Origin of the sequence: Stappia sp. TSB10GB4 (assembly GCF_900185745.1) — a bacterium.
Taxonomy (GTDB): domain Bacteria; phylum Pseudomonadota; class Alphaproteobacteria; order Rhizobiales; family Stappiaceae; genus Stappia.
The window spans coordinates 1-44,657 of the sequence record NZ_FYAV01000077.1 but is presented as its reverse complement, the minus strand read 5'-3'; the positions used below and the strand labels follow the sequence as shown (position 1 = coordinate 44,657).

Below are 44,657 nucleotides of genomic sequence, written 5' to 3'. Positions count from 1 at the left end.
CCGTCTTCCACAGGCTGATCGCAAACGGAAAGAAGCCAATCGTCGCCCTCACAGCCCTCATGCGAAAGATCGTCGTCATCCTCAACGCCAGAACGAGAGACCACCTCAACGATATGAGTTGATGACGGCCGAGGGGATGGGAGGTCGTGCCGCTCTCTCGGACGTCATCCCGGCCGCAGGCGAAGCCGGAGAGCCGGGAGCCATTGGCACCCTCGGCGGGTGTGAGGCGGAGAGCGTTGGCGGAATTGCTCCTGCGCTTCAGCCCCTCCCGCGTCATCCCGGACGAGGCCGAAGGCCGACGATCCGGGATCGGGGAGCCGCGGCGGTCGTGGCGTCGTTCGGGAGCGTGGCCGAGAGGCCCTCGACTCTCCGATCCCGCATCTCCGCTTCGCTGCGTGCGGGATGACGAGAGGAGGGGCGGAGCGTGCGGGAGGACGCGGGGAGATGGCGTGAGAGCGAACGCCGTCCGGGAGGATGAGGAGACGTTCCGGTGTCCTCGCCGCCGCTCTGGCAACCAATAGGCCCCGCATCTCCGCTTCGCTGCGTGCGGGGTGACGGCCGAGGGGATGGGAGGTCGTTGCGGTTTAGGCCGCCTTTTTTTGGTACCATCACTGTTATGTAATAACATACGAGGACAAAATGAAACGCACCCTTCTTGCAACCGCCGCCCTGCTGCTGTTCGCCGGCAGCGCCGTCGACGCGGTGGCGCACGGCATCTGGATCGCCCAGCGTCACGGCGAGCTTGCCATCGTCTACGGTCACGGCGCCTCCGACGAGGCCTACGACCCGGCGAAGATCACCGCCGTTGCCGCCCATGACGGCGAACAGGCGGTGCCGGTCACGCCGGTGAACCGGGAGACCCATGCCCTGGTGCCGATGCCCGAGCGGGCGCCGGTCCTGATCGCGACGATGGACAACGGCTATTGGAGCCAGGGAGCGGACGGCAAATGGGTCAACAAGCCCAAGTCCGAGGTGCCCGGCGCCAAGCAGGCCTCGCGCTCGCTGAAGCACACGGTGGCGATCCTGCGCCACACCCATGACGCCGCCCTGCCCAAGGGGCTGAGACTGGAGATCGTGCCGGCCAAGGACCCGACGGAGCTGCATGCCGGCGATCTGCTGGAGGTGCTGGTGCTGCTGAACGGCGAACCGCTCGCCAATGCGCCGGTGACGACGGAATACACCACCGACTCCGAGGCCGAGCCGGTGCGCACGGGCGCCGACGGCAAGGCCACCATCGTGGTGCGCAACAACGGACTGAACGTCGTCGCCGTGTCCGCCATCGAGGCGCCCGACGAGCCGGAGAAGGCCGACAGGATCAGCCATTTCTCCACGCTCTCGTTCAACCTCGGCCACCACGAGCACTGACCGGGCCCGACCGACACGCCATTGCGGGCCGGCGCCGCCTGCCGGCCCGCGACCAGCCAGGAGCTTCTTTCACGATGGACAATCGCCTCCCCGTTACCGTGCTGTCCGGCTTTCTGGGCGCCGGCAAGACCACCCTGCTCAACCACATTCTCAACAACCGCGAAGGGCTGCGGGTCGCCGTCATCGTCAACGACATGAGCGAGGTGAACATCGACGCCAGCCTGGTGCGCGAGGGCGGCGGCAACGTCTCGCGCACCCAGGAGCGGCTGGTCGAAATGACCAATGGCTGCATCTGCTGCACGCTGCGCGAGGACCTGTTGCGCGAGGTCAAGACGCTGGCCGGCGAAGGCCGCTTCGACCATCTGGTGATCGAATCCACCGGCATTGCCGAGCCGCTGCCGGTCGCCTCGACCTTCGAGTTCCGCGACGAGGAGGGCGAGAGCCTGAGCGACGTGGCGCGGCTCGATTCGATGGTGACGGTGGTGGACGCAGCAAACCTCTTGAAGGACTACGGCTCCACCGACTTCCTCGCCGACCGGGGCGAATCGCTCGGCGAGGACGACGAGCGGACCCTGGTCGACCTGCTCGTCGACCAGATCGAGTTCGCCGACACGATCATCCTCAACAAGGTGAGCGATGCCCGCCCGCAGGACCTTGCCGCCGCGCGCCAGATCGTGCGCGGGCTGAACCCGGACGCGGTGGTGATGGAGACCGACCGCTCCGCCGTTCCCTTGCGCGACGTGCTCGGCACCGGCCGCTTCGACTTCGACAAGGCGCATGAGCATCCGCTGTGGTTCAAGGAGCTGAACGGCTTCGCCGACCATGTGCCGGAAACGGAGGAATACGGCATCCGCTCCTTCGTCTACCGGGCGCGCCAGCCCTTCGCGCCGCGCGCGCTGAACCGCTTCGTGCAGAAGAGCTGGCCGGGGGTGATCCGCGCCAAGGGCTTCTTCTGGCTGGCGACGCGGCCGCATTTCGTCGGCGAGATCAGCCAGGCGGGCGCCTTCGTCACCACCGAAAAGCGCGGGCTGTGGTGGTCGGCGGTGCCGCGCAAGCACTGGCCGGATTCGCCGGACTGGCGGCGGGCGATGGAGCCCTACATGCATCCGGTGTGGGGCGACCGGCGGCAGGAGATCGTCTTCATCGGCACGAGCGGCATGGATGAAGCGGCGATCCGCACGGAACTCGATGCGGCGCTGGTCGGGGCGGACGGCTTCCACCCGGAAGAGTGGACCGGGCTCGACGACCCGTTCCCCGCCTGGGGCAGCGCGGCGGCCTGAACCGGACCTTGCGGGCCGGCCGTCCGCGATTGGCCTTGAAGCGGTGCCCGTCATCTGCCAGTTTGGCGGCGATGGTTGCCGAAGGCCGAAGCGCCGGAGGCATGAAAAGGGAACACGGTGCGGCGTACCCATCAGGGGCCAAGACCGTGGCTGCCCCCGCAACTGTAAGCGGCCGGGGCCGACGTCCTTCACTGAAGGGCGGGCGGCCCAGGCCCTGCCGCACGATGCCACTGCCCGAAGCCGGGCGGGAAGGCGCGGCCGGGCCGGACCCGCGAGCCAGGAGACCTGCCATCTCCCGCAACGACGACCGGACGGGGTGTTCCGGGAAGGTAGCCATGACACACAACGAGTCCCTCTTCGGCCCATCGGCGGCCCTTACCCGCAACCTGCCGCGCCGGCACCGCATCACCGTGTGCACCACCTGCCGCGATCCGCAAACGCGCGAGCAGCCGGGCGCGGATCTGATCGAGACCTTGAGCGCCGCGCTCGCCGGGGACGGCGCCGCGCCGTTCGAGGTGGCGGGCGCGGCCTGCATGGCCGGCTGCTCGCGCCCCTGCACGGTCGCCTATCAGGCGGACGGCAAGGCGAGCTATCTCTTCGGCGACATCGAGCCGGCGCGGGACGTGGCAACGCTTGTCGCCTTCGCCCGGCAATATGGCGAGCTGGACGACGGCTGGTGCTCGTCGCTGCAGCGGCCCGAGGGGCTGAAGGGCAAGACGCTGGCGCGCATGCCCGCCCTGCCCGCTCCCGCCCTCGGGGCAGCGGACCGGAGGGACGGCGCATGAGCCATCGCAGCGGAACCCCGGTGGTGCTGGAGCTGCGAAAGGTCGGCTACCGGCCGCGCGGCGCGGATGCGCTCCTGTCCGACCTCTCGCTGCATGTGCATGACGGCGAGATCCTCGTCCTTGCCGGGCCGAACGGCGCCGGCAAGTCGACCTTGATCCGGCTGATCGCCGGGCTGAGCGAGCCGACCGGCGGCGAGATGCGGCTCGGCGGCCGGCCCTATCGCGACGTGCCGATCACCGAGCGCGCCCGCGTCATTGCCTATGTCGGCCAGAGCGAGGAGAGCTGCGACCGGCTGACCGTCTCGCAATATGTCTCGCTCGGCCACCTGCCGCATCACCGCACCGGCGGGCGCGAGGCCGGTGCCCGCGCGACCGACGAGGCGCTGGCGCTGGCCGACCTGACGCGGCTTTCCGGCCGGCGGATGGGCGAGATTTCCGGCGGCGAACGCCAGCGGGCGAAGATCGCCCGCGCCGTCTGCCAGCGCCCGCGCATCCTGGTGCTGGACGAGCCGACCAACCATCTCGACCCGCTGGCGCGCGGCGAGCTGCTCAGCCTCGTCTCCGGCCTCGGCATCACCGTGGTGGCGGCGCTGCACGACCTGACCTTGATCGAGGCCTTCGCCAGCCATGTGGCGCTGATCCAGGGCGGGCAGCTCGTCGCGCACGGCCATCCGGTCGAGGTGCTGTCGAGCGAGCGGGTGCGCGCGGTGTTCAGCGTCGACCTCTACCGGATGCCGCATCCGCTGGAGGCGCGCCAGATCAGCGTGCTGGACATCCCCATCGAGGGGCGGTTCGGCGCGGGCGCGGCGGGCGACACAGCCGGCGCTCCGCATCTGCGCGCGGTGGCAACGCGCGGCTGAGCCCCGCCCTCGTCTCTTCTCAGCGTTTTCACGGTTTTCATCCTCACCAGGAGCCTGTCCCCCATGAAGAAATCCGGCCTCAAGCCTCTTGCCGTTTTCGCTGCCGCGATGGCCTGTGCCGCGCCGGCCCTCGCCTTTCCCGTCACCGTCGACAATTGCGGCACGCCGCTGACCTTCGAGGCCGCGCCCGAGCGCATGGTGGTGCAGGACATCAACATGAGCGAGATGGCCTTCGCGCTCGGCCTGCAGGACCGCATGGTCGGCGTCAGCGGCATCAGCGGCTGGTACAAGACCAGCGAAGAGTTCGAACGCAAGCGCGGCGACATCCCCGAGATCGCGCCGAAATATCCGACGCTGGAAAACCTCGTCGCCGCCAGCCCGGACCTGTTCTTCGCCGGCTGGTATTACGGCATGAAGCCGGGCGGCGACGTCACCCCCGACACGCTGGCGCCGCACGGCATCAAGACGCTGATCCTCACCGAAAGCTGCATCCATCTCGACAAGGCGCGGCCCGCCGCCTCGCTCGACCTGCTCTATGACGACATGCTGCGGCTCGGCACGATCTTCGGCAAGGAGGCGGAGGCGCAGGCGCTGGTCGATGGCTGGAAGGCGCGGATGACGGAGCTTACCGCGCGCATCGGCGAAACCCGCGACATGAAGGTGTTCCTCTACGATTCCGGCGAGGACAAGCCGTTCACCGCCGGCCGCTATGCCATGCCGACGGCGATGATCGAGGCCGCCGGCGGGCGCAACGTCACCGCCGACATGGAGACGAGCTGGGGCACCACCTCGTGGGAGGCGGTGGCGGCGGCCGATCCGCAGTTCATCATCCTGCTCGACTATCAGGACGGCGGCGGGGCGGACAAGCTGCGCGCCTTCCTGGAAGCCCATCCGGTGATGAGCCAGACCGAGGCTGTGAAGAACGCCCGCTATCTGCCTCTGCGCTATGAGGAACTGACGCCGGGGCCGGCGAATGTCGACGGCATCGAGCAGCTCGCCCGGGCGATGCATCCGCAGGCGTTCTGAGCCATGCGGCTGGCGCTGGTCCTGACGGGCGGCCTGCTGGCGGTCATCGTGCTGCTGGTGGCCGCCATTGCCATCGGCTCGACGCCGCTGCCGATGCGCGCGGTGATCGAGGCGCTGGCCGGCGGCGACGGGCCGACGGCGCGCATCATCATGGACCTGCGCCTGCCGCGCGCGCTGCTGGCGCTGCTGGTCGGCGCCGGGCTCGGCACGGTCGGCTGCCTGCTGCAGACGACGACGCGCAACGACCTCGCCGATCCGTTCCTGTTCGGCCTGTCCTCGGGCGCGGCGGCCGGGGCGGTGCTGGTGATCACCGTCACCGGCGACCTGCTCGGCCTGTGGACGCTGCCGCTCGCCGCCTTTGCCGGCGGCATGGCGGCATCAAGCATCGTGCTGGTGCTGATCGCAAGGCTCGGCGACCGGGGGCCGGCGCGACTGGTGCTGGCGGGGCTCGCGGTCTCGTTCCTGTTCATGGCGCTGACCAATTACCTGGTCTTTGCCGGCGACCAGCGCGCCGCCCATTCGGTGCTGTTCTGGACGCTCGGCGGGCTCGGCCTTGCCCGCTGGGACCTGCTGCCGGTCGCGGCGATCGGCCTTGCCGCGATCCTCGGCTTCGCCTTCGCCCGCCACCGCAAGTTCGACGCGCTGCTGGCCGGCGAGGACACCGCGCGCACGCTCGGCGTCGACGTGGTGGCGCTGCGGCGCACGACCTTTCTCGTCTGCGCTTTTGCCACCGCCGCCTTCGTATCGATCAGCGGCGTCATCGGCTTCGTCGGGCTGATGGTGCCGCATATCGCCCGCGCCCTCGCCGGGCCGATGCATGGCCGCTTCGTGCCGGTGGCAGCAATCACCGGCGCGGCGCTGCTGCTGGTCAGCGACATCGCCGCGCGCACCCTGCTGGCGCCGCAGGAACTGCCGATCGGCATTGTCACCACCTCGCTCGGCGCCGTCTTCGTGCTCGCCCTGCTGACCCGCGAGCCGTGAGCGCCCGCCTCAGCCGGGAACGCAGGACGTCACCTTCTTCAGGCAGCGCAGCGAGAAGCTGGACTTGGAGTGGCGCAGGCCCGGGATCGGGAACAGCCGCTCGCGCAGGAATTCCTCCACGCCCTTGGTGCCGCTCGCCGCGACCTTGACGAAATAATCGCAATCGCCGGCCATCAGGTAGACCTCCAGCACCTCCGGGATCTCCGCCATCGCCTTGCCGAAGCCCTCCAGCGCTTCCGGATCGTGCCGCTCCAGCGAGACCTCGATCATCACCGTCTCGCCGACGCCGAGCGCCTCGTGGTCGAGCACCGCCGTGTAGCCGGAAATCACCCCCTCCTCCTCCAGCCGCCGCACCCGCTGCCAGCACGGGCTCGGCGACAGGCCGACCTCGCGCGCCAGTTCGGTGTTGGACAGGCGGCCGTTGGCGACCAGTGCCTTGAGGATACGGCGGTCGATGTCATCAAGCTGTCGCGGCACAACAGTTTCCTCCTGCATATCGGCTCAGAGCAGAAGGATATTTCACGCTGTCGCAAAATCGAAGCAAAATCAGCATGAAATTTCGCCCATGGCGGGCAATACTATCGGAATACCCGGCCGTCGAACGCGCCCCGCCACGAGGGCAGCGAGACGCCGGCGGCATTGCAGGCGGGGAGGCGCCACCCATGGATTTCGCGCTGTCAGAGGAACAGACCCTCATTTTCGACATGGCCCGCGACTTTGGCCGGCAGGCCATCGCGCCCAATGCCTATGCCTGGGAAAAGGCCGGCACCATTCCCCGCGAGATGCTGCGCCAGGCGGGCGAACTCGGCTTCGGCGCGATCTATGTGCCGGAGGAGTATGGCGGCACCGGGTTGACCCGGCTCGACGCGGTGCTGGTCTTCGAGGCGCTGGCCGAGGCCTGCCCCTCCGTCGCCGCCTTCATCTCGATCCACAACATGTGCGCCGGCATGATCGCCGCCTATGGCAGCGAGGCGTTGCGCGCGCGCTTCCTCGCCCCGCTCTCGAGCATGGAAAGCATCGCCTCCTACTGCCTGACCGAGCCGGGCTCGGGATCGGACGCGGCGGCGCTGCGCACCCGCGCGGCGCGCTCCAACGAAGGCTATGTGCTGAACGGCAGCAAGGCCTTCATCTCCGGCGGTGGCTATTCCGACGTCTATGTGGTGATGTGCCGGACCGGCGAGGACGGGCCGAAGGGCATCTCGACGCTGGTGGTCGAGGACGGCAGCGAAGGCCTGTCCTTCGGCGCGGCGGAGCACAAGATGGGCTGGAAGGCGCAGCCGACCGCCCAGGTGCAGTTCGACGACTGCCCGGTGCCGGCGGAAAACCTGCTCGGCGAGGAAGGCAGGGGCTTCGCCTATGCGATGAAGGGTCTCGACGGCGGCCGGCTGAACATCGCCGCCTGCGCGCTCGGCGGCGCGCAAGGAGCGCTGACCGCGGCGACTCGCTACATGGGCGAGCGCAAGGCCTTCGGCAAGACCATCGACCAGTTCCAGGGGCTGCAGTTCCGCCTCGCCGACATGGAGACCGAATTGCAGGCCGCGCGCGTCTTCCTGCGCCAGGCGGCGTGGAAGCTGGATGAGGGCGCACCCGACGCCACCAAATATTGCGCCATGGCCAAGCGCTTCGTCACCGACACCGCGTTCCGTGTCGCCAACGACGCGCTGCAGATGCTCGGCGGCTACGGCTATCTCGAGGATTACGGCATCGAGAAGATCGTCCGCGACCTGCGCGTGCACCAGATCCTGGAAGGCACCAACGAGATCATGCGCGTGATCGTCGCCCGTGCCATGCTGGCCGAGCGCGACCGATCCTGACTGCCCCCGCGGCGCGCGGCCCGCGCGCCGACCGGAATTGCTACTGTCGACGAAGGAGTTTCCATGACCGCTCCACGACCGCTGTCCCTGCATGTTCCCGAGCCCGGCTGCCGGCCGGGCGACACGCCGGACTTCTCCGATTTCGAGATCCCGCGCGCCGGCGCGGTGCGCCGCCCGGCCATCATTGAGGCGCCGGAGGACATGCGCGACATGGCCTTCTCGGTCGTGCGCGTGCTGAACAAGGCCGGCGAGGCGGTCGGCCCCTGGGCCGGGCTGCTGGACGCCGAGGCGCTGCGCAAGGGCCTGCGCCACATGATGACGCTGCGCCAGTTCGACGAGCGGATGCTGAAGGCGCAGCGCCAGGGCAAGACCAGCTTCTACATGCAGCATCTGGGCGAGGAAGCGGTCTCCTGCGCCTTCCGCATGGCGCTGGAAGACGGCGACATGCACTTCCCCACCTACCGGCAGGCGGGGCTGCTGATCGCCGGCGGTTATCCGATGACCGACATGATGAACCAGATCTACTCCAACGCCGCCGACCCGCTGAAGGGGCGCCAGCTCCCGGTGATGTATTCGGCGCGCGACCACGGCTTCTTCACCATCTCGGGCAATCTCGGCACGCAGTTCATCCAGGCGGTCGGCTGGGCGATGGCCTCGGCGATCTCCAACGACACGCGGATCGCCGCCGGCTGGATCGGCGACGGCTCGACCTCGGAGAGCGATTTCCACGCCGCGATGGTCTTCGCCTCCAGCTACAAGGCGCCGGTGATCCTCAACATCGTCAACAACCAGTGGGCGATCTCCACCTTTCAGGGCATGGCGCGGGGCGGCGCCGTCACCTTCGCCGCGCGCGGCCACGGTTTCGGCATCCCCTCGATCCGGGTCGACGGCAACGACTATCTCGCCGTCCATGCGGTGGCGAGCTGGGCGGCGGAGCGGGCCCGCTCGGGCCTCGGCCCGACCTTGATCGAGCATGTCACCTATCGCGCCGGCGGCCACTCGACCTCGGACGATCCCTCCGCCTATCGCTCGAAGGAGGAGTTCAGCGCCTGGCCGCTGGGCGAGCCGATCGACCGCTTGAAGCGGCATCTCGTCACCATCGGCGAGTGGTCGGAGGAGCGCCACACCCAGGCGCTGGCCGAGATCACCGATGAGGTGCGCGCCTGCCAGAAACAGGCGGAGGCCAACGGCACGCTGATCTCCGGGCGCAAGCCCTCGCCGCGGGCGATGTTCGACGATGTCTATGCGCAGATGCCGCCGCATCTCCAGCGCCAGCGCCAGGAAGCGGGGTTCTGACATGGCACGGATGACCATGATCGAGGCGATCCGCAACGCCCACGATCTCGCCATGGAGCGGGACAAGCGGGTCGTCGTGTTCGGCGAGGATGTCGGCTATTTCGGCGGCGTGTTCCGCTGCACCGCCGGGCTGCAGAAGAAATACGGCAGCAACCGCTGCTTCGACGCGCCGATCAGCGAGAACGGCATTGTCGGCGCCGCCGTCGGCATGTGCGCCTATGGCCTGAAGCCGGTCGTCGAGATCCAGTTCGCCGACTACATGTACCCGGCCTATGACCAGATCGTCAGCGAGGCGGCGCGCATGCGCCACCGCTCCGCCGGCCAGTTCACCTGCCCGATGGTGATCCGCATGCCGACAGGCGGCGGCATCTTCGGCGGCCAGACCCACAGCCAGAGCCCGGAGGCGCTGTTCACCCATGTCGCCGGCCTCAAGGTTGTGGTGCCGTCCAACCCGCGCGATGCCAAGGGCCTGCTGCTCGCCTCCATCGAGGATCCGGATCCGGTGATCTTCCTGGAACCGAAGCGGCTCTATAACGGTCCCTTCGATGGCCATCACGACCGGCCCGTCGTCTCGTGGAAGAACCACGAGCTCGGCGATGTCAGCGAGGACTATTTCACCGTGCCGCTGGGCAAGGCGAAGATCCGCCGCGAGGGCTCGGCGCTGACCGTGCTGGCCTATGGCACCATGGTCTTCGTCGCCCAGGCGGCGGCGGAGGAAGCGGGCGTCGACGCGGAGATCATCGACCTGCGCACGCTGCTGCCGCTGGACCTGGAGACCATCGAGGCCTCGGTGAGGAAGACCGGGCGCTGCGTCATCATCCACGAGGCGACCAAGACCTCCGGCTTCGGCGCGGAGCTGAGCGCGGTGGTGCAGGAGAGCTGCTTCTATCATCTGGAGGCGCCGATCGTCCGCGTGACGGGCTGGGACACGCCCTATCCGCATGCGCAGGAGTGGACCTATTTTCCGGGTCCCGAGCGGATCAAGCGCGCCTTCGCGCAGGTTCTGGAGGGCTGAGTCCATGGGTATCTTCACCATCACCCTTCCCGATATCGGCGAAGGCATCGCCGAGGCGGAACTGACCGAGTGGAACGTCGCCATCGGCGACGAGGTCCAGGACGAGGACGTGCTCGGCACCGTGATGACCGACAAGGCGGCAGTCGAGATCCCCTCGACGGTCGCCGGCAAGGTCGTGTGGCTGTGCGGCGAGCCGGGCGACGTGATCGCCATCGGCGCGAAATTCATCCAGATCGAGGTGGAGGGCGAGGGCAACGACGCCGCCGCGGCCGAGGCGCCCAGGGCGGCGGAGGCGAAGACCGAGGCCGAGGCGCCCGCGCCGGAAAAGCCTGCGCCGGCCAAGGAAAAATCCGAAGCCAAGGCCCAACCCCAATCGCAGCCTCAGTCTCAGGCAGGCCGGCCGGCGGCCGCGCATCGTCCGCTTGCCGCCGGCGAGAAGCCGCTCGCCTCGCCGGCGGTGCGCCGGCGCGCGCAGGACGCCGGCATCGACCTGCGCATGGTCGGCGGATCGGGCCCGGCGGGCCGCATCCTGCACGAGGATCTCGACGCCTATATCGAGCACGGGCCGCCGACCGCGCGCCAGAGCGGGCGCATGCCGGCGCTCGGCACCCGCGACGTCAAGGTGGTCGGCATGCGCCGGCGCATCGCCGAAAAGATGGCGCTGTCGAAGTCGCGCATCCCGCATATCACCATCGTCGAGGAGGTCGACGTCACCGCGCTGGAGGAGCTGCGCGGCCAGCTCAACGCCGTGCATGCGGCGGGCCGCGGCAAGCTGACCCTCTTGCCCTTCGTCATGCGCGCCATCGTCATGGCGGTGCGCGAGCAGCCGGAGATGAACGCGCTCTACGACGACGAGGCCGGCGTGGTGCGCCAGTATGACGGCGTGCATATCGGCATCGCGACGCAGACCCCGGCGGGGCTGACCGTGCCGGTCGCCCGCCACACGGAGGCGCGCTCGGTGTGGGATTGCGCGGCCGAGGTCGCGCGCCTCGCCGAGGCCGCGCGCGAGGGCAAGGCGAGCCGCGAGGAACTGTCCGGTTCGACCATCACCATCACCTCGCTGGGGCCGCTCGGCGCCATCGCCACGACGCCGATCATCAACCACCCGGAGGTGGCGATCGTCGGCATCAACAAGATGGCGGTGCGCCCCTTGTGGGACGGCAAGGAGTTCCAGCCGCGCAAGGTGATGAACATCTCCTGCTCCTTCGATCACCGCGTGATCGACGGCTGGGATGCCGCCGTCTTCGTCCAGAAGCTGAAGTCGCTGCTGGAAACCCCTGCCCTGATCTTCGTCGAGGACTGAGCCCATGAGCGACATGACCTGCAAGCTGCTGATCATCGGCGCCGGTCCCGGCGGCTATGTCTGCGGCATCCGCGCCGGCCAGCTCGGCATCGACACCGTCATCGTCGACGAGCAGAAGCCGGGCGGCACCTGCCTCAATGTCGGATGCATCCCCTCCAAGGCCCTGATCCACGCGGCCGAGGAGTTCCACAAGCTGTCGCAGTTCGGCGGCAGCTCGCCGCTCGGCATCACGGTCGCCTCGCCGCAGATCGACCTGTCCGCCACCATCGACTGGAAGAACGGCATCGTCGCCCGGCTGAATGCCGGCGTCGCCGGCCTCTTGAAGAAGTCCGGCGTGCGGCTGATCGCCGGCAAGGCGACCTTCCAGGACGGCAAGACCGTCAAGGTGACGACCGGCGACACCTCGGTGCAGATCCGCGCCGAACAGGTGGTGATCGCCACCGGATCGGCGCCGGTCGAACTGCCGTTCCTGCCGTTCGGCGGCAAGGTGATCGGCTCCAGCGAGGCGCTGTCGCTGCGCAGCCTGCCGGAGAGGCTCTGCGTCGTCGGCGGCGGCTATATCGGCCTGGAAATCGGCACCGCCTTCGCCAAGCTCGGCGCCAGGGTCACCGTGGTCGAGGCGGCGGAGCGGATCCTGCCGCAATATGACAGCGCCCTCACCCGCCCCGTGCTGAAGTCGCTGCAGGCGCTCGGCATCGAGGTGCTGCTGGCGACCAAGGCGAAGGGGCTCGGCGACAAGGGCCTCCTGGTCGAGAGCGCCGAGGGTAGCGAGCGCGAGATCGCCGCCGACAAGGTGCTGGTCACCGTCGGCCGCCGGCCGCGCTCCGACAGCGCCAATATCGCCAGCCTGGGACTGGCCACCGACGGGCCGTTCCTGCGCGTCGACGACCGCTGCCGGACCTCGATGCAGGGTGTCTTCGCCGTCGGCGATGTCACCGGCGAGCCGATGCTGGCGCACCGCGCCATGGCGCAGGGCGAGATGGTGGCCGAGATCGTCGCCGGCCACGCGCGGAGCTGGGACAAGCGCTGCATCCCGGCGGTGTGCTTCACCGACCCGGAAATCGTCACCTGCGGCCTGTCGCCGGACGAGGCAAAGAAACAGGGCGGCGCGGTGACGACGGGGCAGTTCCCCTTCGCCGCCAATGGCCGCGCCATGACGATGGAGGCGGAGGACGGCTTCGTGCGCGTCGTCGCGCGCAAGGAGGACGGCTTGATCCTCGGGCTGCAGGCGGTCGGCCGCGGCGTTTCGGAACTCTCCGCGGCGTTCTCCATCGCCATCGAGATGGGGGCGCGGATCGACGACATCGGCGCGGTGATCCATGCCCACCCGACCCAGAGCGAGGGATTGCAGGAAGCGTGCCTTGCCGCGCTCGGCCACGCGCTGCATATCTGACGAGCGGCGGGGGCGGCCTCACGGGCCGCGCTTCCTGTCCTTGTAACGAAATGGCCCGCGCCCCTTCCGGGACGCGGGCCTTTCCTGCGGCGGGGCGGGCGGGCCGTTGGAACCTGCGGCGCGGTTCCGTGACGCCCCTCCCGGCTCGTCGCGATCCGCCGGCCCGCATCTTGCGAAACCGGCGGGGGAGCTCGTGTTGTCTGCCCCGGTCTCTAAATGCCGGCCGACAGGAAGCCGCCATCGACCACCAGCACCTCGCCGGTGACGAAGCTGGCGGCCGGCGACAGCAGGAAGCCGATGGCCTCGGCGACCTCTTCCGGCGCGCCGTAGCGGCGCTGCGGAATGCGGTCAATCCAGGCCTGGCGCGCGGCATCGCTGTGCAGCCCGTCGAGCAGCGGCGTGCTGATCGGCCCCGGCGCCACCGCGTTGACGCGGATGCCGAGCGCGGTGAGTTCGCCCGCCATCACCTTGGTCATCGTCACCACCGCGCCCTTGGAGGCGCCATAGGCGGTGCGCAGCGAATTGCCGATCAGGCCCGACACCGAGGCGATGTTGACGATGGCGGCGTCCGGCTCGCGCTCGGCCGCCACGAAGGCGCGCACGGCGAGGAAGGTGCCGATCACGTTGACGTCGAGCACCAGGCGCATCAGCTCCGCGTCGGTCTCGCGGAACGGCACGGCGCGGGCGATGCCGGCGGAATTGACAAGGCCCGACAGCGGCCGGCCGAACCGCTCCTGGATGCCCTCGAAGGCGAGTTGCAGGCTGCCCTCGTCGCGAATGTCGGCGCGGGCGCCGAACAGGCGATCGGAGGCGCCGTCGCCCTCGGCGGAAAGGTCGGCGATCGCCTTGTCGAGCGCCTCGCGCGACATGTCGAGCAGGGCAACCTCTGCGCCGCGCGCCAGCAGCCAGCGGGCGGCGGCAAGGCCGATGCCCGAGGCCCCGCCGGTGACGATATAGCAGCGGTCCTCCAGCGACCGTAATCCGAGTGTCATACGCTCATGTCTCCCAGTTCCCCATGCGTTCGGCGCCCATGCGTTCGGCCGCCATGCGGGTGGCCTGCGCCTCGCCGGCCGCCACCGTTCTCGCCAAGACTGTGTCCGCCAGTTCCGTTTCACCAGGATGACAGGACCGTGCCCCGTCCGGCAGCCACTCTTCCAGCACCAGTTCGAAGGTCACGCAGACCGGATTGTGGCCGGAGACGAAGCGGCCGCCGCTGATCGCCCCGTTCGGCTCGGCGAGCACGCCGTGCAGCACCGCGACCGGCGTGCCGTCCGCATCCGCCTCGACCATGCCGCTCATGCCGATCACCTCCACCGCCGGGCCGCGCACCACCTTGATATGGCCGGAGGAAAAGGCGACGCAGGCATCGGTCAGACTGCCGAGCCCGGCGCGCAGGAAACAATGGGCGAGCCCCTCGCTGAGGCAGATCTTCTCGACCGACTGGACGAGATCCTCGTTGGGATGGACGCGGGCATAGACGGTGCGGCCGGTGCGGCCGCTGACAAGCATCACCTCTGCGCTCATTGTCCCCCTCCTGAACGATCCAGCGGCCGGAACAGGGTGTGGTTGGTCTCCGCGTCGGGAAGCTGGCGGATGTCGAAGCCGTCGAACACCGTCATGAGGACCCGAACGCCCTCGCCACCGATGCGGCTGGCGGCCGTGTCGAGATGACCGCCGAACACCCGGCCCTCATGCGGTTCGGCGAACCAGGCATGGCAATGCAGCAGCGGCGCGCCATCGGCGCCGATGCCAAGCGTCGCCGCCCCGCCGAAGAGGCGAACAGTGCCAGCGTCCCGCATCGGCGTGTAGGTCACCACCCGCGCGCCGCCGGTGTCAGGCGCGGCAAGGCAGTAGATGCAGGGCTCCAGCGCCCCCGACAGCAGCTCGAAGGCGGCCGGCCGCCACTCCCCGCCGGTTGCCGCGCGCATCGCCGCCACGAACGCCTCGACCAGCGGCGCGCCGGGGGCAAGCCGCACCAGATTGGAGCGCGCGCCCTCCCTGGCATCGCGGCCGAGGGTGATCCGTTCCCGCGCCACCGGCCCCGGCTGGCGCAGCAGGCGCGCGGCGGCGGGAAGGCCCCGGGTAAGTCCAGGGGAAAGACCGGCGGGCGCCCTCACCTCGCCCCCTCCAGAACCGGCGCTTCGGCGAGACGGCTTTCCAGCAGCTCGCGCACGGTCTTCTTGGTGATCTTGCCGTAGCCGGAGCGCGGCAGCGCGTCGAAGACGACGAAGCGCTTGGGGATCTTGTAGCCGGCGATGCGGGTCGCAAGATCGGCCTTGAGCTGCTCCGGCGTGATCTCGGCGCCCGGCTGCAGCACGATGGCGGCAACGCCGACCTCGCCCCATTTCTCGTCCGGCATGCCGACGACGCAGGCCTCGGCGATGGCCGGATGGGCGACCAGCTTTTCCTCGATCTCCAGCGGATAGATGTTGGAGCCGCCGGAGATGAACATGTCGGAGGCGCGCCCGGTGATGAACAGGAAGCCGTTCTCGTCGAAATGGCCGATATCGCCGGTGCGGAACCAGCCGTCGCGGAACGCCTCCGCATTGGCCTTCTCGTTGCGGTAATAGCCGTTGAACACCGCCGGGCCGATGACGCAGATCTCGCCGTTTTCCAGCGGCGGCAGCGGTTTGCCGTCCATGTCCTGGATCTCGATCTGCATGCCGGTGCGGGCATAGCCGCAGGTGCCGACGCGCACGCCCGGCCCGTCTTCCGGATCGTGCAGATGCGGCGGCAGCACGGTGATGTTGCCGGTCACCTCGCCAAGGCCGAAATACTGCACCAGGCAGCGGCCGAGCTTGCGCAGGGCCGTCTTCTGGTGCTCGCGCAGCATCGGCGCGCCGGCATAGATGACATGGCGCAGCGAGGAATGGTCGTAGCGGTCCACCGCCGGGTCGCTGACCAGCGCGGTCAGGATGCTCGGCACGGTGAACATGTTGGAGACGCGGTGGCGCTCGATCAGGCGGAAGGCCTCGTCGGCGTCGAGGCTGCGCGAGACGGTCAGCACGGTGGTGACGCAGCGCGCCACCTGGATGAGCTGGTGAATGCCGGCGCCATGCGACAGCGGCGCGACGACCAGCGAGGCATCCTCCGAGGTGGTGCCCGGCATCAGGTCGGCGAGATGATTGGTGATGACGAAGGCCATCTGCCCGTGGGCGAGCACCGCCGCCTTCGGCTTGCCGGTGCTGCCGGAGGTGAAGAAGAACCAGCAGGGATCGTCCCGCTCGACGGGCGCCGCCCGCAAGGGCGCGCCGCGCCCCGCCGCCACCAGATCGGCATGGACATGCTCGCCGTCGCGCCCCTCGCCGATACAGATGACGATCCGCGCCCCGGCGTCCCGCGCCGCATCGGCATGGGCGGCGAATTCCGGCTCGTAGATGATGGCTTTCGCCTGCGAAGAACTGGCGATATGGGCAACGTCGTCCGGCAGGATGCGGAAATTCGTCGGCACCCAGACGGCGCCGAGCTTGAACACCGCGAACATCGTCTCGAACATCTCGACCGAGTTGCGCGACTGGACGATGACCTTGTCGCCGAAGCCGAGGCCGAGCCCGGCGAGCGCACCGGCGAAGGCATCGACGCGGGCGTTCATCTGCGCCCAGGTCACGCTGCGCTCGCCATGCACCACCGCCAGCCGCTCCGGATGGCGGCGGGCGGCCTCGGTGAGCAGATCGCCGAGGTTCATCACCCGGTTGGACATGCGCTCGGCGCCTTCCACCCTCATTTCAGCCGCTCCAGGATCGAGACATAGTTGGCGACCGCCGCGCCGCCCATGTTGAAGACGCCGGCAAGCTCCGCGCGGGGAAGCTGCATGTCGCCGGCCTCGCCGCAAAGCTGCATCGCCGCCATCACATGCTGCGAGACGCCGGTGGCGCCGATCGGATGGCCCTTCGACTTCAGCCCGCCGGAGGGGTTCACCGGCAGGCGGCCGCCGAAGGCGGAAATGCCCTCGTCGATGATCCGGTGGCCCTCGCCCTCGCGCGCCAGACCCATCGCCTCGTATTCCAGCAGCTCGGCGATGGTGAAACAGTCATGGGTCTCGACGAAGGAGAGATCGGCGACGCCGACCTTGGCCCGCTCATAGGCGGAATTCCAAGCCCGTGCAGCGCCTTCGAAGGAGGTCTTCGAGCGGCGGCTGAGCGGCAGGAAGTCGTTCACATGCTCGGCGGCGCGGAAATATACCGCGCGCGGGGCGGTGGTCAGCGCGGTGTCGGTGTCGGCGATCACCATCGCCGCCGCCCCGTCGGAGATCAGCGAACAGTCGGTGCGGCGCAGCGGGCCGGCGACGATCGGGTTCTTTTCCGAGACCTCGTTGCAGAAGTCGAAGTCGAACGCCTTGCGCATATGGGCGTAAGGATTGGCCATGCCGTTGGCGTGGTTCTTGGCGGCGATCCGGGCAAGGCTGGCGCGCCGGTCGCCATGGGCCTGGAAATAGGCCTGGGCGATGTTGGCGAAGACGCCGGCAAAGCCGCCGTCGACCTCCGCCTCCTCCTTGCGATAGGAGGCGCCGAGCAGGATGTCGCCGACCTCCGGCGTCGGGGTCGCGGTCATCTTCTCCACGCCGACGACCAGCACCCGGCGGGCGCGGCCGCTCTCGATCTGGCGGAGGCCGGCATGGATCGCGGCCGAGCCGGTGGCGCAGGCGTTTTCCACCCGCGTTGCCGGGGTGAAGCGCAGCTCCGGCACCGCGAGGGCGACCAGCGAGGCCTGGAAATCCTGTTTCGCAAAGCCATTGTTGAAGGTGCCGAGGAAGATCGCGTCGATCTCCGAGGGACCGACATCGGCATGCCGGAGACAGTCGCCGATGACCTCGGCAATCAGCTCCTCCGCCCCTGCCGCATCCGATTTGCCGAACCTGGAATGGGCCCAGCCGATCATGCAGGCTACCATCGCGCTCCTCCCTGCGACATTTCACCAGCATCTTCACTATAGAGCCGGAATTCCGGCTGATCTTGTCTTTTCGAGCCGCCCGAATAGACTATCGCGCATGAAACTCGCGCGCTGTCGCGCAGCCGGAGCTGAACCATGCAGCCGCTCGACGATACCGATCTGAAGATCCTCCGCGTGCTGCAGCAGGACGGCTCCCTCTCGGTGACCGAAGTGGCCGAGCGAGTCGGCCTGTCGCAGTCGCCCTGCTCGCGCCGGATCAACCGGATGATCGAGGACAAGGTGATCCTCGGCCGCTCGATCATCCTCGACCGCCGCAAGCTCGGCTTCGACGCCACCATTCTGGTGCGGATCAAGCTGTCCGGCCACGGGCGCCAGTCGATTTCGGTGTTCCAGGAGGCGGCGCTGAAGATCCCGGAAATCCAGGTGGTGCAACTGATGCTCGGCGAGTTCGACTTCAACCTGCGCGTCGTGGTGCGGGACATGGATCATTTCCAGACCCTCTTGCGCGAAAAGCTGGTGATGCTGCCGGGCCTGCACGAGATCCAGAGCACGGTGATCCTGGAAGAGACCAAATACACCACGCACTTGCCAATATGACGGATCGTTTCGCGTCATTCAACACTGAGGACATCCGCGACATATATTATATATGTCGATATCATTATTATAATTGATCCAGGGATTTCGAGGCAATAAGGTCTCTCTACAGGAACGGCGGAGCGAAACGCGCTCCGGAACACCTGCGGCCTCGTGGCGGAATGGCGACGCAAGGGATTGCAACTCCCTAAATCCTGGTTCGACTCCAGGCGAGGCCTCCACTCCCTTCCGTTGCAACGATCTCCTTGCACAGCTCTCCTGTGATGATCCCGGCTCAGGCGGGCTGCGGCGTGCGCTCCTCGCGGGCTTCCTCCCGCCGCCGGCGCAGGGCCTGGCGGTCGATCTTGCCGGTGGAGGTGCGCGGCAGCAGGTCGACCGGCACGAAGCGCTCCGGCACCATGTAGTTCGGCAGCAAGGCGAGGCAGTGCCGCTTCAGCGCGCGCGCGTCCGGCGCCTCGCGCTCCGCGATGAAGCAGGCGGTCAGCGTGCGGGTGCCTTGCGGGTCGAGTTCGTCGATCACCGCCACCTCGCCGACGCCCTCGTGACGCAACAGGGCTTCCTCGACCTCGCCGATATTGACGCGGAAACCGCGGATCTTCACCTGGGAATCCCGCCTGCCGACATAGTGCAGCGTGCCGCCCGCGCCGATACGCACCAGGTCGCCGGTGCGGTAGATCGGATCGGGGTAAAGGTCGTGGCGCGGGTCCTGGACGAATTTCGCCGCCGTCATCGCCGGATCGCCCCAATAGCCCTTGGCCAAGGTTGACCCGCGGGCGCAGAGCTCGCCGACGGCGCCCTCCTCCGACAGCACCTCGCCCGCTTCGCCAAGCACCAGCACGTCCATATGGGCGCAAGGCACGCCGATGGGCAGCGGCCCGTCGCCGGGCAGGCCAGTCAACGTGTGGCAGGTGACGTCGTTGATCTCGGTGGCGCCATAGATGTTGTGGTAGCGCGCCTTCGGCAAGCGGGACATGAGATCGCGCAGCTCCGCCGGCGGATAGGGTTCGCCGGCGAAGAAGATCAGCCGCAACTGATCGAATTCCGGGCCCGGATCGCCGAGCTGGCGGGCGATCATCCGCAGCACGGACGGCACCGACTGCCACACCGTCACGCGGCTTTCGGCGATAAAGCGCACCAGATCCGTCGCCATGAAGGAGATGCCCTGCGGCACCAGATGCACGCAGGCGCCATGCGCCAGCGTCGTCCACACGTCGAACAGCGACAGGTCGAAATGCAGCGGCGAATGCGAGGCGACCCGGTCCTGCGCCTGAAGCGCGAAATATTCCCCCGCCCAGTCGGAAAAGGCGACGATGGCCCGGTGGCTGATCATCACGCCCTTGGGGCGGCCGGTCGAGCCCGAGGTGTAGAGGATATAGGCCAGGTCCTCGTCGATCACCCGCGAGGGCGGCGGCGACACCACCTCCGCAGTGTCCCCTCTCGGCTCCAGCATCATCGGGGCGATGCCCTGCGCGCCCGGCGACAGCGCCAGCGGCACACCGCCCGTCACCAGCACCGGCGGCAACTCGCCCCCCTCCGCCACCAGCGCCTCCAGCCGTTTCGTCTTCGCCGCCGAGGAGATCAGCATCGACGGCTCGCAGTCCTGAAGAATGCCGGCAAGGCGCGGCGCCGGCCCGGTCGGGTCAAGCGGCACGCAGATCGCATCCGCCATCATCACGCCGAGCAGCGCGCCGACCGCCTCCGGCGACTTGTCGAGCCAGACCGCGACCCGGTCGTCGCGGCGCACGCCGCCGGCATGGAGGGCGCGGGCGATGCGGACGGCAAAGTCCTGCAGCTCCGCCCGCGTCCAGGTCGTCTCCTCGAAGACGATGGCGGCGGCCTCCGGTGCCTGCCGCGCCAGAGCCTCGAGCAGTCGCGGAATGATGCGCGCCATCGTCGTACTCCTGTCCCTTTGTTTTTACGCAATTCCGGACGGAAAACCGGTTCCCACTTTTCCTGGAATTGCTTCAGAGATCGTACCGGCCCATCAGCCAGGCGAAATACTGGAAGCGGTCTCCGAGGAAGCGCTCGGCCTTGCCCCACATTTGGTCGTCGGTGATGTCGCTGGGATACTTGCGCCCGACGGCGCTGCGTTCGAACAGCGGCCGCAGCAGGGTCAGCGCCAGGATGTAGAAGAGGTCGTGGTCCATCTTGTAGGACTTGCGCCGGTCGCCGTCCCAGCCGCCGAGAATGTCGTCGCGGTGCTTGGTGAGCAGCGCCAGATGCGGGATGAAATAGCCCCACATCCGGCGGGAGATGGCGCGGATCTCGGCTTCCGGCACATCCGGGAAATAGCCGGCGATCTTCGCCGCGATCGGATCGAACTCCATCAGGTTGTGAATCGTGTATTTGCCGAGCGCGGTCGGGTAGCCGAGCTTGCCGACCATCCGGTAGATGGCGCTGGCGAGGTCGCGCCAGGCCTGCATCGCCTTCGCCGTGGGCGGCAGGTGGTTGATGTCCTGAACGGAATCGAGGTCGATCAGGAACAGCCGCTTGCTCTCGACCGAGTAGACGAAATTGCCCCAGTCGCCGGAATAGCGGTAGAGCTCGGCCAGCGAGAAATCGTGCAGCAGCTTGCCGGCCTCGCGGGCGAGCTTGCAGATGACGGTGAGGCGGACGCGCTCGTCGTCCGGATCACCCTCGACGCCGAGCGCCTCGCGGATGTCGTCGTAATGGGCGTCGAAGGCCGGATCGCTGCCGCGCGCCATGCCGGCGCCGAACAGGATCTCCGAGATGCGATAGGCGGCGGCGCCGGGCGACAGCGTCAGCACCGCGCCCATCGGCTGGCCCTGGAAGGTCAGGTTGCCGCCATACTCGATCACCGCCAGCGGCGCGATGGTCGGCACGCCGTGGCGCACCAGCCGCTCGGCCGACCAGAACTCGCGATGCGCCCGCTCGTGGACGATGCCGCCGATCGGGCTCGGCGAGCTGTAGGCATATTTGTACTCGCCCTCGTTCGAGATGCCGAAATGCGGATAGGTGACGAGATATTCCAAGAGGTCGGTCAGCGGCGGCACCGGGTCATTGCCGGCATCGTCATGCAGCTTGTTGGAATATTCCGCATCGCCCGGCAGGATCGGGTTCCACAGACCGACGCCCTTGAGCTTCGCCGCGTGGAAGGTGACGGTGGGATCGTCCTTCAGCGCGATCGGCTCGTTGAGGCTTTCCCAGGAGCCGCGGCCGCGCCGGGTGAAGGTCGGCACATGGCCGTTCCAACTGGCGATGTCGAGCAGGCGCTGGAACTCTCCGTCCGAGATGGTCAGGCCGTCGAACTGGTGGGTGATCCGATAGTCCAGCTTCTGGTGAGCGTTGATGTTCATCGAATAGCGTCCTGAATGAAAAGGAAAAGATCGGGTCAGGCATACGTCCTGGCGCCGAAGATGGCCGAGCCGACGCGCACGCTGGTGGCGCCGTGGATCACCGCCTTCTCGTAGTCGCCGGACATGCCCATGGAGCGGCGGGCGAGCCCCGCCTTGTCGGCAAGCGCGGCCAGCAACTCGAAATGCGGCGCGGGGTCCTCGCCTGCGGGGGGAATGCACATCAGCCCCTCGATGGTCAGCCCGTGCACATCGCGGCAGCGCTCGACGAAAGCGATGGCCTCGTCGGGGTCGATGCCGGCCTTCTGCGGCTCGCGCCCCGTATTGACCTGCACATAGAGGCGCGGGCTGCGGCCCTGGCGGGCGATCTCGCGGGAAATCTCGGCGGCGATCTTCTCCCGGTCGACGGACTCAATCACGTCGAACAGGGCGACCGCGTCGCGCGCCTTGTTGGATTGCAGCGGCCCGAGCAGGCGCAGCTCGATATCGGGATATTCGGCCTTCAGCGCCGGCCATTTCTCCTGCGCCTCCTGCACCTTGTTCTCGCCGAACACGCGGGCTCCGGCAGCGATCACCGGGCGGATCGCGTCAGCGTCGAAGGTCTTGCTGACGGCGACCAGCGTCACCGGGCCGGGATCGCCCTCGCGCACTTCCTCGGCCGCCGCGATCTTCTGCAAGACCGCCGTCAGCCGCTCCACCGATTGATCCTTGGTCATGGTCGTCACTCTCTGTGTCGGTTGTGGATGAGAAGGCTCACACGCCGACGCCGAACAGGCGCGGCACCAGCAGCGTCAGGGTGGGAAACAGCGCGCACAGCACCACGATCACCACATGGGCGAAGGCGAAGGGCAGCGATTCCCGCACCGCGCTCTCGTAAGGGGCGTTGGCTATTCGCGCGGCGGTCATCAGGGTCAGGCCGACCGGCGGGGTGATGTTGCCGAGGTTCAGCGCCAGCAGCATCACCATGCCCGCATGCAGCGGGTGGAAGCCGAGCTCGACCAGCGCGGGGGCCAGCACCGGCACGGCGATGATGATCGCGGGCAGCACATCGATGAACATGCCGATGACGACGAGGAGCGCCGCCACCGCCAGGATCTGCACCACCGGGTTGTCGCTCATCGTGGCGATGGTCTCGGCCGCATGGCGGGCGATGCCGGAGCGGGTGACGAACCAGCCGAGCACGTTGGAGGCGCCGAGCAGCAGGAACACCACGCCGCTGAAGCTGACGGTGGAGACCAGCGACTCCCACAGGTCCCGCCGAGTCAGCCGGCGATAGGCGAAGCCGCCGAGCACCAGCGCATAGATGCAGGCGATCACCGAAGCCTCGGTCACCGTGGTCAGGCCGGTCAGCACGCCGCCGAGAATGACCAGCGGAATGCCCATGGCGGCGAGCGCGCTGAGGCCGGTCGCGACGATCACCGAGAGCATCACCCGCTGGTGGCTGGCATAGCCGCGCTTCCACGAGATGATGCCGCTGACGATCAGCATGGCGAGGCCCATCATCAGCCCCGGCACGATCCCGGCGGCGAAGAGGCCGAGGATCGAGATGTCGCGCAAGGTGGCGGCATAGGCGATCATGATGATGCTGGGCGGGATGATCGGCCCGACGATGGCCGAGCAGGCGGTGACGGCGGCGCAATAGGCGGCGCTGTAGCCCTCCTTGCGCATGGAAGGGATCAGCGTGCGCCCGATCGCCGCCGTCTCGGTCACCGCCGCGCCGGTCAGCCCGGCGAACATCAGGCAGGTGGTGACGTTGACATGCGACAGCGCGCCCGGCACCCGGCCGAACAGCGAACTGGCGAAGGCGATCAGCCGCTCGGTCAAGCCGGCGCGGTTCATGATCTCGGCGGTGATGATGAAATAGGGCACGGCGATCAGCACGTAGCCGGAGACGCCGGAATAGAAGCGGTCGGCAAGGATGCCGAGGAAATCCGCCCCGCCGATGGAATAGGCGCCGATCATGCCGGCCGCGGTCAGCACCAGGCCGAGCGGCAGACCGATGAACATCAGCACGACAAAGGCGAGAGAGGCGCTCATCCGGCGACCTCCGCGACGCGGCGCGCCGGCGTCGGTCCGGCCGCTTCCGCCAGGCTCGGCGGCGATATGCCCGCCTCGGCCGGTCCGTCGCCGTAATCCAGCCCCGCCTCGGCGGCCTCGACCTCCTCCGCCGCCGCGCCGATGGCGCCGCGCTCCTCAAGAAGGGCCATGCCGTCGACCAGATGCAGGCACAGGATCGCGCCCGCCACCGGCACGGAGGCCGCCGTCCAGTGATGCGCCACCTGCAGGCTGGAGGAGATGATGTAGAGGTTGCTCGCCTCGCGGAAGAAGCCGAACCCGTACCACAGCAGCGCCAGGGCGAAGAGGCCGATGGCGGCAAGGTTGATGCCCTGCGCCAGCCGCGCCGCCCAGCGGGGCAGCATCCGCGCCACCGCGAGGATGGCGATATGCTCGCCATACTTGAAGGCGACGGTGATGCTGAGCATGCCGAGCCAGGGCAGGAACAGGCGGAACAGCGAGGGCCGGGTATTGGCATAGGCGAAGGCGAGCGGGCCGCTGTCGAACAGCGAGGCCTGGCCGAGCCGGTGGGCCAGCGCCAGCCCCATCTCCAGCACGATGCCCGCCGCCGAGACGACCAGCATCACGGCGAGCAGCAGGGCGCAGACGACGATGGTCGCACGGTTGACCGCGTCGCTGGCCCGGCGCAGGGCGCCGACAAGCGCTCCCGGCCCAAGGGTGGAAGTCGTGCTCATGGGGTGTCTTCCCGGTCGGCTCGGCTGAAACGGGCGCGGCGCGGCGGTGGCCGGCCGCGACGGGCGGGGATGCGCGGGCCACGCCCGGCCTCCCCGCCCTTTCGATCAGTCGAGATAGATCTCGATCGCGGAGCGATTCAGGTCGGCATGGATGCGCTCGACCTCGGCGCGCAACTCGTCATAGAGCGCCGCCTTCTCGCCGAATTCCTTCACCAGCCACTCGCGATAGATCGGCTGCGCGATCTCCCGCATCCGCTGCTTCTCGGCATCGGAGAGGATGTGGCACTGCTCGAACTTCTTGCAGGAGTTGACCCAGCCGACGACGGTGATCTGCGCGGCGATGCCATGCGCCATGGCGACCGCCTCGCGCGCGGCGGCGACGATGATCCTCTGGTAGTCTTCGGGCAGTTGCGAGAACCAGGCCTCGCTGACGCTCCAGGTGATGGTGTTGTAGACGTGGCCGCTCCAGGTGGTGAAATTGGTCACGTCGTAGAGCTTGAAGATGTCGTTGACGCCCGGCGCGTGGAAATGACCGTCGACGAGGCCGGTGGCAAGGCCGGTCTGCAACTCGCCCCAGGGCAGCGGCGTCGGCGAGGCGCCGAGCGCGCGCATGATCGTCATATGCGCCTGGTTCTCCTCGACGCGGATGCGCAGGCCCTGCAGGTCCTCGACCTTGGTGATCAGCCGCTTGTTGTTGGCGAAGGCGACGAAGCCGCCGCCGTCGTCGAGCGTGCCGAGGTAGCGCAAGCCGCTTTCCTTGACCATCGGCTTCATGAACGCGGCGAACCACGGACTGTCGAAGAAGGTCCAGGCCGTCCGGTAGTCCGGGAACAGGAACGGCGAGGTGATCATCTCGTAATTGCGGTAGAAGGAGGCCTGCGTGCCCGAGCCGAGCATGACCGACTGGATGGTCTTGCCGGCGCGGGTCTGCTGCGCCGCCTCGACCTCGCCGCCGAGCGCGCCGTTGCCGAAGACCTGCACGTCGATGTCGCCATTGGTGGCGCTTTCGACCAGTTGCTCGAAATGCTTGAGGGCCGGCGCCGTCTCGTTGTTGGTGAGATCGTCCGGGTAGAGATGGGCGATGGTCATGGTGTAGCGGGCGGCCTCGGCCGGGCCGGTCCAGCCGGCCGCGAGCGCCAGCGCCAGGACGCCGGTCAGCAGCAGTCCGCGCAAACCGGCGCGGCCGGACGAGCTGCCTTGCGCGCGGCTGCGAATTGCCTGCGCCGTACCCTTGTTACTTATACGTGGGAAGCAACAACAACAGTCTCCGACCGACATAATTCCCCTCCTCAAGCGAATATTATTCTATTCGATTGTAAGTTGAGGATAGGAAACCGCCCTTTTCCGGTCTAATTCTATTTTTCTATTTCTTGTGACTGTCGCAACGTAAATCGAGAGCGGCGCATAAACGCCAGCGGCCGGGGCCTTGCGACCCCGGCTCGACGTCCGGTCTCCGGCGTCCGGTCCATGACGTCCGGTCCATGACGTCCGGTCTGCACTCTCTCCAGGCGCCGGCAGCCCCGCCGCGCCTGCGAAAACCGGCCCGTCCGGCCTCCGGCACCCTCCTCCCATCAAAACGGGGTGCGGAAACCGGACGGGCGGCCCCCATGGGGCTGGGGTGGGGGCTGGGGCTGGGTTGGGTTGGGGCGGAAGCCGGGCCGAGGTCGGGGCCGGCGGCGCCCTACCCCGTCACCGCGCCCTTGTTCGCCGGCCGCGCCAGTTGCGCGAACTTGCCGAGCACGCCGCTGCGATAGCGCGGCTCCGGCTGGCGCCAGTTGGCGCGGCGGCGGGCCAGTTCCTCGTCGTCCACCTCGAGCTGCAGCAGTTGGCGCGAGGCATCGATGGTGATCGTGTCGCCCTCCTCCACCAGGGCGATGGTGCCGCCCTCATAGGCTTCCGGCGTGACATGGCCGACCAGCATGCCCCAGGAGCCGCCCGAGAAGCGGCCGTCGGTGATCAGCCCGACATCGGCGCCAAGGCCGCGGCCGATGATCGCCGAGGTCGGGGCCAGCATCTCCGGCATGCCCGGGCCGCCGCGCGGGCCGAGATAGCGCAGCACCAGGACGTCGCCGGGGCGGATGCGGTCGGACAGGATCGCGTCCATCGCCGACTGCTCGTCGTCGAAGACGCGGGCCGGGCCGGTGATCGAGGTCGACTTCAGGCCGGTGATCTTGGCGACGGCCCCGTCTTCGGCGAGGTTGCCGCGCAGCACCGCCAGATGGCCCTCGCGATAGAGCGCCTTGTCGATCGGCAGGATGACGTCCTGGTCGGCGGAGGGTTCGTCCGGCACATGCGCCAGTTCCTCGGCCAGCGTGCGCCCGGTGACGGTCATGCAGTCGCCATGCAGCAGGCCGGCATTCAGCAGGATCTTCAGCACCTGCGGAATGCCGCCGGCCTTGTGCAGGTCGACCGCCATGTATTTGCCCGAGGGTTTCAGGTCGCAGATCACCGGCACCTTGCGGCGCACCCGCTCGAAATCGTCGAGCGTCCACTCGACCTCGGCGGCGTGACAGATGGCGAGGTAATGCAGCACCGCGTTGGTGGAGCCGCCGGTTGCCATCACCAGGGTGATGGCGTTCTCGACGCTCTTGCGGGTGACGATGTCGCGCGCCTTCAGCCCCTTCTTCACCGCCTCGACGAGGGCGCGGGCGGACTCGGCGGTGGACTCGAACTTCTCCTGGTCGATATTGGCCATGGTCGAGGAATAGAGCAGCGACATGCCGAGCGCCTCGAAGGACGAGGCCATGGTGTTGGCGGTGTACATGCCCCCGCACGCGCCGGTGGTCGGACAGGCGTTGCGCTCGATGCCCTCGAAATCCTCCTCGCTCATGCGGCCGGCCTTGATGGCGCCGACCGCCTCGAAGGCGGAGATCACCGACAGGTCCTGGCCCTTCCACTTGCCCGGCTTGATCGTGCCGCCATAGACATAGACCGCCGGCACATTGGCGCGGACGATGCCGATCATGCCGCCGGGCTTGTTCTTGTCGCAGCCGCCGATCACCAGCACGCCGTCCATCCACTGGCCCTGCACCGTCATCTCGACACAGTCGGCGATCACCTCGCGCGAGATCAGCGAGTATTTCATGCCCTCGGTGCCCATCGACATGCCGTCGGAAATGGTGGGCACGCCGAAGAGCTGCGGATTGGCGCCCGCCTCCTTGATCGCCTTCACCGCGACATCGGCAAGCGGCTGCAGGCCGGCATTGCAGGGTGTGATCGTCGAATGCCCGTTGGCAATGCCGATCATCGGGTTGTCGAAATCTTCCTTGGTATAGCCGAGGCCATAGAACATGGCCCTGTTCGGCGAACGCTCGATCCCTTGCGAAATCGTCTTCGAACGCTCGTTATATGCCACCCGCAATCCTCCCTGGACATCCCGCGGCGCCGGCCCGCCGCCGTCCCGGCCCTCCCGCGGGCCGGCTCCCGATCCAGATGCGCACCGCCGGTCCGGCCGGACTTGCCGGAACAGTGCCGGAGATCGGCGCAACCGCCTCAAATCCCACGCTGTTTCCCATCCGGATAAGGTGTGCCCATCAGCCTCCAGGCGACGGTATCGCCTCGTCATTCATTTCAGAAATATATTTCTGAGAGGGTATTAAGACGTTTTTCGACCTAATCGCGCTGCGTTCCGCCCCCGCCGACAGCGGCGGCGCCGACCCTCCCGAGCCGGCGCCCCCGTGTGCTGCTTGCGCGTTCGAACTGCAAAAAGGGCGGCCGCTTCAGTCGATCCGGCCGGCGTGACCGTGACCCTGGCCGTTGAGGTCGTGGCGGGCCTGCACCATCGCCGCCTCGGGCAGGCCGAGACCGGGAGCGCCCCCGCCCCGGCCCTGACCGATCCCGCCGTCCTCGTCGCCGGCATGTTCGCCGAGGCCGCGGGCGATCTCCACCAGCCGCAGCACCGTCGGCGAGGGGTCCTCCTTGCGCCAGACGAGGCCGGTCTCGATCACCGGCGGCTTGCCCTCCAGGCCGACATAGCGCACCCCCATGCGGCCCAGCCGGCGCAGCGAACCGGGCACCAGCGCGAACCCCATCCCGGCCGAGACCAGGCTGATGATGGTCTGCATCTGGATGGCTTCCTGGCCGATCACCGGCTCGATGCCATGGGACGCAAAATAGGTGGTGATGATGTCGTGGAAGGCCGGGGCCGAGCGCCGCGGGAACAGCACCAGCGGCTCCTCGGCAACGTCCTCGATCTTCAGCCGGCCGCTGACGATCTCCACCCGGCCGGCCCGCACCCACTCCTCCGGCACCGCCGCCACCAGCGGCTCGTGCAGCAGCGGCTGGTAGGACAGCGAGGCATGCAGGGTCTGGTGCAGCGGGATGATCAGGCCGGCATTGATCTCGCCCTGCATCAGGGCCTCGACCTGCAGGTCGCTGGTCATCTCCTTCAGCGTCACCTTCACCTCCGGATAGGTGGCGCCATAAAGGCTGATCAGTTCGGGAAGCAGGTTGTAGTCGGCGGTCGTCACGAAGCCGAGCTTGAGCGAGCCGATCTCGCCGCGGGCGAGCTGACGCGCCAGCGCCGGCAGGGCCTCCACCTCCTGCAGCAGCTTGCTCACATGCGACAGAAGGTGCTCGCCGACCGGGGTCAGCGCCACGTTCCGCTTCGTCCGCTTGAACAGCGTGACGGACAATTCCTCCTCTAGCGCCAGAATGGCCTGACTGAGCGGCGGCTGCGTCATACAGAGCCGCTCCGCGGCCCTGCCGAAATGCAACTCTTCCGCAACCGTTACGAAGAACTTGAGCCTTCTCAGATTCATTGCTTGCCTTCTTCTCCCTAGGATTGCCCGTTTTTGCTGTCCCAAAAATTCGAACGCAAACCTTTATATGGCAAAAATATATATTTCTCGACACGAACGGAAAGTTGTATTTCGGTTGTAATTAAAATTAGTTTCTCGTCCTACGCGATAGTGCAATAAAGGAACTAGTTTTTGTCGCCAAGAAGGCCGAAACGGGAGGACACCATGACATATGAATTTCATATCTGTACCACCGAGAACTCGACCTTAAGCTTGAGATACGGGTAATCGCTCTACTACTGTCACGATTACCAATGTTGTTTTCGTCAGCGAGCAACACCCGGCCGCGGGCACGACCCGGCTCCGCGGAGGCGCCGGCACGGGCCGGGTTTCGCGCCCGCGCCTTTCCCGACGACCCGTCCCCGCCATCCAACCACCTGCCGGGGCGGCGCGCAAACGGCACGCCCCGCAAGGCATCGGCCGGCATCGGCCGCCGGGCCCTATCGCACCACCCCACCGCAACACCCCACAGCAAAACGAGGAGCGCAGATGGACTTCAGCTTCACGCCCGAGCAGGAGGCCTTCAAGGAGAAGGTCGTCCGCTTCGCCAAGGACGAGCTCAACGAGGGCGACCTCAAGCAGCGCGATGCCGAATGCATCCTCTCGCGCGAGCTGTGGCGCAAGATCGCCGGCTTCGGCATCCTCGGCCTGCCCTTCGAGAAGGCCTATGGCGGCGCCGAACAGGACATCATCACCACCGTGCTGGCGATGGAGGCGCTCGGCTATGGCTGCCGCGACAACGGCCTGCTGTTCAGCATGAACGGCCAGATGTGGACCGTGCAGATGCCGATCGCCCAGTTCGGCACGCCGGAGCAGAAGGAGAAGTACCTGCGCGGGCTGATTTCCGGCGAGCTGATCGGCGCCCATGGCATCACCGAGGCCGAGGCCGGCTCCGACGTGATGAGCCTCGGCACCACCGCGACCCGCGACGGCGACCATTATGTGCTGAACGGCGCCAAGGTGTTCTGTACCAACGGGCCGGTCGCGGATGTCTTCGTCATCTTCGCCACCGTCGACAAGAGCGCCGGCTCGCTCGGCCTCACCGGCTTCGTCGTCGACCGCGACACGCCGGGCCTGACGGTCAGCCCGAACCGCCGCAAGATGGGCCTGCGCACCTCGCCGATGGCCTGGCTGACGCTGGAGGACTGCCGGGTGCCAGTTGCCGCGCGCATCGGCAAGGAGGGCCAGGGCGGGCGCATCTTCAACAACTCGATGGAGTGGGAGCGCAGCTCGATCCTCGCCAATCTCGTCGGTGCGATGGAGCACCAGGTCGAACAATGCGTCGCCCATGCCAACAAGCGCACCCAGTTCCGCAAGCCGATCGGCAAGTTCCAGTCGGTGTCCAACCGCATCGTCGACATGAAGCTGCGGCACGAGACCTCGCGGCTGCTGCTCTACAAGGTCGCCTGGCTGAAGAAGACCAAGGGCAGTTGCCCGATGGAGGCGGCGCTCGCCAAGCTCTACCTCAGCGAGGCCTGGGTCGCCTCCTGCCAGAACTCCGTCGTCATCCATGGCGGCTACGGCTACATGGCCGACTACGAGGTGGAGCGCGACTTCCGCGATGCGGTCGGCAGCCTGCTCTATTCCGGCACCTCGGACATTCAGCGCACCATCGCCGCCCGCGCCCTCGGCCTGTGAGGGGCCCCCGTCCGGCCTCCGCGCCGGACGGGGCCGCACCCGCCACCTCAAAGCCCGCCTGTCACTTCTGCGGATATCACCTGCTGGAATGCATATAACTCAATAGAAATTCAGTAATACCGGTGATATTGACTTGCCATATTTGCTCAATAAGCTCCTTCCGTTAGGAAAATTTCCCAAATTTCAAAGACTATCTTTTCAGTCACTGTGCATATCACAAGGGCGAGACTGCAAAAGCGGCCGCCCGAACGGAGTTGCCAACCGTCGCCGTGTCCCATGCCGGGCGCGCGACAGCCTGAGGAGGAAGGCTCGTGACTGCAATCGACCTGATGAGCGTACACAACACCCTGCTCGCCTATCTGCTGGAAAATTCGGGCGTCAACGTCTCGGGCGGCATCGACCCGGACGAGAACCTGCTGGACAGCGGCATTCTCGACTCCCTCGGCATCGCCGAGATCACCGAATACATGGAGAAGGAATTCGACATCGTCATCGACGAGGACGAGATCACCTCGCAGAACTACAAGACGCTCACCGCGCTCTCCGGTTTCTGTCACAGCAAGATCACGTCGGCCGCGGCGTAAGGACCCTGTCCTTCCCTGCCACGGCGTCCGAGGAATGGCGACCATGACACGCATCAAGGCTGACCTGATCCTGGTCCATGCACCGGCGATCTTCGACTTCCGCAACCGGGACGACTTCGTGCTCGGCTGGTATGCCAGCCAGGAGAGCAGCAACGTCACCCCGATCTTCGAAATGCACCCGCTCGGCTTCCTGTCGATCAAGAGCTTCCTGGCCGAGCGCGGGCTGGACGTGAAGATCGTCAACCTGGCCTCGCTGATGCTGAAGCATCCGACGCTCGACGTGGAGAAGCTGTTCCAGCATCTCGACACCCCCGCCTTCGGCATCGACCTGCACTGGCTGCCCCATTGCCAGGGCTCGATCGAGGTCGCCGGGGTGCTGAAGAAGGTGCATCCGGAGAGCTTCGTCGTCTTCGGCGGCATCGTCTCGACCTATTATGCCCGCGAGATGATGCAATACCCGCAGATCGACGGCGTCATCCGCGGCTACGACACGCTGGAGCCGCTGGCGGACCTCGTCGGCCAGCTCAAGCGCGGCGTGCGCGGGCGCCTCGACGTCCAGAACATGGTCTACAAGGACAAGGGGGAAGTCGTCGACAACGGCCATTCCTACACGCCCGACGTGCTCAACGACGTGGCGATCGACTGGTCGAAGATGTTCCCCAAGACCGACAACCTGCTGAACATGCCGAACCTGATGGTGCTGCCGAACACCGGCTGCCAGCAGAGCTGCGGCTGGTGCTCGGGCTCGCGCTGGGCCTATCAGCGGATGATGAATGTGGAGAAGAAGACCGTCTTCCACCGCCGCTCGGAGCAGCTCGCGCGGGAGATCACCACCTTCCCCAAGACCGAGTCGCCGCTCAGCGTCTACACGCTGCAGGCCTATTCGGAATCGGCCCCGCGCCTGCTGTCCTACCTGGAGGCGGTCAACGACAGCGGCGTCGTCAGTTCGGTCTCCTTCGAGCAGTTCCGCCTGACCAAGCCTTCCGTGCTCAAGCAGATGGCCGAGGTCGCGCCGAACCTCGACATCTACATCAACCTGTCGCCGCAGTCGCATGACGTGGAGATCAGCCGGCTGACCGGGCGCGGCACCTATACCAACGAGGAGATGGAGGACTGGATCGCCGCCGCGCTCGATGTCGGCATCAAGGGCTTCTATCTCTGGTACACGATCGGCATGCCGAAGCAGACCCATGCCTCGGTCATGGAGACGGTCGCCTATTCGCGCCGGCTGATGCAGCGCTTCCCGAACGACAAGGTGATCCCGACGATCTTCGGCATGGTGCCGTTCCTCGATCCGGGCTGCCAGTGGTTCGAGCAGCCGGAGGAGCACGGCTACACGGTGTTCCACCGCGATCTTGAATCCCATCGCAAGTCGCTCACCCAGCCGCGCTGGCGCGACGCGATGAACTACGAGACCAGGTGGATGAAGCGCGACGAGTTCCTGCCCAGCATGTACGAGGCGATGCAGGTCATGGCCAACGACAAGGCGGAATTCGGCCGCATCACCAAGCGCTCGATCAAAATCGTCAACGACCGCATCGACCACCTGCGCCACCTCACCGGCTCCATCGACCGGGCCTATGAGCTCGACGGCGGGCTGCCTGCCTCGCTGCGCCAGGAGATCGGCCGGCACAACGACGAGATCCTCTCCTACGCGGCCGATGTCGCGCTGGTGAAGAAGCCGCTGTCGGGCCGCTGGTACGACGATCACACGGTGCCGGCGGAGATCATCGAGGCCTGCACCGGCACCGCCCGGGCCGCCTGAGCGGGCCCCTTTCGAAGGGCCGCCCGAGCGGCCCCGCGCCCCCCCACCGGCCGCGCCGCCCTTCCCGACCTTGCCCGCCGGCCGTCAGGCCTTGCGGGCAAGCGGCCGGCGGCGCGGCGCGCCCCTCTCTCCCAGCCAGGAGCCGGAGCCATGACCCGCGACAGCGCCAGAGACAGCATTAGAGAAAGCGTCACAGACCCCGTCGGCCTGCTTGCCGCCGCCCACCACCTGCCCGAGCGCATCTGCACGCTCGACGAGATCGTCGCCCGCGAGACGGGGCCGGTCGATGTCACCGCCGCCGCGCGGCTCGGCGTCGGCAGCGTCCATGTCTTCGAGGGCGAGAGCCCCACCGACATGGCCCTTGCCGTGTCGCGCAAGGTGCTGGAGGCGGCCGGCCTCACCCCGCTCGACCTCGATGCGATCATCGACTTCTCGATGATGCCGCAGCGCTATGTCGAGCCGGCCTGGTCGATGAGCAACGAGCTGCAGGCCGAGCTCGGCGCCAAGCGCGCCTTCACCCTCGGCTATAGCGGCGGCCATTCGTCGAACCTGCATGCGGCGATCAAGTTCGCCCGCGCGCTGATCCTCGCCAATGACGACGTCAACCGGGTGCTGCTGGTCGCCGCCGACCAGGCGATTGCCGGCAACCGGGTGATCGCCGGCACGGACGCACCGCTCACCGTGCTGGGGGATGGGGCCAGCGCCGTCATCGTCGCGCGCGGGGCGGGCCGCGCCGCCATCCTCGGCACCGCGCTGCGTTCCAACGGAGCGCTGCACGACGTGCTCAACATTCCCGGCGGCGGCATGAAGCATCCGACCCGGCTCGACCTCTACCGGCTGACGCTGGACGCGGCCAAGCATGAGCGCGCCGACCGCACCAGCGAGCTCAAGGGGTTGGTCGACAGGCTGCTCGCCCGCCACGGACTGTCGGGGGGCGACATTTCCCGCACGATCACCGCCAACATCTCGGCGGCGGACGCACAGGCCGTCGGCGACAGCCTTTGCACCGGCGCGCGGCTGGTGCCGGCGGGCTTTGCCTCGCGCGGCCACCTGCACGGCTCGGACCTCGTCCTCAACCTGCTGGAACTGGAGGAGGAGGCGCCGCCCGCCGGCAGCCATGTGCTGCTGGCGACCCACGGCCACGGCTTTCTCTACGGCGCCACCTTGCTGCAATACTGACAGGGAGATCCAGATGGACCACGTCGGCATCCTTTCCGAAGCCTTCTACCTGCCGCCCGGCAAGAAGCTGGTGGCGGACGTCTTCCGCGACGAGGACGTGCCCTTCGGCACCCTGTCGAAGAACATCGACTTCCAGCGCGACATCGGCATCCACGACATCCATGTCACCGACGAGTTGCCCTCGGTGCTGGCGGTCGAGGCCGCGCGCCGCGCCCTCGACCAGGCGGGCGTCGCGCCCGGCGAGGTCGACCTCGTCGTCGACTTCACCTCGATCCCGGAGGATTATGTCGGCCCGACCTGGTCGGCCGCCGGTCTCGTGCAGCAGGAACTGGGGCTGGACAATGCCTTTGCCACCGCCGTCAACACCGGCGGCTGCGCCAGCTATCATCTGGCGCTGAAGACCGTCGTCTCGCTGATGCTCGCCGACGACGACGTCACGACGGCGCTGCTCTTCGCCGGCGACCGGACGCCGGACCTCAACAAGACCTATTACCCGATCACGGTGGCGAGCGACGGCGGCAGCGCGCTTGTCCTGCGCAAGAACGCATCCCGCGCGCGTATCCTCGGCGTCGAGACCATCTCCATCGGCCGGCTGCACGACGTGTGGTACGTGCCGGGCCTGCAGAACCGCCAGCCGAACGAGGAAGTGACCGAACGGCTGCTGCACATGTATGCCAAGATGGACAAGTTCAACGAGGGCGTCATCCCGATCAACTTCCGCATGTTCGGCAAGGTGATGACCCAGTTGCTCGACAAGCTGGGCCTCACCTTCGACGATGTCGACTATTACGTCTATCCGACCTTCTCGACCTGGGATCAGGCCTATTTCATGAAGAAATTCGGCCTGCCGAAGGAAAAGGTCTACACCAGCGCGCTGAAGCATCGCGGCCATGTGCAGGAAAGCGACATGGTCATCAACTATGCGGAAGCGGTGGAGCAGAACCTGATCCGCACCGGCGACAAGGTGATGGTTGTTTCCAACGGCGCGGGCTTCGCCTGGTCGGCGGCCCTCATCCACCATTGAGCGCCGCCGCGCCGGACGGCGATCTCCTCGTCCGGCGGCAGGGCCGCGCCGGGCGGATCACCCTGAACCGCCCCCGCACCCTCAACCTGCTGAGCGAGGCGATGCTTCACGGCATCGCCTGCGCCCTTCAGGACTGGCGCTGCGACTCGGCTACAGACCTCATCGTCATCGATGCGGTCGGCGGGCGGGCCTTTTGCGCCGGCGGCGACATCGCCGCCGTGCATGGCCGGATCACCCTCGGCGATATCGAGGGCGCGCGCGGCCACTGCCTTGCCGAATACCGTCTCGACCTTGCCCTGGCACGCTACCCCAAGCCCGTCGTCACCCTGATCGACGGCGTCGCCATGGGCGGCGGCCTCGGGCTGGCGCTCCACGCCAGCCATCCGATCGCCAGCGAGCGGGCGAGCTTCGCCATGCCGGAATGCGGCATCGGCTGGATCCCCGATTCCGGCGCAACGCATCTTCTCAGCGCCCTCCCCGCTCCGCTCGCCGCCTTCATCGCGCTCACCGGCGAGAAGCTCACTGCCGAGGCCGCCGCCGCGCTCGGCTTCATGCGCTACCGGACCGCCTCGGAGCGGATGCCGGCGCTGGCCGAGGCGCTGTGCGAAGACGGCATCGCCGCCCTGCCCGCCCCCCTGCCCGCGGCCCTAACGGACTGCGCCGCCGCCCTGCCCGGCTTCGGCCCGGAACTGGAGCAGGCCTTTGCCGCCCCTGATGTGCCGGAGATCCTCGCCCGGCTGGAAACCGGCGGCGCGGCTTGCGCGCGTGCGGCAAAGGCACTCCTCAAGGCCTCGCCGCTGGCGCTGGCGCTGACGCTCGAGGTGCTCGCCCGCGCCCGCCGGCACGGCAGTCTGGAGGCCGCGCTCGGGTTCGAATACGCGATAATAAGCCGGCTCATGATCCATGCGGATTTTGCGGAAGGCATCCGCGCCGCGATGATCGACCGCGACCGCCGTCCGGCCTGGACGCATGCCGCGACGCACCGCTTTTCGGCCGCCGAGCTTGCGCCGTTCCTGCCCGCTGCCGGCGCGCCCTTGCCGCCGCTCGGCACCCCTTGAAAATCAGTCGCAAAGGCACCTGAACCCTGCGGAATTATATATTTCCCCCGCCTCCGGGGGGGCTTTAAATTTCCCCTGCAAGGTGCAGAAAATCCAACAACGATACGGGGTTGCACCCGGATCGCCGTCGCTCGCGCGCGGTGCTCCGGCGCACGCCCGCCCCTTCCCGCCTTGCCGTCGTTTCACGGCATTTCGCCGAGGGAAGCCTCGTCAACCGGCGACCGTTTCCGCAAACGCATTCGGGAAACAGACAATGACCTCAGTCCAATCGACACAACGTTCCTCCTTGATGGACAACTGGCCGACGCTCGCGGTCGCCGCGCTCGGCTCGTTCCTCGTCATTCTCGACGTGACGGTGGTCGCCATCGCGCTGCCCTCCATCGAGCGGGACCTGAAGGCGAGCTTCTCCGAGCTCCAGTGGATCATCAACGCCTACAACATCGCCTATACCTCGGTGCTGATCGCCGTCGGCGCCCTTGCCGACTGGTTCGGCCGCCGCCGGGTGATGGTGATCGGCCTCGCGCTGTTCGGCGCCACCTCGCTGATCGTCGGCCTCGCCGACACGCCGACGGCCCTGATCTGGGGCCGCGTCGCGCAAGGGCTCTCGGCCTCGGCGATGCTGATCCTCGGCGTCGCGCTGATCTCCAACGCCTTCCAGGGCGCCGAGCGGGCCCAGGCCTTCGCCCTGTGGGGCGTGTCGATCGGCTGCGGCGCGGCCTTCGGCCCGATCGTCGGCGGCATTCTCGTCGACCTGTTGAGCTGGCGCTGGATCTTCCTGCTCAACGTGCCGATCGTCGCGGTGCTGATCGCCCTGTGCTACTGGCGCGTGCAGGAATCCTCCGACGACAAGGCGGGCGGCCTCGACTGGCCGGGCATCCTCACCTTCACCGGCGCGCTGGCGTGCCTCTCCTATGCGGTGATCGAGGGCGGCGAGCGCGGCTGGGGCAGCAACACCATCGTCGCGGCCATGGCCGGCGCCGTGGTGCTGTTCCTGCTGTTCGTGTGGATCGAGACCAGCGTCAGGAAGCCGGCCTTCGACCTGCGCCTGTTCCGCATCCCGACCTTCACCGGCATCCAGCTCGTCTGCGTGCTCAACAGCATCACCTTCTGGGTCATGCTGGTCTACCTGCCGATCTACTTCCAGGTGGTGCATGACATGTCCGCCTCCTCGGCCGGCCTGATGCTGCTGCCGATGACGGTGCCGCTGTTGCTCGTTGCCCCGCTCGGCGCCCGCCTTGCCTCGCCGGAGCGGTTCGGCGTGCGCGGGCTGATCGCCTTCGGCTGCGCGCTGATCGCCGCCGGCTTCCTGTGGCTGGCCATCGCCCCGCCGGCCGAGGTGGTGCTGTGGGTCGTCGCCTTCGTGCTGCTCGGCATCGGCACCGGCCTCATCAACGGCGAATTGTCCAATGTCGCCACCGCCGTCGTGCCGCCGGAGCGGGCGGGCGTCGCCTCCGGCGTCAACATCACCTTCCGCCACGGCTCCTTCACCCTGTCGATCTCGGTGTTCGGCGCCATCCTGCTGTCGGCGATCACGCTGCAGCTCGGCGGCACGGGCGAGCTTGCCGCCGGCCTCGGCGACGGCCTCGCCAATACGGCGAACTTCATCGCCCGCGGCGACTTCGCCGGCGCCGTTGCCAATGCGCCGGTCGAGGTCCAGCCGGCGCTCACCGAATTCGGCCGGGCGAGCTTCGCCTCCGCCTTCTCGGTGCTGATGTGGATCGTCGCCCTGCTTTCGGTTCTTGCCATCGTCATCTCTGGTCTGATGATCCGGCGGCGCGACTTGCTGGCGGGCCCGGAGGCCCAGGCAGCCGCGGCGGCGGGCGAGTAACCGAAAGGCCGTCCGCCGCTTCAGCGGAGCCCGGCCCGCTTTGCCAAAAGCGGGCCGGGTTGCGGCGGAAGGCTCCTCCCCGAAACAAACTTAGGGCGCGTCTTCATCTCGAAGGCGCGCCCCTTTTCGTTCCGGTAACAAGAGGTGGCGGAGCGTCAGCTCCAATAGGTCAGCGGCTGGTCGTCGCCGCGATAGCCGACGAAGCAGGACATCGTCACCCGGCGCGCGCCGACGCCCGGCGTCACCCCATGGATCAGCAGCGAGTTGAACAGAACCAGGTCGCCGTTCTGCGGCCGGATCACCAGCCGCGGCTCGCCCAGCACCTCGCGGTCGAGCCCGTCGCGGGTCTCCTGCTCCTTGTCCTGCTCCGGCGTCGGCTCGCTCAGCCACAGTTCCAGCTCGCCCCCCTCCGGCGGCATGTCGAGATAGATGTTGACCGCGAGCTGGCCGGTCAGGTCCGACGTGCCGCTGGTCAGCATCCGCGCCAGCCGGTCGTTATGCGGCAGCATCTTGGCACCCGGATCGATCACCCGGCAGGTGCCGACGAAGCTCTTGCGCCCGTCGATCGACTGGATGGTGGCGCCGGCCGGCCAGATCTCCTCCAGCAGCAGGCGGAAATGGTCGAGCGGCGTCAGCCTCGGATAGATCAGGTCGCGGATGCCCCAGATCGAGCGCAGCGCCTCGCTGTGATAGCGTTCGGCATTGTCCGCGTCCTTGCCGACATCGACATAGCCCATGCCGAGCCGCTTCAGCGCGTTCTGCACCTTGTAGGCCTCGAGACCCGCATCGCCGGCGACGCGGTCGGCGAAGGTGGCCGCCAGATCCTCCGGATAGAAACCCGGCACATGGATCGCGTCGATGTTCTTGGCGATCAGCTTGCGAATGCTGTCCGCGTTAAGCTCCTTCGAAATCTCAACAGCCTTCAACATCGTATTTCCCTTCCCGGATAGGCAGAAATGACGAGCCGTTTTCTTTCGAGAAAGGCTCGAAAGACGGCACGCCTCCAGTATTCCAGAGAGGGTTTCTTGTCACAAAGTCCGTTTTCATATCTGCGCAACCAGCGCGAGACAGAAGAAAACAGGCCTCAGCCGGGGCCGAGGAAATAGGTGCCGATATGCCCCATCGCCCGGCGCAGCACGCCCGGCGCCGCCTCGCGCCCCTCGCCGACCAGCGGGTTGGGCAGCGTGCCGGCATATTCGAACCCCTTGTCGGGGTCGTTGGGGTCGAGAAGCTGCTGGTTGTCGCGCAGTTGCAGCCGGTTGATGCAGTTGCGCGGGAACTCCGGCACGAAGACGTCGTGGCGGGCGAACTTCTCGGCATAGTGCGGCTGCGCCGCCTGATAGGCGCGCACGCACTCGCCGACCAGCGCCCAGAACCTTGCCTCGGACAGCACCTGCCGCTCGTCGAGGATCGCCGCCAGATGGCGGAAATAGCAGTCGAAGACATCGGTGAAGATGCCGTCGAGTCGCACCGCATCGTCCAGCACCACGCAGTTGCGCCGCACCACCGGCGGCAGCGTCGCGCCGCTGTTGAGGATGCGCATTTCCTCCGCCAGGTCCTTCATGACGATGCGCGTCGGCGCGTCGTTCTCCAGAATGAGGATGACGTTCTCGCCATGCGGCATGAAGATGATGTCATAGGCGTAGTAGCAGTGCAGCACCGGCGCGAGATACGCCTTGAGATAGCGGCGGATCCACTCTTCCGCCCCCAGCCGCGAGCGCTCGATCAGGCTCGCCGTCAGCGCGTCTCCCTGCGGGTCGAGATGCAGCAGCGCGGCCATCGTCATCAGCCGCTCGCCGGGCCGGATCAGGTTCACCGGGCTTTCCCGCCACAGGGCGGCGAGCACGTGCTTGTAAGGAGAATCCGCCGCCAGCCCTTCCTCGTAATAGGGGTTGCGGTAGCTGATCGTCGCCTGTTCGCAGATCAGGCAGAAGCCGTTGTCCTGCAGGTAGCGGTCGCGCGCCAGGAGGTTGCGCAGCCACTCGTTGATCTCCGGCGTCGTCTGCATGTCCTCCGGCGACAGGCCGCGCTGCAGCATGAAGCCCATGTTGAGGATCGACAGCGCCATCTTGACATAGCGCTTCGACGGCGCGGAGGCATTGAAGAAGGTGCGGATCGACTGCTGCGGCTGGTAGAGGTCGCGCGACAGGCCGAGATAGACGATGTTGCGCCGGGCGATCTCCGGGGCAAAGCTCATCGAGATGCGGTTGAACCACTGCCAGGGATGCACCGGCATGAAATAATAGCGCTGGGGGTCGAGCCCCTCGCCGGCAAGCTGCGCCCGGTAATCGGCGACCGTTTCCGCCCCCAGTTCCTCGCTCATCAGGCGCTCGTGGTCGATGCCGGCCATCGCCGTGAAGCGGGCATGCTCGCGGGCGACCGCGATCCAGACGATGGAGAGCGGGCCGGCCGCCTCCGGCGCATAGAGCGGATAGTCGGCCGTGTCGAACCCCAGCCGGCCGTTGTTGGCGACGAAGGACGGATGGCCCTCGGTCATGCCGGTCTCGATGGTCTGGAAGTCGGCGCCGGCGAGGTCGGAGGCGCGGTGCGGCCTGGTCGCCGCCTTGTAGGCGCTGCCGTAGAGAATGCTGCTGATCTCGTCGAGATAGACCGGCATCATCGCGTCGCGAATGCCGAGCTCGCGCTTGAACTCGATGATGAACTTCAGCGCGTCGAGCGGTGCCTGCTCGCCCCTCACCCGCTTCTCGATGGAATGCGCGTCCACCTGCCAGTGGTCGAGCCGCATCCGCCTTGCGCGGAAGGTGTACTCGATGCCGAGCGCCGGCTGCTCCAGCACATAGCGACCGGCGCCCGCCGGCTCAATCTCCCGGGGGCCAAGCAGCAGTTCGTGGGCGAACTCGCAGATCGCCTTGCGCACCAGGAGCCGGTTGGCCCACAGCCAGCGGTCGCTTTCCAGATGCGCCACCGCCCGTTCGTGCGGCGGCATGGTCTGCAACGCGGCGGTCATCGCGTCCATCGTCCGGCCCCGTCAACCGCCGGCCGAGGCGGCGGCGGTGACCCCGTCCGCCGGCGCGGCGAAGCGCTGGAAGGCAAGGCTGCGCTCGATCGGATAATAGTCCTTGCCCAGCACCTCGCGGATGATGACCGAGTTGCGGTAGCAGGACTGGCCGAGATCCGGCGGCAGGTAGCTGTCGGCATGGATCTCCGCGTTCTGGACGAAGATCTCGCTGCCCCCGGTGTCGATGCTGCAATTGCGCGCCACCGCGAAGCGCCCCTCGCCGCACCAGTTGATGCGCTCCGAGATCGGCTTGAGATAGTCCGGCACGCGGAAGCGGTAGCCGGTGCCGAGGATCAGCGCTTCCGTCTCCAGCTCGAAGGTCCGGTCCTCCTCGACTTGGCGGAAGGTGACGCGGAAGCTGTCGCTCGCCGCATCATGGGCGCAGGCCTCGACCTGCGAATTGGAGATCAGCATCATGTCGACATCGCCGCTTAGCTGCTTGCGATAGCGCAGGTCGTAGATGTCGTTGATCAGCGACGGGTTGACGCCCTTGAAGATCGCCTGCATCGCCCGCACCAGTTCCTCGCGCTTCCCGCGCGAGAGCGAGAAGAAATAATCGGCATAGTCCGGCGTCGTCATCTGCAGGGTGAACTTGGTGAGTTCGCGCGGCACCAGGCGCGTCGAGCGCGTCACCCAGTTGAGCCGGTAGCCGTAGCGGTCGATGTCGCTCAGCAGGTCGTGATAGACCTCGGCCGCGCTCTGGCCCGAGCCGACCACGGTGATCGACCGCTTCTGCCGCACCGCCTCGCGGTTGCGCAGGTAGTCGGCGCTGTGCAGCAGCTTGTCGCGCAGCGGCTCGCAAGGCGCGGGATAGGCCGGCGACATGCCGGAGCCGAGCACGATGCGGCGGGCGCGCAGCACCTTGCGCTGGCCCATCCTGGTGTTGAGGCAGGTCACCCGGTAATGGCCGGCCGCCTCGTCATACTCGACCGCCTCCACCTCGCGGTTGAAGACGACATTATCGAGCCGGCTCGCCGCCCAGCGGTAGTATGTGTTGAATTCGTTGCGCAGCAGGAAGAAGTTTTCCGTGTCCAGCAGGAAGGCATAGAAGGCGTAGATCCGGCCGGTCTGCTTGAGGTAGTTGAGGAAGCTGAACTCGCTGGTCGGATCGGCCATCGTCACCAGATCGCACAGGAACGGCGTCTGCAGCGTCGCCGTTTCCAGCAGGGTTCCCTCGTGCCAGTTGAACTGGTCCTTTGCCTCCAGGAACAGGCAGTCGAGATCGCGGATCGGCTGGGTCAGGCAGGCAAGCCCGAGGTTGAACGGACCGATGCCGATGCCGATGATGTCGAAGACCTGGCCTTCGGCGCTTTGCACGGATTGCGACGTCATTGAAACTCCTTCCGGCGACGCCAACCGGGACGCGGACGGCATCCGCGGCGGACGAAAAGACCTTAGCGACCCGGCAAAAGCAGTTGAAATATATTATATTCGGTCCATTCGGTGGCTTGGCGACTGATTGCGGTCAGCCGTCCTTCGCCTTGTCCGAGACGCTTTCCGACGAGCCGGGTGGCGCGAGTTTCAAGACCCGGAGCGCAGCGTACATTCGGGTACGCAAGCACCGGAAGCGCAGAAAATCGCGTCAGGCGGCCGCCGGAGGGCGTCTGTCAATACGAGGACGGCCGGCCGCCGGAAAAGTCATGCGCCTCATGCCCCTCGATGGCGGGGCTGAAGATGCTGAGGCAGATCGCGGCATCGCGCACCACCATGCGGTGGGCGTCGTTGCGGTTCATGATGAAGGCGGTTGCCCGCGCGCCGTTGGTGTCGATCGGGTGGCTGCCGCTCTCCCAGACATATTCGCCGGTGCCCGAGACATAGTAGCAGCTCTCGAAATGGTGGCGGTATTGCAGCGGCGAGTCCGTGTTGGCATTGCCGAGCGTCTGGCACAGGGCGAAGCCGAAGCCGTCGGCCTTGACCAAGAGCCGCCGGCTCTGACCATTGCCCCAGAAGACGTCGCGCTCGGTGCCGATGAACTCGTCGACATGGCGGATCAGCGGACAGGCGCTGATCGCCTCCTGCGGCCCCTCGCCGCCGAACACGGTGCAGATGCGCATCTCGGTCTCGGCGACGAAGCTCACCTCGACCTCGGCGCGCGCGGCGACCAGCGTGCCGGGCGACACCCTTTCGCTGCGGCCGCCGACGGTCACCGTGCCGCTGCCAGAGAGGCAGAAATGCGCCTGTGCGGGAAATTCGCCGGCGGCATCGCGCGCCACCGTGTCGGCGGCGCCGGCGGCCAGCGTCGTGTCGTAGACCGCATGGCCGACCTGGTCGGTGCGCGCCACCACCTCGCGGGACACGGCATAGCGGAAAACCGGCGCATCGCCGGCGGCCTTGTAGGTACGGACGATCACGTGGAGCCCTCCCGAAGCCCTCCGGCCGCCCCTTTACCGGAGCGCGCCGGATCTGTTCGGGAACGGTATCGCGCTCGCCGCAAAAGGTATAAATCTTGTTTCGTCTTAGTCTTGCCTTGGAATCCTATCGGATACCGCTCACCCCCAAGGACAAGACGAAATAATTCGCAAAACATCTTCATGGCTGCGGCCCGCGATATCGAAGAGGCACCGCCGTCGCCCCATCCTCGGCTGTCACCCGGCCGCCGTCATGCCGCCGCCGTCGCCCCTTCCGCCGCCGTCATGCCGCCGCCATCGCCCCATCCACAGGCCGTCACCCCGGCCGCGCGCAGCGCAGAGCCGGGGCCTATTGGCTCCCAGAGCGGCGGCGGCGACGCGCCCGCGCGAACCCAACACACGGAGTGTCGTCGCCGCGCACCGCCCTTCCCCGCGTCGTCCCGCGCTCCTCCCCCTCCGGCGTCATCCCGCGCACCGGCCCCTCCTAGCGTCATCCCGCACGAAGCGAAGCGAAGATGCGGGATCGGAGAGCCGAGGGCCTCGCGGCAGCACGCCCGGACGCCGCCGCAACCGCCGTGGCTCGTCGGTTCCGTTGGGGTGGACGGCCCCCATCCGGCGTCGTTTTGCGCCAAGATGATGGTCCCAACACATCGAAGGAGCCGCCCAATGAACGAGATTACGCGCATCGGCATGGACACGTCCAAGCATCTCTTCCAACTCCACGGGGTTGATGCCGCCGGAGAGAC

General features: G+C 67.4%; 37 protein-coding genes, 1 tRNA gene and 1 riboswitch. Of the genes, 20 read left to right on the top strand and 18 right to left on the bottom strand.

Features of this window, described 5'->3' with window-relative positions:
- Window positions 1-639: 639 nt before the first annotated feature.
- From TSB10GB4_RS22040 to TSB10GB4_RS22015, 6 genes are all read left to right on the top strand, one after another.
- On the top strand, window positions 640-1,365 hold the full coding sequence (locus TSB10GB4_RS22040) for a DUF4198 domain-containing protein (RefSeq protein WP_186397503.1): 726 nt from the start codon (window positions 640-642) through the stop codon (window positions 1,363-1,365).
- A gap of 74 nt (window positions 1,366-1,439) precedes the next feature.
- Window positions 1,440-2,645 (top strand): GTP-binding protein, encoded by a 1,206-nt coding sequence (locus tag TSB10GB4_RS22035; RefSeq protein WP_186397502.1) that lies wholly within the window; start codon window positions 1,440-1,442, stop codon window positions 2,643-2,645.
- 55 nt (window positions 2,646-2,700) lie between these two features.
- Window positions 2,701-2,953, top strand: a riboswitch (cobalamin riboswitch).
- A 27-nt stretch (window positions 2,954-2,980) separates the two neighbouring features.
- Window positions 2,981-3,430 carry a DUF1636 domain-containing protein gene (locus TSB10GB4_RS22030; protein ID WP_186397501.1) on the top strand — a complete coding sequence of 150 codons (450 nt, stop codon included), beginning with the start codon at window positions 2,981-2,983 and terminating at the stop codon, window positions 3,428-3,430.
- Window positions 3,427-4,290, top strand: coding sequence for an ABC transporter ATP-binding protein (locus tag TSB10GB4_RS22025; protein WP_186397500.1), 864 nt, complete (start codon window positions 3,427-3,429; stop codon window positions 4,288-4,290). The genes TSB10GB4_RS22030 and TSB10GB4_RS22025 overlap by 4 nt, the downstream gene beginning before the upstream one ends.
- A gap of 63 nt (window positions 4,291-4,353) precedes the next feature.
- A complete protein-coding gene (locus tag TSB10GB4_RS22020; RefSeq protein ID WP_186397499.1) occupies window positions 4,354-5,316 on the top strand; it encodes an ABC transporter substrate-binding protein in 963 nt (320 codons plus the stop codon).
- A gap of 3 nt (window positions 5,317-5,319) precedes the next feature.
- A complete protein-coding gene (locus tag TSB10GB4_RS22015) occupies window positions 5,320-6,297 on the top strand; it encodes an iron ABC transporter permease (protein WP_186397498.1) in 978 nt (325 codons plus the stop codon).
- A gap of 9 nt (window positions 6,298-6,306) precedes the next feature.
- Here the strand turns inward: TSB10GB4_RS22015 and TSB10GB4_RS22010 are convergent, their stop codons facing one another.
- A complete protein-coding gene (locus tag TSB10GB4_RS22010; protein ID WP_186389671.1) occupies window positions 6,307-6,792 on the bottom strand; it encodes an Lrp/AsnC family transcriptional regulator in 486 nt (161 codons plus the stop codon).
- 167 nt (window positions 6,793-6,959) lie between these two features.
- On the opposite strand from TSB10GB4_RS22010, the gene TSB10GB4_RS22005 reads away from it, so the two are divergent.
- From TSB10GB4_RS22005 to lpdA, 5 genes are all read left to right on the top strand, one after another.
- Window positions 6,960-8,111, top strand: coding sequence for an acyl-CoA dehydrogenase family protein (locus tag TSB10GB4_RS22005; protein WP_186397497.1), 1,152 nt, complete (start codon window positions 6,960-6,962; stop codon window positions 8,109-8,111).
- A gap of 63 nt (window positions 8,112-8,174) precedes the next feature.
- Window positions 8,175-9,407 (top strand): 3-methyl-2-oxobutanoate dehydrogenase (2-methylpropanoyl-transferring) subunit alpha, encoded by a 1,233-nt coding sequence (locus tag TSB10GB4_RS22000; protein WP_186397496.1) that lies wholly within the window; start codon window positions 8,175-8,177, stop codon window positions 9,405-9,407.
- 1 nt (window position 9,408) lies between these two features.
- Window positions 9,409-10,422, top strand: a complete 1,014-nt coding sequence (locus TSB10GB4_RS21995; RefSeq protein ID WP_186397495.1) for an alpha-ketoacid dehydrogenase subunit beta — start codon at window positions 9,409-9,411, stop codon at window positions 10,420-10,422.
- A gap of 4 nt (window positions 10,423-10,426) precedes the next feature.
- Window positions 10,427-11,725 carry a dihydrolipoamide acetyltransferase family protein gene (locus TSB10GB4_RS21990; protein ID WP_186397494.1) on the top strand — a complete coding sequence of 433 codons (1,299 nt, stop codon included), beginning with the start codon at window positions 10,427-10,429 and terminating at the stop codon, window positions 11,723-11,725.
- A 4-nt stretch (window positions 11,726-11,729) separates the two neighbouring features.
- The gene (gene lpdA, locus TSB10GB4_RS21985) at window positions 11,730-13,118 is read left to right on the top strand and encodes a dihydrolipoyl dehydrogenase (protein WP_186397493.1); all 1,389 of its coding nucleotides are present in this window, start codon (window positions 11,730-11,732) and stop codon (window positions 13,116-13,118) included.
- Window positions 13,119-13,330: 212 nt separating this feature from the next.
- Here lpdA and TSB10GB4_RS21980 read toward each other — a convergent pair whose 3' ends face one another.
- From TSB10GB4_RS21980 to TSB10GB4_RS21960, 5 genes are read right to left on the bottom strand one after another with little or no spacing between them, the layout of a single operon-like run.
- On the bottom strand, window positions 13,331-14,110 hold the full coding sequence (locus TSB10GB4_RS21980; RefSeq protein ID WP_186397492.1) for an SDR family NAD(P)-dependent oxidoreductase: 780 nt from the start codon (window positions 14,108-14,110) through the stop codon (window positions 13,331-13,333).
- Between the two features lie 4 nt (window positions 14,111-14,114).
- Entirely contained in the window at window positions 14,115-14,642 is a 528-nt protein-coding gene (locus TSB10GB4_RS21975; protein ID WP_186397491.1) for a PPC domain-containing DNA-binding protein, read from the bottom strand.
- Window positions 14,639-15,235, bottom strand: coding sequence for a DUF296 domain-containing protein (locus TSB10GB4_RS21970; RefSeq protein WP_186397490.1), 597 nt, complete (start codon window positions 15,233-15,235; stop codon window positions 14,639-14,641). The genes TSB10GB4_RS21975 and TSB10GB4_RS21970 overlap by 4 nt, the downstream gene beginning before the upstream one ends.
- The gene (locus TSB10GB4_RS21965) at window positions 15,232-16,842 is read right to left on the bottom strand and encodes an acyl-CoA synthetase (RefSeq protein ID WP_186397489.1); all 1,611 of its coding nucleotides are present in this window, start codon (window positions 16,840-16,842) and stop codon (window positions 15,232-15,234) included. Before TSB10GB4_RS21965 ends, TSB10GB4_RS21970 begins: the two co-directional genes overlap by 4 nt.
- Complete coding sequence (locus tag TSB10GB4_RS21960; RefSeq protein ID WP_186397488.1) at window positions 16,839-18,008, bottom strand: acetyl-CoA acetyltransferase; 1,170 nt, start codon at window positions 18,006-18,008, stop codon at window positions 16,839-16,841. Before TSB10GB4_RS21960 ends, TSB10GB4_RS21965 begins: the two co-directional genes overlap by 4 nt.
- 135 nt (window positions 18,009-18,143) lie before the next feature.
- On the opposite strand from TSB10GB4_RS21960, the gene TSB10GB4_RS21955 reads away from it, so the two are divergent.
- Together TSB10GB4_RS21955 and TSB10GB4_RS21950 are read left to right on the top strand one after the other, a co-directional pair.
- Window positions 18,144-18,605 carry an Lrp/AsnC family transcriptional regulator gene (locus TSB10GB4_RS21955; protein ID WP_186389682.1) on the top strand — a complete coding sequence of 154 codons (462 nt, stop codon included), beginning with the start codon at window positions 18,144-18,146 and terminating at the stop codon, window positions 18,603-18,605.
- Window positions 18,606-18,752: 147 nt separating this feature from the next.
- Window positions 18,753-18,826, top strand: a tRNA-Cys gene (locus tag TSB10GB4_RS21950).
- 53 nt (window positions 18,827-18,879) lie between these two features.
- Here the strand turns inward: TSB10GB4_RS21950 and TSB10GB4_RS21945 are convergent.
- The 8 genes from TSB10GB4_RS21945 to TSB10GB4_RS21910 all read right to left on the bottom strand — a co-directional run bounded on the left by TSB10GB4_RS21945 (window position 18,880) and on the right by TSB10GB4_RS21910 (window position 29,429).
- Window positions 18,880-20,496, bottom strand: coding sequence for an amino acid adenylation domain-containing protein (locus TSB10GB4_RS21945; RefSeq protein ID WP_186397487.1), 1,617 nt, complete (start codon window positions 20,494-20,496; stop codon window positions 18,880-18,882).
- Window positions 20,497-20,569: 73 nt separating this feature from the next.
- A complete protein-coding gene (locus TSB10GB4_RS21940) occupies window positions 20,570-21,922 on the bottom strand; it encodes an SET domain-containing protein (RefSeq protein ID WP_186397486.1) in 1,353 nt (450 codons plus the stop codon).
- Between the two features lie 35 nt (window positions 21,923-21,957).
- The gene (locus TSB10GB4_RS21935; protein WP_186397485.1) at window positions 21,958-22,635 is read right to left on the bottom strand and encodes a YggS family pyridoxal phosphate-dependent enzyme; all 678 of its coding nucleotides are present in this window, start codon (window positions 22,633-22,635) and stop codon (window positions 21,958-21,960) included.
- A gap of 37 nt (window positions 22,636-22,672) precedes the next feature.
- Complete coding sequence (locus tag TSB10GB4_RS21930) at window positions 22,673-23,956, bottom strand: TRAP transporter large permease (protein WP_186397484.1); 1,284 nt, start codon at window positions 23,954-23,956, stop codon at window positions 22,673-22,675.
- Complete coding sequence (locus TSB10GB4_RS21925; protein WP_186389687.1) at window positions 23,953-24,669, bottom strand: TRAP transporter small permease; 717 nt, start codon at window positions 24,667-24,669, stop codon at window positions 23,953-23,955. The genes TSB10GB4_RS21930 and TSB10GB4_RS21925 overlap by 4 nt, the downstream gene beginning before the upstream one ends.
- A gap of 105 nt (window positions 24,670-24,774) precedes the next feature.
- Window positions 24,775-25,842, bottom strand: coding sequence for a TRAP transporter substrate-binding protein DctP (gene dctP, locus TSB10GB4_RS21920; protein ID WP_186397483.1), 1,068 nt, complete (start codon window positions 25,840-25,842; stop codon window positions 24,775-24,777).
- Window positions 25,843-26,350: 508 nt separating this feature from the next.
- Window positions 26,351-28,024: a dihydroxy-acid dehydratase gene (gene ilvD, locus TSB10GB4_RS21915; protein WP_186397482.1), complete on the bottom strand. Its 1,674-nt coding sequence runs from the start codon at window positions 28,022-28,024 to the stop codon at window positions 26,351-26,353.
- Between the two features lie 364 nt (window positions 28,025-28,388).
- Window positions 28,389-29,429 carry a LysR family transcriptional regulator gene (locus tag TSB10GB4_RS21910; RefSeq protein ID WP_186397481.1) on the bottom strand — a complete coding sequence of 347 codons (1,041 nt, stop codon included), beginning with the start codon at window positions 29,427-29,429 and terminating at the stop codon, window positions 28,389-28,391.
- A gap of 528 nt (window positions 29,430-29,957) precedes the next feature.
- Here TSB10GB4_RS21910 and TSB10GB4_RS21905 point away from each other — a divergent pair.
- The 7 genes from TSB10GB4_RS21905 to TSB10GB4_RS21875 all read left to right on the top strand — a co-directional run bounded on the left by TSB10GB4_RS21905 (window position 29,958) and on the right by TSB10GB4_RS21875 (window position 38,544).
- Entirely contained in the window at window positions 29,958-31,106 is a 1,149-nt protein-coding gene (locus TSB10GB4_RS21905; RefSeq protein WP_186397480.1) for an acyl-CoA dehydrogenase family protein, read from the top strand.
- A gap of 311 nt (window positions 31,107-31,417) precedes the next feature.
- Window positions 31,418-31,690, top strand: a complete 273-nt coding sequence (locus tag TSB10GB4_RS21900; RefSeq protein WP_186397479.1) for an acyl carrier protein — start codon at window positions 31,418-31,420, stop codon at window positions 31,688-31,690.
- A gap of 43 nt (window positions 31,691-31,733) precedes the next feature.
- Window positions 31,734-33,455, top strand: a complete 1,722-nt coding sequence (locus tag TSB10GB4_RS21895) for a B12-binding domain-containing radical SAM protein (RefSeq protein WP_186397478.1) — start codon at window positions 31,734-31,736, stop codon at window positions 33,453-33,455.
- Between the two features lie 150 nt (window positions 33,456-33,605).
- Window positions 33,606-34,634: a hypothetical protein gene (locus tag TSB10GB4_RS21890; RefSeq protein ID WP_186397477.1), complete on the top strand. Its 1,029-nt coding sequence runs from the start codon at window positions 33,606-33,608 to the stop codon at window positions 34,632-34,634.
- 13 nt (window positions 34,635-34,647) lie between these two features.
- The gene (locus TSB10GB4_RS21885) at window positions 34,648-35,658 is read left to right on the top strand and encodes a 3-oxoacyl-ACP synthase III family protein (protein ID WP_186397476.1); all 1,011 of its coding nucleotides are present in this window, start codon (window positions 34,648-34,650) and stop codon (window positions 35,656-35,658) included.
- Window positions 35,655-36,716 (top strand): enoyl-CoA hydratase/isomerase family protein, encoded by a 1,062-nt coding sequence (locus TSB10GB4_RS21880; protein ID WP_186397475.1) that lies wholly within the window; start codon window positions 35,655-35,657, stop codon window positions 36,714-36,716. The genes TSB10GB4_RS21885 and TSB10GB4_RS21880 overlap by 4 nt, the downstream gene beginning before the upstream one ends.
- A 253-nt stretch (window positions 36,717-36,969) precedes the next feature.
- Window positions 36,970-38,544, top strand: a complete 1,575-nt coding sequence (locus TSB10GB4_RS21875; RefSeq protein ID WP_186397474.1) for an MFS transporter — start codon at window positions 36,970-36,972, stop codon at window positions 38,542-38,544.
- A gap of 155 nt (window positions 38,545-38,699) precedes the next feature.
- Here the strand turns inward: TSB10GB4_RS21875 and TSB10GB4_RS21870 are convergent, their stop codons facing one another.
- The 4 genes from TSB10GB4_RS21870 to TSB10GB4_RS21855 all read right to left on the bottom strand — a co-directional run bounded on the left by TSB10GB4_RS21870 (window position 38,700) and on the right by TSB10GB4_RS21855 (window position 43,914).
- Window positions 38,700-39,473: a 2OG-Fe(II) oxygenase gene (locus TSB10GB4_RS21870; protein ID WP_186397473.1), complete on the bottom strand. Its 774-nt coding sequence runs from the start codon at window positions 39,471-39,473 to the stop codon at window positions 38,700-38,702.
- 155 nt (window positions 39,474-39,628) lie between these two features.
- On the bottom strand, window positions 39,629-41,521 hold the full coding sequence (locus TSB10GB4_RS21865; RefSeq protein ID WP_186397472.1) for an IucA/IucC family siderophore biosynthesis protein: 1,893 nt from the start codon (window positions 41,519-41,521) through the stop codon (window positions 39,629-39,631).
- Window positions 41,522-41,533: 12 nt separating this feature from the next.
- Complete coding sequence (locus TSB10GB4_RS21860) at window positions 41,534-42,895, bottom strand: lysine N(6)-hydroxylase/L-ornithine N(5)-oxygenase family protein (RefSeq protein ID WP_186397471.1); 1,362 nt, start codon at window positions 42,893-42,895, stop codon at window positions 41,534-41,536.
- 275 nt (window positions 42,896-43,170) lie between these two features.
- Window positions 43,171-43,914: an ectoine synthase gene (locus TSB10GB4_RS21855; RefSeq protein ID WP_186397470.1), complete on the bottom strand. Its 744-nt coding sequence runs from the start codon at window positions 43,912-43,914 to the stop codon at window positions 43,171-43,173.
- Between the last annotated feature and the right edge of the window lie 743 nt (window positions 43,915-44,657).

Bases quoted from the DNA above. Each gene is read 5' to 3' on its own strand.
- TSB10GB4_RS21935 (WP_186397485.1), bottom strand. From the start codon at position 22,635: ATGACCAAGGATCAATCGGTGGAGCGGCTGACGGCGGTCTTGCAGAAG.
- TSB10GB4_RS21990 (WP_186397494.1), top strand. From the start codon at position 10,427: ATGGGTATCTTCACCATCACCCTTCCCGATATCGGCGAAGGCATCGCC.
- TSB10GB4_RS22000 (WP_186397496.1), top strand. From the start codon at position 8,175: ATGACCGCTCCACGACCGCTGTCCCTGCATGTTCCCGAGCCCGGCTGC.
- TSB10GB4_RS21870 (WP_186397473.1), bottom strand. From the start codon at position 39,473: ATGTTGAAGGCTGTTGAGATTTCGAAGGAGCTTAACGCGGACAGCATT.
- TSB10GB4_RS21955 (WP_186389682.1), top strand. From the start codon at position 18,144: ATGCAGCCGCTCGACGATACCGATCTGAAGATCCTCCGCGTGCTGCAG.
- TSB10GB4_RS21965 (WP_186397489.1), bottom strand. From the start codon at position 16,842: ATGAGGGTGGAAGGCGCCGAGCGCATGTCCAACCGGGTGATGAACCTC.
- TSB10GB4_RS22020 (WP_186397499.1), top strand. From the start codon at position 4,354: ATGAAGAAATCCGGCCTCAAGCCTCTTGCCGTTTTCGCTGCCGCGATG.
- TSB10GB4_RS21890 (WP_186397477.1), top strand. From the start codon at position 33,606: ATGACCCGCGACAGCGCCAGAGACAGCATTAGAGAAAGCGTCACAGAC.
- TSB10GB4_RS21925 (WP_186389687.1), bottom strand. From the start codon at position 24,669: ATGAGCACGACTTCCACCCTTGGGCCGGGAGCGCTTGTCGGCGCCCTG.
- TSB10GB4_RS21875 (WP_186397474.1), top strand. From the start codon at position 36,970: ATGACCTCAGTCCAATCGACACAACGTTCCTCCTTGATGGACAACTGG.
- TSB10GB4_RS21980 (WP_186397492.1), bottom strand. From the start codon at position 14,110: ATGACACTCGGATTACGGTCGCTGGAGGACCGCTGCTATATCGTCACC.
- TSB10GB4_RS22040 (WP_186397503.1), top strand. From the start codon at position 640: ATGAAACGCACCCTTCTTGCAACCGCCGCCCTGCTGCTGTTCGCCGGC.
- TSB10GB4_RS22010 (WP_186389671.1), bottom strand. From the start codon at position 6,792: ATGCAGGAGGAAACTGTTGTGCCGCGACAGCTTGATGACATCGACCGC.
- TSB10GB4_RS21865 (WP_186397472.1), bottom strand. From the start codon at position 41,521: ATGGACGCGATGACCGCCGCGTTGCAGACCATGCCGCCGCACGAACGG.
- TSB10GB4_RS22025 (WP_186397500.1), top strand. From the start codon at position 3,427: ATGAGCCATCGCAGCGGAACCCCGGTGGTGCTGGAGCTGCGAAAGGTC.
- TSB10GB4_RS21940 (WP_186397486.1), bottom strand. From the start codon at position 21,922: ATGAACATCAACGCTCACCAGAAGCTGGACTATCGGATCACCCACCAG.
- TSB10GB4_RS21930 (WP_186397484.1), bottom strand. From the start codon at position 23,956: ATGAGCGCCTCTCTCGCCTTTGTCGTGCTGATGTTCATCGGTCTGCCG.
- TSB10GB4_RS21905 (WP_186397480.1), top strand. From the start codon at position 29,958: ATGGACTTCAGCTTCACGCCCGAGCAGGAGGCCTTCAAGGAGAAGGTC.
- TSB10GB4_RS22005 (WP_186397497.1), top strand. From the start codon at position 6,960: ATGGATTTCGCGCTGTCAGAGGAACAGACCCTCATTTTCGACATGGCC.
- TSB10GB4_RS21975 (WP_186397491.1), bottom strand. From the start codon at position 14,642: ATGAGCGCAGAGGTGATGCTTGTCAGCGGCCGCACCGGCCGCACCGTC.
- TSB10GB4_RS22030 (WP_186397501.1), top strand. From the start codon at position 2,981: ATGACACACAACGAGTCCCTCTTCGGCCCATCGGCGGCCCTTACCCGC.
- TSB10GB4_RS21895 (WP_186397478.1), top strand. From the start codon at position 31,734: ATGACACGCATCAAGGCTGACCTGATCCTGGTCCATGCACCGGCGATC.
- TSB10GB4_RS21960 (WP_186397488.1), bottom strand. From the start codon at position 18,008: ATGGTAGCCTGCATGATCGGCTGGGCCCATTCCAGGTTCGGCAAATCG.
- lpdA (WP_186397493.1), top strand. From the start codon at position 11,730: ATGAGCGACATGACCTGCAAGCTGCTGATCATCGGCGCCGGTCCCGGC.
- TSB10GB4_RS21885 (WP_186397476.1), top strand. From the start codon at position 34,648: ATGGACCACGTCGGCATCCTTTCCGAAGCCTTCTACCTGCCGCCCGGC.
- TSB10GB4_RS21945 (WP_186397487.1), bottom strand. From the start codon at position 20,496: ATGGCGCGCATCATTCCGCGACTGCTCGAGGCTCTGGCGCGGCAGGCA.
- TSB10GB4_RS21995 (WP_186397495.1), top strand. From the start codon at position 9,409: ATGGCACGGATGACCATGATCGAGGCGATCCGCAACGCCCACGATCTC.
- TSB10GB4_RS22015 (WP_186397498.1), top strand. From the start codon at position 5,320: ATGCGGCTGGCGCTGGTCCTGACGGGCGGCCTGCTGGCGGTCATCGTG.
- TSB10GB4_RS22035 (WP_186397502.1), top strand. From the start codon at position 1,440: ATGGACAATCGCCTCCCCGTTACCGTGCTGTCCGGCTTTCTGGGCGCC.
- TSB10GB4_RS21860 (WP_186397471.1), bottom strand. From the start codon at position 42,895: ATGACGTCGCAATCCGTGCAAAGCGCCGAAGGCCAGGTCTTCGACATC.
- TSB10GB4_RS21910 (WP_186397481.1), bottom strand. From the start codon at position 29,429: ATGAATCTGAGAAGGCTCAAGTTCTTCGTAACGGTTGCGGAAGAGTTG.